The organism is Acinetobacter sp. NIPH 817 (assembly GCF_000368405.1).
In the GTDB taxonomy this organism is placed as follows: Bacteria; Pseudomonadota; Gammaproteobacteria; order Pseudomonadales; family Moraxellaceae; genus Acinetobacter.
Genome location: NZ_KB849420.1, coordinates 788,652 through 846,322 on the forward strand (window position 1 = coordinate 788,652; position 57,671 = coordinate 846,322).

Annotated in this window: 57 protein-coding genes, 1 other RNA gene and 1 riboswitch (2 of these 59 cut by a window edge); of the genes, 30 read left to right on the plus strand and 28 right to left on the minus strand. The window is 36.6% G+C overall.

Going from position 1 to position 57,671, the window contains the following annotated elements; translation table 11 throughout:
- Nucleotides 1-1,250: the 5' portion of an aminotransferase-like domain-containing protein gene (locus F968_RS07430; protein WP_004791813.1), read on the minus strand. The gene continues 142 nt to the left of window position 1, outside the view; only the first 1,250 of its 1,392 coding nucleotides appear in the window; it begins with the start codon at nucleotides 1,248-1,250; its stop codon lies off the left edge, out of view.
- 123 nt (nucleotides 1,251-1,373) lie between these two features.
- Between F968_RS07430 and F968_RS07435 the strand changes: the two genes are divergently transcribed.
- The gene (locus F968_RS07435; RefSeq protein ID WP_004791815.1) at nucleotides 1,374-2,237 is read left to right on the plus strand and encodes a DMT family transporter; all 864 of its coding nucleotides are present in this window, start codon (nucleotides 1,374-1,376) and stop codon (nucleotides 2,235-2,237) included.
- A 2-nt stretch (nucleotides 2,238-2,239) separates the two neighbouring features.
- Here the strand turns inward: F968_RS07435 and F968_RS07440 are convergent, their stop codons facing one another.
- Genes F968_RS07440 through tusD form a run of 4 tightly spaced genes read right to left on the minus strand, consistent with a single transcriptional unit; the run spans nucleotide 2,240 to nucleotide 3,635 of the window.
- Entirely contained in the window at nucleotides 2,240-2,551 is a 312-nt protein-coding gene (locus F968_RS07440) for a TusE/DsrC/DsvC family sulfur relay protein (protein WP_004791817.1), read from the minus strand.
- A gap of 18 nt (nucleotides 2,552-2,569) precedes the next feature.
- Complete coding sequence (locus tag F968_RS07445) at nucleotides 2,570-2,854, minus strand: hypothetical protein (RefSeq protein ID WP_004791820.1); 285 nt, start codon at nucleotides 2,852-2,854, stop codon at nucleotides 2,570-2,572.
- Nucleotides 2,855-2,871: 17 nt separating this feature from the next.
- Nucleotides 2,872-3,222, minus strand: a complete 351-nt coding sequence (locus F968_RS07450) for a hypothetical protein (protein ID WP_004791821.1) — start codon at nucleotides 3,220-3,222, stop codon at nucleotides 2,872-2,874.
- 44 nt (nucleotides 3,223-3,266) lie between these two features.
- Nucleotides 3,267-3,635: a sulfurtransferase complex subunit TusD gene (gene tusD, locus F968_RS07455; RefSeq protein ID WP_004791822.1), complete on the minus strand. Its 369-nt coding sequence runs from the start codon at nucleotides 3,633-3,635 to the stop codon at nucleotides 3,267-3,269.
- Nucleotides 3,636-3,700: 65 nt separating this feature from the next.
- Here tusD and galE point away from each other — a divergent pair, with 65 nt between their 5' ends.
- The 7 genes from galE to F968_RS07490 all read left to right on the plus strand — a co-directional run bounded on the left by galE (nucleotide 3,701) and on the right by F968_RS07490 (nucleotide 10,710).
- Nucleotides 3,701-4,708, plus strand: a complete 1,008-nt coding sequence (galE, locus tag F968_RS07460; RefSeq protein WP_004791823.1) for a UDP-glucose 4-epimerase GalE — start codon at nucleotides 3,701-3,703, stop codon at nucleotides 4,706-4,708.
- Nucleotides 4,709-4,824: 116 nt separating this feature from the next.
- The gene (fumC, locus tag F968_RS07465; protein ID WP_004791824.1) at nucleotides 4,825-6,219 is read left to right on the plus strand and encodes a class II fumarate hydratase; all 1,395 of its coding nucleotides are present in this window, start codon (nucleotides 4,825-4,827) and stop codon (nucleotides 6,217-6,219) included.
- Between the two features lie 203 nt (nucleotides 6,220-6,422).
- Complete coding sequence (locus tag F968_RS07470) at nucleotides 6,423-6,740, plus strand: hypothetical protein (protein WP_004791825.1); 318 nt, start codon at nucleotides 6,423-6,425, stop codon at nucleotides 6,738-6,740.
- 416 nt (nucleotides 6,741-7,156) lie between these two features.
- Nucleotides 7,157-7,387, plus strand: a complete 231-nt coding sequence (locus F968_RS20435) for a hypothetical protein (RefSeq protein ID WP_004791826.1) — start codon at nucleotides 7,157-7,159, stop codon at nucleotides 7,385-7,387.
- 298 nt (nucleotides 7,388-7,685) lie between these two features.
- Nucleotides 7,686-8,237, plus strand: a complete 552-nt coding sequence (locus F968_RS07480; protein ID WP_004791827.1) for a cysteine hydrolase family protein — start codon at nucleotides 7,686-7,688, stop codon at nucleotides 8,235-8,237.
- A gap of 323 nt (nucleotides 8,238-8,560) precedes the next feature.
- Nucleotides 8,561-9,052, plus strand: coding sequence for a hypothetical protein (locus F968_RS07485; protein WP_004791829.1), 492 nt, complete (start codon nucleotides 8,561-8,563; stop codon nucleotides 9,050-9,052).
- Between the two features lie 150 nt (nucleotides 9,053-9,202).
- Nucleotides 9,203-9,290: riboswitch (glycine riboswitch) on the plus strand.
- A 175-nt stretch (nucleotides 9,291-9,465) separates the two neighbouring features.
- A complete protein-coding gene (locus F968_RS07490) occupies nucleotides 9,466-10,710 on the plus strand; it encodes a D-amino acid dehydrogenase (RefSeq protein ID WP_004791831.1) in 1,245 nt (414 codons plus the stop codon).
- Between the two features lie 44 nt (nucleotides 10,711-10,754).
- On the opposite strand, the gene F968_RS07495 is transcribed toward F968_RS07490, so the two are convergent.
- The gene (locus tag F968_RS07495; protein WP_004791833.1) at nucleotides 10,755-11,399 is read right to left on the minus strand and encodes an A1S_1983 family putative colistin resistance protein; all 645 of its coding nucleotides are present in this window, start codon (nucleotides 11,397-11,399) and stop codon (nucleotides 10,755-10,757) included.
- 99 nt (nucleotides 11,400-11,498) lie between these two features.
- Here F968_RS07495 and ispF point away from each other — a divergent pair, with 99 nt between their 5' ends.
- Nucleotides 11,499-11,990 (plus strand): 2-C-methyl-D-erythritol 2,4-cyclodiphosphate synthase, encoded by a 492-nt coding sequence (gene ispF / locus F968_RS07500; protein WP_004791837.1) that lies wholly within the window; start codon nucleotides 11,499-11,501, stop codon nucleotides 11,988-11,990.
- Here ispF and F968_RS07505 read toward each other — a convergent pair.
- The 5 genes from F968_RS07505 to glnL form a co-directional block, all read right to left on the minus strand.
- A complete protein-coding gene (locus tag F968_RS07505; RefSeq protein WP_004791839.1) occupies nucleotides 11,978-12,502 on the minus strand; it encodes a protein tyrosine phosphatase family protein in 525 nt (174 codons plus the stop codon). The genes ispF and F968_RS07505 overlap by 13 nt on opposite strands.
- 193 nt (nucleotides 12,503-12,695) lie before the next feature.
- On the minus strand, nucleotides 12,696-13,613 hold the full coding sequence (argF, locus tag F968_RS07510) for an ornithine carbamoyltransferase (protein ID WP_004791840.1): 918 nt from the start codon (nucleotides 13,611-13,613) through the stop codon (nucleotides 12,696-12,698).
- A 112-nt stretch (nucleotides 13,614-13,725) separates the two neighbouring features.
- Nucleotides 13,726-14,379 (minus strand): multidrug efflux transcriptional repressor AdeN, encoded by a 654-nt coding sequence (gene adeN / locus F968_RS07515; RefSeq protein WP_004791843.1) that lies wholly within the window; start codon nucleotides 14,377-14,379, stop codon nucleotides 13,726-13,728.
- Nucleotides 14,380-14,632: 253 nt separating this feature from the next.
- The gene (gene glnG, locus F968_RS07520; protein WP_004791845.1) at nucleotides 14,633-16,126 is read right to left on the minus strand and encodes a nitrogen regulation protein NR(I); all 1,494 of its coding nucleotides are present in this window, start codon (nucleotides 16,124-16,126) and stop codon (nucleotides 14,633-14,635) included.
- Entirely contained in the window at nucleotides 16,113-17,222 is a 1,110-nt protein-coding gene (gene glnL, locus F968_RS07525; RefSeq protein ID WP_004791847.1) for a nitrogen regulation protein NR(II), read from the minus strand. Before glnL ends, glnG begins: the two co-directional genes overlap by 14 nt.
- Nucleotides 17,223-17,564: 342 nt before the next feature.
- Here glnL and rimO point away from each other — a divergent pair, with 342 nt between their 5' ends.
- From rimO to lpxA, 12 genes are all read left to right on the plus strand, one after another.
- A complete protein-coding gene (rimO, locus tag F968_RS07530) occupies nucleotides 17,565-18,908 on the plus strand; it encodes a 30S ribosomal protein S12 methylthiotransferase RimO (RefSeq protein ID WP_004791849.1) in 1,344 nt (447 codons plus the stop codon).
- A 50-nt stretch (nucleotides 18,909-18,958) separates the two neighbouring features.
- A complete protein-coding gene (gene pyrH, locus F968_RS07535) occupies nucleotides 18,959-19,687 on the plus strand; it encodes a UMP kinase (RefSeq protein ID WP_004791851.1) in 729 nt (242 codons plus the stop codon).
- Nucleotides 19,688-19,772: 85 nt separating this feature from the next.
- On the plus strand, nucleotides 19,773-20,327 hold the full coding sequence (gene frr, locus F968_RS07540; RefSeq protein WP_004791853.1) for a ribosome recycling factor: 555 nt from the start codon (nucleotides 19,773-19,775) through the stop codon (nucleotides 20,325-20,327).
- A 5-nt stretch (nucleotides 20,328-20,332) separates the two neighbouring features.
- Entirely contained in the window at nucleotides 20,333-21,085 is a 753-nt protein-coding gene (gene uppS, locus F968_RS07545; protein ID WP_004791854.1) for a polyprenyl diphosphate synthase, read from the plus strand.
- Complete coding sequence (locus tag F968_RS07550; protein ID WP_004791856.1) at nucleotides 21,085-21,909, plus strand: phosphatidate cytidylyltransferase; 825 nt, start codon at nucleotides 21,085-21,087, stop codon at nucleotides 21,907-21,909. The genes uppS and F968_RS07550 overlap by 1 nt, the downstream gene beginning before the upstream one ends.
- Nucleotides 21,910-23,106, plus strand: coding sequence for a 1-deoxy-D-xylulose-5-phosphate reductoisomerase (gene ispC, locus F968_RS07555; RefSeq protein WP_004791859.1), 1,197 nt, complete (start codon nucleotides 21,910-21,912; stop codon nucleotides 23,104-23,106).
- A gap of 1 nt (nucleotide 23,107) precedes the next feature.
- Nucleotides 23,108-24,463, plus strand: a complete 1,356-nt coding sequence (gene rseP, locus F968_RS07560; RefSeq protein ID WP_004791861.1) for an RIP metalloprotease RseP — start codon at nucleotides 23,108-23,110, stop codon at nucleotides 24,461-24,463.
- A 36-nt stretch (nucleotides 24,464-24,499) separates the two neighbouring features.
- Nucleotides 24,500-27,046: an outer membrane protein assembly factor BamA gene (gene bamA / locus F968_RS07565; RefSeq protein WP_004791863.1), complete on the plus strand. Its 2,547-nt coding sequence runs from the start codon at nucleotides 24,500-24,502 to the stop codon at nucleotides 27,044-27,046.
- A 40-nt stretch (nucleotides 27,047-27,086) separates the two neighbouring features.
- On the plus strand, nucleotides 27,087-27,587 hold the full coding sequence (locus tag F968_RS07570; protein ID WP_004791865.1) for an OmpH/Skp family outer membrane protein: 501 nt from the start codon (nucleotides 27,087-27,089) through the stop codon (nucleotides 27,585-27,587).
- A 4-nt stretch (nucleotides 27,588-27,591) separates the two neighbouring features.
- On the plus strand, nucleotides 27,592-28,662 hold the full coding sequence (gene lpxD / locus F968_RS07575; RefSeq protein WP_004791867.1) for a UDP-3-O-(3-hydroxymyristoyl)glucosamine N-acyltransferase: 1,071 nt from the start codon (nucleotides 27,592-27,594) through the stop codon (nucleotides 28,660-28,662).
- A 6-nt stretch (nucleotides 28,663-28,668) separates the two neighbouring features.
- Entirely contained in the window at nucleotides 28,669-29,154 is a 486-nt protein-coding gene (gene fabZ, locus F968_RS07580; RefSeq protein WP_003652176.1) for a 3-hydroxyacyl-ACP dehydratase FabZ, read from the plus strand.
- On the plus strand, nucleotides 29,151-29,939 hold the full coding sequence (lpxA, locus tag F968_RS07585; protein WP_004791870.1) for an acyl-ACP--UDP-N-acetylglucosamine O-acyltransferase: 789 nt from the start codon (nucleotides 29,151-29,153) through the stop codon (nucleotides 29,937-29,939). The genes fabZ and lpxA overlap by 4 nt, the downstream gene beginning before the upstream one ends.
- Nucleotides 29,940-29,996: 57 nt before the next feature.
- On the opposite strand, the gene F968_RS07590 is transcribed toward lpxA, so the two are convergent.
- Nucleotides 29,997-30,860 carry a YbgF trimerization domain-containing protein gene (locus F968_RS07590; RefSeq protein ID WP_004791872.1) on the minus strand — a complete coding sequence of 288 codons (864 nt, stop codon included), beginning with the start codon at nucleotides 30,858-30,860 and terminating at the stop codon, nucleotides 29,997-29,999.
- Nucleotides 30,861-31,177: 317 nt separating this feature from the next.
- On the opposite strand from F968_RS07590, the gene ffs reads away from it, so the two are divergent.
- Nucleotides 31,178-31,274: signal recognition particle sRNA small type (gene ffs, locus F968_RS19685), an RNA gene on the plus strand.
- Nucleotides 31,275-31,288: 14 nt separating this feature from the next.
- Here ffs and F968_RS07595 read toward each other — a convergent pair.
- The 4 genes from F968_RS07595 to F968_RS07610 form a co-directional block, all read right to left on the minus strand.
- Nucleotides 31,289-31,771, minus strand: a complete 483-nt coding sequence (locus F968_RS07595; protein WP_004791874.1) for a regulatory protein RecX — start codon at nucleotides 31,769-31,771, stop codon at nucleotides 31,289-31,291.
- 59 nt (nucleotides 31,772-31,830) lie between these two features.
- A complete protein-coding gene (gene recA, locus F968_RS07600; RefSeq protein ID WP_004791877.1) occupies nucleotides 31,831-32,877 on the minus strand; it encodes a recombinase RecA in 1,047 nt (348 codons plus the stop codon).
- 145 nt (nucleotides 32,878-33,022) lie between these two features.
- Nucleotides 33,023-33,451 carry an RNA-binding S4 domain-containing protein gene (locus tag F968_RS07605; RefSeq protein WP_004791880.1) on the minus strand — a complete coding sequence of 143 codons (429 nt, stop codon included), beginning with the start codon at nucleotides 33,449-33,451 and terminating at the stop codon, nucleotides 33,023-33,025.
- Nucleotides 33,435-34,121, minus strand: coding sequence for an HAD-IA family hydrolase (locus F968_RS07610; RefSeq protein WP_004791881.1), 687 nt, complete (start codon nucleotides 34,119-34,121; stop codon nucleotides 33,435-33,437). The genes F968_RS07605 and F968_RS07610 overlap by 17 nt, the downstream gene beginning before the upstream one ends.
- Before the next feature lie 391 nt (nucleotides 34,122-34,512).
- On the opposite strand from F968_RS07610, the gene F968_RS07615 reads away from it, so the two are divergent.
- Complete coding sequence (locus tag F968_RS07615) at nucleotides 34,513-34,806, plus strand: hypothetical protein (protein ID WP_004791883.1); 294 nt, start codon at nucleotides 34,513-34,515, stop codon at nucleotides 34,804-34,806.
- Here the strand turns inward: F968_RS07615 and F968_RS07620 are convergent.
- Nucleotides 34,788-35,327, minus strand: a complete 540-nt coding sequence (locus F968_RS07620) for a GNAT family N-acetyltransferase (RefSeq protein WP_004791885.1) — start codon at nucleotides 35,325-35,327, stop codon at nucleotides 34,788-34,790. The genes F968_RS07615 and F968_RS07620 overlap by 19 nt on opposite strands.
- A 29-nt stretch (nucleotides 35,328-35,356) precedes the next feature.
- On the minus strand, nucleotides 35,357-35,806 hold the full coding sequence (gigD, locus tag F968_RS07625) for an Lrp/AsnC family transcriptional regulator GigD (protein ID WP_004791887.1): 450 nt from the start codon (nucleotides 35,804-35,806) through the stop codon (nucleotides 35,357-35,359).
- A gap of 147 nt (nucleotides 35,807-35,953) precedes the next feature.
- Between gigD and kynU the strand changes: the two genes are divergently transcribed.
- From kynU to F968_RS07650, 6 genes are all read left to right on the plus strand, one after another.
- Entirely contained in the window at nucleotides 35,954-37,204 is a 1,251-nt protein-coding gene (gene kynU, locus F968_RS07630; protein WP_004791889.1) for a kynureninase, read from the plus strand.
- A 40-nt stretch (nucleotides 37,205-37,244) separates the two neighbouring features.
- A complete protein-coding gene (locus F968_RS07635) occupies nucleotides 37,245-38,651 on the plus strand; it encodes an amino acid permease (RefSeq protein ID WP_004791890.1) in 1,407 nt (468 codons plus the stop codon).
- A 7-nt stretch (nucleotides 38,652-38,658) separates the two neighbouring features.
- Nucleotides 38,659-39,405 carry an alpha/beta hydrolase gene (locus F968_RS07640; RefSeq protein WP_004791892.1) on the plus strand — a complete coding sequence of 249 codons (747 nt, stop codon included), beginning with the start codon at nucleotides 38,659-38,661 and terminating at the stop codon, nucleotides 39,403-39,405.
- 565 nt (nucleotides 39,406-39,970) lie between these two features.
- Nucleotides 39,971-40,255 carry a ubiquitination-like system serine protease family protein gene (locus F968_RS07645; protein WP_004791894.1) on the plus strand — a complete coding sequence of 95 codons (285 nt, stop codon included), beginning with the start codon at nucleotides 39,971-39,973 and terminating at the stop codon, nucleotides 40,253-40,255.
- Nucleotides 40,256-40,448: 193 nt separating this feature from the next.
- Nucleotides 40,449-40,562, plus strand: coding sequence for a hypothetical protein (locus F968_RS20600; protein ID WP_228128898.1), 114 nt, complete (start codon nucleotides 40,449-40,451; stop codon nucleotides 40,560-40,562).
- A 238-nt stretch (nucleotides 40,563-40,800) separates the two neighbouring features.
- Nucleotides 40,801-41,979, plus strand: a complete 1,179-nt coding sequence (locus F968_RS07650) for a S8 family peptidase (protein ID WP_004791896.1) — start codon at nucleotides 40,801-40,803, stop codon at nucleotides 41,977-41,979.
- 42 nt (nucleotides 41,980-42,021) lie between these two features.
- On the opposite strand, the gene F968_RS07655 is transcribed toward F968_RS07650, so the two are convergent.
- On the minus strand, nucleotides 42,022-43,476 hold the full coding sequence (locus tag F968_RS07655) for a SulP family inorganic anion transporter (RefSeq protein ID WP_004791898.1): 1,455 nt from the start codon (nucleotides 43,474-43,476) through the stop codon (nucleotides 42,022-42,024).
- 225 nt (nucleotides 43,477-43,701) lie between these two features.
- Nucleotides 43,702-44,334, minus strand: a complete 633-nt coding sequence (locus tag F968_RS07660; protein ID WP_004791900.1) for an SOS response-associated peptidase family protein — start codon at nucleotides 44,332-44,334, stop codon at nucleotides 43,702-43,704.
- A gap of 397 nt (nucleotides 44,335-44,731) precedes the next feature.
- Here F968_RS07660 and F968_RS07665 point away from each other — a divergent pair, with 397 nt between their 5' ends.
- Nucleotides 44,732-46,171 carry a glucose/sorbosone family PQQ-dependent dehydrogenase gene (locus tag F968_RS07665; protein ID WP_004791902.1) on the plus strand — a complete coding sequence of 480 codons (1,440 nt, stop codon included), beginning with the start codon at nucleotides 44,732-44,734 and terminating at the stop codon, nucleotides 46,169-46,171.
- A gap of 56 nt (nucleotides 46,172-46,227) precedes the next feature.
- On the opposite strand, the gene F968_RS07670 is transcribed toward F968_RS07665, so the two are convergent.
- The 8 genes from F968_RS07670 to F968_RS07705 all read right to left on the minus strand — a co-directional run.
- On the minus strand, nucleotides 46,228-46,671 hold the full coding sequence (locus F968_RS07670) for a universal stress protein (protein WP_004791904.1): 444 nt from the start codon (nucleotides 46,669-46,671) through the stop codon (nucleotides 46,228-46,230).
- A 140-nt stretch (nucleotides 46,672-46,811) separates the two neighbouring features.
- Nucleotides 46,812-48,908 carry a sensor domain-containing protein gene (locus tag F968_RS07675; protein WP_004791905.1) on the minus strand — a complete coding sequence of 699 codons (2,097 nt, stop codon included), beginning with the start codon at nucleotides 48,906-48,908 and terminating at the stop codon, nucleotides 46,812-46,814.
- Between the two features lie 600 nt (nucleotides 48,909-49,508).
- Complete coding sequence (locus F968_RS07680) at nucleotides 49,509-49,724, minus strand: hypothetical protein (protein WP_004791907.1); 216 nt, start codon at nucleotides 49,722-49,724, stop codon at nucleotides 49,509-49,511.
- 180 nt (nucleotides 49,725-49,904) lie between these two features.
- Nucleotides 49,905-50,369, minus strand: coding sequence for a MarR family winged helix-turn-helix transcriptional regulator (locus F968_RS07685; RefSeq protein ID WP_004791909.1), 465 nt, complete (start codon nucleotides 50,367-50,369; stop codon nucleotides 49,905-49,907).
- Between the two features lie 845 nt (nucleotides 50,370-51,214).
- Complete coding sequence (locus F968_RS07690; protein WP_004791911.1) at nucleotides 51,215-52,933, minus strand: fructose-specific PTS transporter subunit EIIC; 1,719 nt, start codon at nucleotides 52,931-52,933, stop codon at nucleotides 51,215-51,217.
- Complete coding sequence (gene pfkB / locus F968_RS07695) at nucleotides 52,920-53,867, minus strand: 1-phosphofructokinase (protein ID WP_004791912.1); 948 nt, start codon at nucleotides 53,865-53,867, stop codon at nucleotides 52,920-52,922. Before pfkB ends, F968_RS07690 begins: the two co-directional genes overlap by 14 nt.
- Before the next feature lie 15 nt (nucleotides 53,868-53,882).
- Nucleotides 53,883-56,738, minus strand: coding sequence for a phosphoenolpyruvate--protein phosphotransferase (gene ptsP / locus F968_RS07700; RefSeq protein ID WP_004791914.1), 2,856 nt, complete (start codon nucleotides 56,736-56,738; stop codon nucleotides 53,883-53,885).
- Between the two features lie 323 nt (nucleotides 56,739-57,061).
- Nucleotides 57,062-57,671, minus strand: partial view of an alpha/beta hydrolase family protein gene (locus tag F968_RS07705; protein WP_004791915.1) — the 3' portion only. 248 nt of this gene lie beyond the right edge of the window; 610 of the gene's 858 nt are visible here — the last part of the coding sequence; its start codon lies off the right edge, out of view — the gene reads right to left on this strand; its stop codon occupies nucleotides 57,062-57,064.

A 57,671-nucleotide genomic window follows, 5' to 3' on the forward strand; every position in this document is an offset into this window, starting at 1 on the left:
TTAATACAATATTTTGCAATTTTTGAAGCTTCAACACCCTCTGGCAAATGACACCAAACAAAAATTCCCGCTTGAGGCTTAATCCATGGCTTTATGCCCAAAGGTTCGAGTTTAGTAATGGTATCGTGCATCGCTTTTGCTAAACGAACTTTTAATAATTCTATATGCTTACGGTAAGATCCATCAGTTAAAGCACTTAATAAAACTTCAGCCGACACACCATTGTGAGAAAAGCTTGTGGCAATTTTCAGATCAGTGAGCTGATCAATCCATTCTGGTTTTGCAATGATATAACCACAGCGAATAGATGCTGATAAAGTTTTAGAAAAACTTCCAATAAAGATTACACGTGAAAGATTATCCAAAGCTGCAAGCCGAGGAGCTGGTGTATATTCAAAATCTGAAAAAATATCGTCTTCAACGACAATTAAATTAGATTGTTCAATCAGTTTTAAGAGTTGGTGGGCTGTAGAAAGAGACAGTGTCGCCCCAGTTGGATTGTGAATTCCTGAGTTGGTGATATAAAGACGTGGATTATAAGTCTCAATTGCTTCTTTAAATGTCTCTAAGTCAGGGCCTGTTGGTGTGTAGGGAATACCAATAACTTTGACTTGATGAACTTTAAGTAATGCATGAAAGTTGAAATAACAAGGATCATCAATCAAAACCACATCATCGGGCTTTAGTAAAAATCGACAAACTAAATCAATCGCTTGAGTTCCCGAATCTGTTAAAAGTACTTGGTTTAGATTCGCTTCTATACCTTTTGCTTTAGCACGCCTTGCCAGTAAATCACGTAGCGCCGCTAATCCCAATGGTGTTGAATAACCCATTAAACAATCATCTGGTTTTTTTGCAGCCGTCCTTAAAGCTTTACGAATACTGTCTAATGGCATCCAGTCATCGGGTAGCCAACCGCAACCGGGCTTAAAAACATCTGCTTTCGCTTCCAAAGATTGACGTGAAATCCATAATGGATCGACTGAACGATCTAATTTAGGACCTAATTCACTTAAAGAAAGAGGCGCGAGCGGACCAACAATATAAAAACCAGATCCCGTTCTTGATTCGATTTTGCCTAAAGCAATTAATCTTTCATACGCTTCTACAACTGTTGATACTGAGAATCCCAGATCATTCGCTAACTTACGAACAGAAGGTAAGCGTGCTCCCGGCAATAAAGATCGATTTTTTATCTGTCGCTCAATCTCTGAAATGACAATTTCAATTTTTGTTTTGCTCTGGTTCACGCGCTTAAAACCTCAACTGTACTGGTTGTTAATGCATAACAGTTCTTTTAAATTGTACTGCTTTGTATCTGGTTTTATCACCTTAGCACAGCTTAAATTCTTCGTATAGTGACGGAGAAAATTATGAATAGGTTTATGAATGGCTGGGTGAACGGTTTTATTGGCGTGGCTATTTTTGCAGGGTCACTACCAGCAACACGTGTAGCGGTAATGGGATTTGAACCGGGCTTTCTAACCGCAGCACGAGCTGTGATAGCTGGTATTTTAGGGCTTATTCTTTTATTGGTTTTAAAACAAAAGAAACCAGCCAAGCAAGATTGGTGGCCTCTTGCTATTGTTGCTTTAGGAGTGGTGATCGGTTTTCCATTGTTTACAGCACTTGCTCTACAGCACATGAATGCAGCCCATTCAATTGTATTCGTTAGTCTTTTGCCGCTTGCAACTGCAATATTTGCTGTACTGAGAGGCGGAGAAAAACCAAATCATTTTTTCTGGGTATTTGCAGTATTGGGGAGTGCGGTTGTTTTCGCCTATATGTTCTTCCTTTCTGGTGATACATCACTTGGAATAGGGGACTTTTATATGTTGATGGCGATTATTTTCTGTGGCTTTGGCTATGCAGAAGGTGGTGTACTTTCAAGAAAAATAGGCGGGTGGCAGGTCATTTGTTGGGCGCTCATTTTGTCTTTACCTTTTATGCTGTTGCTTACTATTTTCTATATGCCAACTTCATTCCAAAGTGTGTCTCCATCAGCTCTAGTCGGCCTTATTTATGTGTCTTTGTTTAGTATGCTCATTGGCTTTTTCTTTTGGTACAAAGGACTGGCACAAGGCGGTATTGCTGCCATAAGCCAACTACAACTTTTACAGCCTTTAATGGGGCTAGGTATTGCAGCGGCTTTGTTGCACGAACATGTGAGCTGGTCAATGTTAGTGGTCACAGCAGCAACTATTTTATGTGTCGCTGCTGCTAAAAAATTTACTTAACTTTATAAACAATTTGCTGGTTTAGGAACACCCGCCAAACGGCTTAAATGACGGGCAACTAAACCAGTATTAAATTGTTGTTGTAAAACAGCATTATTAATCTCTGGACTTACCGTTTTCATTAAAAATTTAATGAGCGGGCGAGTTGCTGGAGAGTGTCCAAACTGTTGGTAAAACTGACGTACAGCAGTTAAAATTTCGAAATGCCACTCGGTGAGTTCAATATCAAGTGACTTTGCAAGCTCTTGTGCAACTTCAGGATTCCAGATTGTATAATCAACCAAATGACCATCTTGGTCTAATTCTAAATTCATGAAACCAGCCTAAATATATTATTTAAAAGAAATACAGCGATTAAATGTTAAAACAAGATCTGCAAATTGATCATATTCCAATACATTTATCTGAGCTAAAGTATCCGCATCGATTAAATCTTTTTCGATGCTTAAGCATGAAATACTTTCAAACTGTTGAATCATTTCAGCTGAAAGTCGTGCAACAGAATCACCCATAAAAATAATCTGGTCACCTTTCTGATAAAGGTGACCTAATTCATCAATAACATTCGGTGTATTGTGATAAGTAGATTGCACGAGATAAAGTGTTGATGGATTCATTAAAATTACACCTTCATCTACCAATATAAGACATGGTCAAAAGACTGAATGAACTCATTATTTAGCTGAATGAATTCGAGTTCTTGTTCTGTTTGTTGAACAAAAGGATTTTGCTGATTTTTGCTTTCGATCAGAATTGGACTTAAGTCATAAAATTCAAAGCTTTCGACCATATTTGATGCGACTTTGAAAGCATGATGAAGTTGGCTAAAGCCTAAGTCATTTTGTAAAAGGCTAAGCGCAGCATCTTTCAATAATACTTTGACTGGTGAGCCAAAGGTTGCTAAAACCATAGTAGCAGAAAGGCTTTCATTGATTTGCAGACTGGTTAAGTTGGCTTGGCTTAAAATGACAAGTACAGATTTCACACAATATACCTTTTAAAAGCAACAATCTAAGCAAACAAAGTAACTTAAAATTGAATAAGACGAGATGCTGACTGTACCGCATCAGCAAGTTCACCTAACCCGACCAGTTGAAAGTCTTTGGCAAGGTTATGATGAGTAAGGTGATGGCGACTGGCATTTTCTGCATCGGTAATACCACGAGCGAGAGCAGCACTCACACATACAGGAAGTCGAATCGCAAGCTTTTGCCATTCATGCGTTAAATTACGCTGGTCGTCAGGAACCCATTGAAAATCATTAGCAACCTGCACGCCATCTTGGTAAAAGAATACACGAAAGTCTTCATTTTTACTTTTGAGTGCCTGAGCAAGTCCTAACGCATGCCAAGCATGAATGGAAGTAGGAGCAGAGGTAATTAGTAGTAATGTACTCATTGAGAATTCACTATGGTCATACGTCTAAATGGGCGTAGATGCATTAAGAGAAAGGTAAGTATACAATGATTTTAGTGACAGGTGGTTTAGGCTTTATCGGTTCACATATTGCGTTGAGTCTCATGGCTCAGGGGCAAGAAGTGGTAATTGTCGATAATTTGGCTAATTCAACCTTGCAAACGCTGGAACGCCTAGAGTTTATTTCTGGCATGTACGTTCCATTTGTTAAACTTGATGTACGTAATACACCAGCATTGAATAAGGTCTTCGAGCAATATTCAATTGATGCGGTTATTCACACTGCTGGGTTTAAATCAATTGAAGAATCTAATCTTAAACCTCTTGAATATTATAATGATAATGTAAGTTGCATCATGAGTTTACTACGTGCCATGCAACGCACAGGTGTTCGTCACTTTATTCATTTGTCTAGCCTTGCAGCGTATGGAAAATCCGGTCTGCAATTAAGTGAAACAGACGAATTCAATTATGCTTATCCTAACCCTTATATTAAGTCTCAACAGATGATTGAAGAAATTATCCGTGATACTTATAAAATTGATCATGAGTGGAAAATTACGATCTTGCGCTTATCTAATATCGTAGGTGCATTTGAACATGGGGTGCTCGGAGAGTATGTCGCACAGCTTCCTAAAAATATTGTACCGCTTGCCATGCAAGTTGCTGCAATGCAACGTGATTTGATTGAATTACAAGACCAAGCTGACACATCAGATCATACGACTGAACGAAGTTTTCTACACGTTTTAGATGTGTGTGAAGCTGTAACTGCCAGCTTACATTGGCTACGTGATCAAACACATTGTTGTGAAGCATTTAATATTGCCCATGACCAAGTTCATTCTATTCGTCAATTACTAGATGAAATTTCACAGGTAACTCAATCTGAAATTCCGACTCAACCTGCGATTTACAAACATGTTGAATTAAGCCAAGTTGCGGCAGACATAACGAAAGCAAAAACATTATTGAATTGGACACCTAAACGTTCGTTAAAACAAATGATTGAAGATGAATGGCGTTTTTATCAAAATACATTAAATGGAAGATAAGATAATGATTCTTATTTACAATAATGGAATGCTTGAGTACGATACTAAAAATTAACTAGCCAGAGCAAATAATTGCTTCAGCCCGTAAGTTCTTTAACCAGACAACTGAGGTTTCTATGCAAACACGAATTGAACATGACACTATGGGTGAGATTGAAGTTCCAAATGAAGCATTGTGGGGGGCACAGACTCAACGCAGCTTACAGAACTTTAAAATCGGGCAAGAACGATTACCCCGTGCCATGATTCGAGCAATGGGGCTGGTGAAAAAGGCTGCTGCAATAACTAATGCTGAACTTGAACAGTTACCGCAAGATTTGAGCCAATATATTGTGGGTGCGGCTGAAGAAGTCATCGATGGTAAATGGGATTCACAGTTTCCTTTAGTGGTCTGGCAGACGGGTTCTGGTACGCAAAGTAACATGAACTGTAATGAAGTGATTGCTAATATTGCCAACCAAAAATTAGGTCAAGCGTTGGGTGCACAAAAACCTGTACACCCAAATGACCATGTCAACCGTGCTCAATCAACGAACGATTCATTTCCAACCGCTATTCACGTAGCAGCAAGTTTGCAAATTAATGAATTACTCATTCCTGCCGTAGAGCAGCTTAAAGCGACTTTGCAAAAAAAATCAGATGAGTTTCAGTCTATTGTTAAAATTGGCCGTACCCATTTACAAGACGCAACTCCATTAACACTAGGTCAAGAATTTAGTGGGTATGTGTCTCAGCTTGAGCATGGATTAGTTCGTTTACAACAGGCGTTGACAGGTTTATATGAATTACCATTGGGTGGTACAGCGGTAGGAACAGGGCTAAATGCACATCCTGACTATGCAGTGAAAGCAGCTGCTCAACTTGCTTTGCTTACAGGTTTACCATTTGTGACTGCTCCAAACAAATTTGAAGCGCTTGCAGGACGTGATGCTGCTGTTTTTGCTTCTGGTGCATTAAAAACGCTTGCAGTTAGTTTAAATAAAATTGCGAATGATATTCGTTGGTTGGCCAGTGGTCCACGTTGTGGTTTCGGTGAAATCCGTATTCCAGAAAATGAACCTGGCTCAAGCATTATGCCGGGTAAAGTAAACCCAACACAAAGTGAAGCAATGACCATGGTTGTTGCGCAAGTGCTGGGAAATGATACGACCATTAATGTGGCTGGTGCTTCAGGTAACTTTGAATTAAACGTATTTATGCCTGTGATTGCTTATAACTTATTGCAGTCTATTCAATTGCTTGGTGATGCTTGTAATAGTTTTAATGATCACTGTGCGGTAGGAATTGAGCCTAATCAGGATAAAATTGATCACTTCTTACATAACTCTCTCATGTTGGTCACTGCTTTAAACCCCGTGATTGGTTATGAAAATTCTGCAAAAGTTGCCAAGACTGCCTATAAGGAAAATAAAACTTTGAAGCAGGTTGCTGTTGAGCTTGGTTTAGTTACAGCAGAGCAATTTGATGAAGTGGTTAAACCTGAAAAAATGGTTTCACCAAATAGTAAATAATCTCTCCTAATGGGCTTTTTTATTCTTAAATACTTCTGTAATATCCGCGAGTTGCTAAGTACAACAAAAGTCCTGAATGATCAGCGCAAAAAATCATAAGGGGAAGGCCTACTTGAAAAAGTAGGCTTTTTTTATACCTTGAAATATAAATGTCATATCTAGACTTTATTTTTGCTACGTTATTTTATTTTAAGTTTAAATAAATGAAAAAGACTAAATCAATAGTTGTTTTAGCAGTAATAACTTGTACCTTGTCGGGTTGTCTACAAATGTTTCCACCTACTGTCGCTGAGGTAAATCCTGGGGTTTATCAACTTCAGGCTCAAAGTAATGCATTTGGTTCAAGAGAAGCCTTGAGGGCAAAGTTAATCAGTAAAGCAGAAGAAATATGTAAAGATAAGGGTTTTGATGAGTTGGATAGTAATAACAAAATCGTAAATTATCATAGTGTTTATAATTCGGGGATGCTTATTCCAGTGAATACCAAAGCAGCTGTTTTAAAAGTTAAGTGTAAAGATTAATTTAAATACTAGTTAATTCATTCGAGATTTAATTTTATTGGACATATGGCAGTATAAAAAACTCATTAGATATCGACTAATGGCGGGGTTTTTTATTGTTAAGTATTTCTGTAATATCTGTATATAAGTTTAGCGCTGAATGATTGGTGTTAGAAATCAAAAGAAGGGTTGGATCTTTTCAAACTAGCATAAATTTATATGTTTTTGGGTTTTAAATATTTGAATTATTTTATTTTTAATTCGATTTATATTGATGGAGTTTAGGTGTTATCAAATTGGAAAATAACTGTATGTATCTTTCCAATTCAAGTTTTAAGCAACTTTTTCGTTAGGCTTATTTTGGGTTGAAAAGAGGAAGTAGCCTTTTTCATTAATTAAGAAAAAACATAATTTTTTTAGATGGAATTTAAACAGTGATGTATACAATTAGATATGTTCATCGAAACAATACTTACTATATCGCTTCGAATATAGAAGGAAATTTTATTATTCTTGAGTCAATTGATTCAGAATTTCGTATGGGTCATCAAATTTCTTATGATGGTGAGAAGGTATTTAACCTTACTTTGAATGATGAAACTGATGCAGTCATTAAATTAGAGAGTAATGAAAAAACTGCATACGAATACTTACTTTCAGTTAAATAAATTAGTTTTTATGATGAAGTATTTCTTTAAGAACTAGGTATGCTTAAAAGATATTTCATACAATAAAAGCTAAAAAGTTTTGTTTTTATTGAAAAAGCTATGGTATGGTTATTTAAGCTTTAATTTTGGGCAGTTAAAACAAATGAACTGTTTATTGAATAAAATCACCACCACCACGACCTCTAAAGAAGGCTGTGTGTGATTTTTATTAAAGTGACTTAATAAGATGACTAAACCCGGCCAATAATGGCTGGGTTAATTTTTCTCTGTTCATTATTGGTTCTTACAGAGAGAAATGATGGAAAAACTCAATAGCAATTCAAAATCGGCTTTACTGGTCATTGATATGCAAAATGGCCTATTTAACAGCCAATCTAAGCCACATAATGCTCAACTCGTACTTTCAAATATTCTTAGTCTTATTGAATATTACCGCTTAAATGATAGACCAATTATCTTTATTCGGCATGTTGGTGAGATAGGCACACCATTAGATCCAAGTGGACCGAACACTCAGCTAATCACAGAGTTAGCTTTTAATCCACATAAAGATATAGTCATTGAAAAAATGTACCCGAGTGGTTTTAAAAATACTGTTTTAAAAGAAGTGTTAGAGAAACTGGGTGTTGATGAACTCATCATTACTGGCATGAAAACTGAGTATTGCATTGATACTACTGTTAGGGCTGCTTCTGAGTACGGATATAAATTGATATTAATTTCAGATGGCCACACCACAACTGATTCAGCAGCTTTAAATGCTCAGCAAGCAATTGATCATCATAACCAAATTTTAAGTAATGCTTTTGCTAAGTTAAAAACGACGGAAGAGCTCATTTCTCAAATTTAATTTAGAAATGAACCGACAACTTTATTCAAAAAGTCTTATTAGCTGTATCAATAAAGTATAAGAAAATCTTTTGATGACTAGAGGTTGGTCGGTTTTTAGTGATAGCAAGAATTGAACTTGTATCAACAAAGAGCTCTTTTCGGAGGGCTTTTTATCAAGAGGGTATAAGTTTCACTAATTAATGGCGAATTAGCGTTGAATAAGCTGTCATAATTGTTAAAATGCCCACCTTGTCCTGTTTTTATATTGTTTTTGTTTTGCATTTATTTTGCAAAACTGAAGATAAAGTGATTGAAAACAGAAGCTTAGCTAAGGATTTTTGAATGCTCTCTATTTATTTGACAGATACTCAACAACATGTGCAATTTAATGATTATCCCGGTGATCAGCCTGTTAAGTTTCTGTTAAATCTTAAAAAGATTTTCCCAAGTACAGGTGACCTGTTATTGCCAGTTTTACCTGACGATAATGATTTAGAAAATGTAACATGGGAATCAACTTCAGAAGATTTTGATGTCTTTAAAAAGCTATTGGCTGGATGGGGTGTTATTGAACTCCGTTTAAATGCAATTACGGCTTATAAAGATAAAAACTTTGCGAATGAGTTAGTGAAACAAGCTCAAGCGAAACGTAAGAAAACAGCACAAAAAAATCATCAGCTCTCTTTGGTTGCTCTTGATTATATTTTTATGCACGAAGTTCACGCATTAATTGATGCAGAATTGGTCACTATTGGTGAGAAATTTTATTTACCAACCTTGCGTGAGCAATGGAAGGGTACAGTTTCAGACCCAGTGCTCAATGGAAAATTCTAATTAAACACAAAAGGTGAATTTATAAAAATTCACCTTTTTTATTTTTATAATTAAATTAATGGCTTATAACTTGATAATTGCTGGTACAAAAGTTTACAAGAAAAGAATGCGTTTTTTCTAAAGTGGCAGATACATTGCTTATATAAATACAAAATTATTGCGGGAGAGAGGTTCGAAAGAACCCGCCGAAGGAGCAACAAGCCCGGAAACTCTCAGGCAGAAGGACTGTAATAATTAAAAAATCTGGAGAGAAGCTTAGATTTATAAGAATTGAAAATAATAACTTATAAATTATAAACTCACCGAAGGGGAAGATCTAAACGTTAAAAGGTAACGTTGGGGTCGAAACTCTCAGGTACCAATGACAGATGGGCTGTACTGATGAAATGTTTTGCATTTCTGAGGAGTCTGTTATGCCACATGTTATTGTGATAGGTGCGGGAATCACAGGGGTTACCTCTGCTTATGAATTATCGCAACTGGGTTATCAAGTCACAGTGATTGATCGACATCTATATCCTGCAATGGAAACATCATTTGCCAATGGAGGGCAATTATCCGCTTGTAATGCCGAAGTATGGAACCAAAAAGCCACTGTAGTTAAAGGCTTTAAGTGGATGAGACAAAAAGACGCACCGCTACTGCTGAATCCTTCATTTAGTTTGCATAAATATAGCTGGCTAGTTGAGTTTTTATCCCATATTAAAAACTATGAAGCAAACACGATTGAGACGGTCCGTTTGGCATTACTTGCTCGTAAGCGTTTATTTGAGGTTGCTGAAAAAGAGCAGCTCGAGTTTGATTTGGAGAAACGTGGAATTCTCCATATGTATCATAGTAAGGCTGATTACGAGATTGCTAAACAAGTAAACAATGTATTGAACAAAGGTACATTAGAGCGCTATTCGGTTTCACCTGATGAGATGAAAACCATAGAACCATCATTAACAGGTGAATATTTTGGTGGTTATTACACACCAAGTGATGCAACGGGGGATATTCATAAATATTCAACCTCTTTGGCTGAAAAGACTAAACAATACGGTGTTGAGTATAAATTCGGTCTGGAAGTTACAGATATTAAGTGTTATCCAGACAAAGTGATCGTAAGTTGTCAGCCAAGTGCAGAGCACCCTTATCTTGTTGAATCCGATAGCATCCAAATCGAAGGTGATGTGCTGGTAGTTTGCGGTGGTGTAGGAAGTTATCAACTCGCCGATATGATTGGAGAGCGAGTAAATGTCTACCCAGTAAAAGGATATTCAATTACCGTGCAATTAAAAGATGAGCAAAGTGTAAAGAATGCACCATGGGTCAGCTTACTAGATGAGGGTGCTAAAATTGTGACTTCTCGTTTAGGTAAAGATCGGTTGCGTGTGGCGGGAACTGCTGAATTTAATGGTTACAACCGCGATATACGGGCTGATCGTATTCAACCTTTGGTAAATTGGGTAAATCGTAACTTTGATATTTCAACTGAGCATGTCGTACCTTGGGCTGGGTTAAGACCCATGATGCCTAATATGCTGCCGGTGGTGAAGCAATCTAGACAGCCTCGTATTTTTTATAATACAGGACATGGGCACTTAGGGTGGACTTTGTCTGCGGCAACTGCTGTTTTAGTTGGTCAGGATATTGCTCAAAAATATCCGATCTAGAAAGTAAAAAGCCAGTGTTTAAACACTGGCTTTTATTTAACGCACTAATCATATAATCGGTAGATTCCGCTAAAACGCTCACAGCCTTTTTGCTGGGTTTTCACATTCAGTAAAGCTTTTTGAAAATTAAACTGATATTTGCAGTTGTGCTCATTGTCTAAAATTTCATTTTTTTGTTCAGGTGAACTATAGGCCATCAAAGAAATTGTTTGAGTTTCTTTACGGTTATTTGGATTTCGGTATGCTATTCCTTCAATTTTGATTTTATCCTTTGCGAGCTGATGGACCTGAATGTGAACAGGCTGTGCTGCTAGATGTCCATTCTCAAACTTAAGATAATGTTGGGTAAGCGTTTGCTTAAGTGATGCATAAAAATTTAGGTCGTCAGTTCGTAAATCAAACTGTTGTTGAAAACATGCATTACTCTTGCATTGCTGAGTATGTTTAGACCATAACTTTTGTGTATCCTGCAAAAGCTGTAAGGGGGCATCAGTAACTAAATATGCAGAAAGATATTTATTATTGAGTTGCTTTCTCGATTCACTAAATGTTTTTGAACAGATTTTAAGCTCAGCTCCACGATTGGAACAGTCTATTGGTTCTGCAAAAACAAGAGATGAACATAAACAACTCAGTGTCACGGCAAAACTTAATCTTTTCAATTGATTCATATCAGTATTAGACAGCATGATCGCTTATACTTTCAGTCTACTTTGCTAGGTGTACTATAGCGAAACAGAAAGGCTGAATACAAGATTTCTTAAGTTTTTATGGAAGGTAATAGTTATATGGTTGCTCAAATTCGTATTGGACAAGGAATGGATGTGCATGCCTTTGAAGAGGGGAACTTCGTTACATTGGCTGGCATTCAAATTCCACATACGCATGGCTTGAAAGCGCACTCTGATGGCGATGTTGTACTCCATGCTTTGTGTGATGCTTTGTTAGGTACTTTGGCACTTGGAGATATAGGGCAACATTTTCCTGACACTGACCCAGAATTTAAAGGTGCGGACAGCCGAGTATTATTAAAGCATGTTTACCAGTTAATCTTAGATCGCGGTTATCAGTTAAATAATGCTGATATTACGGTGGCTTGTGAGCGTCCAAAATTAGCTAAACATAATTTGGAAATGCGTCAAAGTATTGCTGATGTTTTAAATGTAGATGTTAATCAAATCAGTATTAAAGCAACGACAACCGAAAAACTTGGGTTTACCGGTCGTCAAGAAGGGATTTTAGCTACAGCAACTGTTTTAGTCTCTCATCACACCAAGTGATCGGCTTGTTGCAAAGACTGCTGAAGCTCAAGAGTTGCCTTACGGCCTTGTAGCTGTAAGGTAATACTATGAATAAGTCCTGTCCAAGTTTCATTGGGTTCCCAAATTTCATGAAGTAAATCTTGAGAAGTAGGCATGTCCATATTCATATAAAACTGTCTATAGACATACATTAGGCAACTAGAGCGATCGTTTTTAGAACAGTGAATCCAGACAATTTCATTCTGGACTAAATGATCAATAAGGTCGAGTACCAATAAACATTGCTCGGCCGATGGAGTTTCCCAGTCAATTGGAATATGGATGTAATTTAAACCGAGGTCTAAACAAATACGATCTTCATTTTCAATATGATTTGGTGCGTTACTTAAAGCGAGATTAATGACTGTACTACAACCATATTCTTTAATTAGTTTCAGTTGTTCAGCAGAAGGCTGTGCTGAACTAAATAAATGTTCATGAATAATTGAAAATGCGGGAATTTGAGATAATGATTGTTCAAGGGTAGTCATGATCGCACTCTACGAGAGTAGGCTTAGCTTATTGTGTAGAATGTTATACACGATTCTAGGGAATAGTTGAAATACAGCCTGCTTATATATTCAACAACGTTATCAAAACTTTAAAAATAATTAACTGGAAAAGTACAAGTTTTATAAAATAAAAAAACAGCATCATAAAGATGCTGTTTTTTTGTCTAAATAATTATGATCTTAGATTTTCATTCAATAAAAATTCTACTAAAGCTTTCTGAGCATGAAGACGATTTTCTGCTTCGTCCCATACCACTGCATTTTTATGATCAAGCATAGTTTCAGAAATTTCTTCGCCACGATGAGCAGGTAAGCAGTGCATAAATAAACATTCAGGATGAGCAAGTCCCATTAATTTTTCATTGACTTGAAAAGCTGCAAAAGCTTTTTCACGAAGCTTCTGTTCTTCTTCTTGTCCCATGCTTGCCCATACATCTGTCACAATGAGGTCAGCATTTACAGCAGCATCTTCTGCGTTGTCAAAAACTTCAACACAATGACCAAACTCTGCTAAAAATTCAGGTTTAGGCTCATATCCTTTTGGAGATGCAATTTTAAGTTTAAAGCCCATCATGTGTGCAGCTTCAATATATGAGTTACACATATTATTGCCATCACCAATCCAAGCAACGGTTTTGCCTTTGATGCTACCGCGGTGTTCATTATAAGTCTGTAAATCTGCAAGTAACTGGCAAGGATGATGGTCATCTGTCAAACCGTTAATCACAGGAACTTTTGAATACGATGCAAAACGTTCAACAATGTCATGACCAAAAGTACGAATCATCACAATATCAAGCATACTAGAAATTACACGTGCTGAATCTTCAATTGGTTCGCCGCGGCCTAATTGTGTGTCGCGAGGTGATAGGAAAATCGCGCTACCACCAAATTGATTAATGCCTGCTTCAAAAGAGATACGTGTACGCGTGCTTGATTTCTCAAAAATCATTCCCAATACTTTACCAACAAAAGGTTGATATACCTTATTGTCATGCTGCATTTTTTTAAGTTCGCTTGCGCGTTCTAAAATGCGATTAAGTTCTAGAGTGGATAGATCACGTAAAGTCAGGAAATGTCTTAGAGCCATGTAGCTACTCCATAATAATTGTTATGAAAAACAACAATTATCTGTTGTTGGCTGGGTGGATGTGGGAAAAAAGAAGTCTACTATACTATAAGCATTTTAAAATGCAAAAGAATTAGACTTTATGATGACCCTTTAAGAAAATATCGACACAATAGTTAATATAATCAATTACTTCTTTCTCAGTGGGTGGTAGGGGCATTCCCATAATCATGCGCCATTCTATGTCACGTAAAATTCCAAAATACATGAGTGAGGAATAATCTGGAGATGTGCAAAGAATTTCTTCAGTTTGATGGGAAATTAGAAGTGCCTGAGCAATTGTGTTTTGCACATCTTGAGCACATTTTTCATATAAGTATTTGCTCAAAGTTGCATTGCATTGTGTTTGTTCGATAACTAACCGTAAAAAAGCGATATGTTCGGGTTGAATAATATGAGTATAAAAGCGAATGAGTGTTTGAATTAAATAGTTGCGTAAAGATGTTTGGGAAGGTTGAAATGGTACACAAATATCTTTAAAAAACATTTCACGGCGATAATCGCAAATTGCGGTAAATAAACCATCTTTATTGCCAAAATATTTATAAATAGACGCTTTTGAACCACCGGCATGATTAACAATGTCATCAAGAGAAACGGCTTCATATCCTTTATCCAGAAACAGCTCGGTTGCGCTTAGCAAAAGAGCTAGGCGACGTTCTATACCTCTGCGTGTTTGGGGCTTCTCACATACTGAATGATGTGACTCAAGGACGGAATCATGCATAAAATTTCATAACAACAGTTAACTTTGCTTGTTTAGTATAGCAAAACTATCTTTAAGGATGGTCATCGCTATTTTTTTAGATCATCTGCTGAACAGTAAGTAGAAATTTAAAAAAATAAAAGAATAGAAAATATAAACTTAGAGTGAATTTTGAAATGATCTAATGATGTAACCTGATGTTCAATTTTGAATTTAATAAAAAATAAAGCGGCTAAGAATGTCTTAGCCGCTTTTAATTTAGGCACTAAGTTTTTTAGGCCTCGGTTTGGCTAACCTTATGTTCATCTTCTTCATCATCGTCTGCAGAATCCATTCCAAGTTCTTTTAACTTGCGAGTTAAGGTGTTGCGGCCCCAACCTAATAATTCTGCTGCGTGACGTTTGCGTCCACGTGTTTGTTGTAAAGCAGCGTTAATTAAGGTGCGTTCAAACATTGGTGTAGCAATATCCAAAATCTTCATTTCACCATTCTTAAGCTTTTGAATTGCCCATTGATTTAGTAACTCATCCCAATGGTGTAGAGAAATGCGTTCAAATGAAGGGGCAGGTTGCCCAGAATCACTATTCTTTTGCAGTGGAACTTGTTTAAGTTCAGAAGGTAAATCTTCTGGATAAACTTCACGTCCAGTGATCATCACAGTTAACCAGCGACACGTGTTTTCAAGTTGTCGAACATTACCGGGCCATGGTAACTGTTGCATATAGTCGGTTGTTTCAGTACGTAAGATTTTTGGACTCACGCCAAGTTCTTTACCGGCACGTGCAAGAAAATGCTGAGCCAGCATTGGTATATCTTCGCTACGATGAGCAAGTTTAGGAATGTGAATACGAATTACATTTAAACGGTGATATAAGTCTTCACGGAATCGGCCTTCATTCACCAGTTTTTCTAAGTCCTGATGCGTTGCTGCCACAATTCGAACATCAACTTTAACTGGAATATGTCCACCTACACGATAAAATTCACCGTCGGCGAGCACACGTAGTAGTCGAGTCTGTGTTTCAAATGGCATGTCGCCAATTTCATCAAGGAATAGTGTTCCACCATTTGCTTGCTCAAAGCGACCTTGATGTTGAGTGTTTGCACCTGTAAATGCACCTTTCTCATGACCAAATAACTCGGTTTCAATCAAGTCTTTTGGAATTGCCGCCATATTTAAGGCAATAAAAGGTTTCGCACGGCGTGGTGAGTGCTTGTGTAAAGCATGTGCAACTAATTCTTTACCTGTACCAGATTCACCATTAATTAAAACAGTAATATGAGATTGAGATAAACGACCAATAGCGCGGAAAACCTCTTGCATGGCAGGAGATTCACCAATAATTTCTGTTGATTGAAGTGGTGAAGCTGTTTTTGTAGCTTCTTGTTGTTGTAGTTTATTGATATGCAGAATTGCACGATTGACTAAAGCTAAAGCTTCATCAATATCAAATGGCTTGGGTAAATACTCAAATGCACCTGTTTGATAACTTGATACAGCAGACTCTAAGTCAGAATGTGCTGTCATGATAATGACAGGTAAATCAGGATGAGTGTTTTTGACTTTAGATAAAAAAGTTAAACCATCAATTCCAGGCATTCGAATGTCAGTTAAGATGACATCGGGAGCATCATGATGCAAACGTTCAAGCGCAGTTTGAGCTTCTTCAAAATTGGTAACGTCAAAGCCTTCTTCTTTAAAAGTCTTTTCCAATACCCATCGCATGGCGCGATCATCATCAATAACCCATATTTTATTTCGCGACACGGTCTGACTCCCAAGGTAAATATAAGCTAAAAATAGTTTTTCCAGGAACAGATTGGCATTCAATCATTCCGTTATGTTGATGCATAATATTCTGTGCAATACTCAGGCCAAGCCCAGTACCTTTTGCTCGTCCAGTAACCAATGGGTAAAATACGGACTCTAAAATACTCTCAGGTATACCTGGCCCATTGTCTTCAATATCAACCCGCACTGTAGATCGATTCAGTACTCCATTAATTGTGACAAGTCGTTGTATGCGAGTACGTAGAATTAGCTCTGGTTCATGATCGATAAAGAATGCTTTATTCTCTGTTATGGCTTGAATTGCATTTACACTAATGTTGAGCATGACTTGGATTAACTGATCACGATCGGCATTCACATCAGGTAAAGACAAATCATAGTCACGTATAATTTTAATTTTTTTCTTTGTCTGGTTCGCAATAAGCGAGCGTACACGTTCTAAGGGTTCGTGTACGTTAACATTTTCATAGCTTGGTAATTGTCTAGAACCCAACATGGTGTCAGCCAAGTTAGTTAAACGATCTACTTCATTAATGATGACATCGGTGAATTCAGCATAAGTCTTATCATTTAAACTACGAGCGAGTAACTGGGTTGCTCCCCGAATACCTGCAAGTGGATTTTTAATTTCATGAGCAACGCCACGGACAAGCTGTCTAGCGACCTGATGTTGTTGAACTAAATTTTCTTCTTTTGAAATCTTTAACATGCGGTCAATTGGGTTGAGCTCAATCAACAATAATGGATGATAGCTTTTGCCGGCATTTAATTGAGAAACTGTGTAATCGACATGTAGGTCTTTAAAGTTAACATTAATGACAGCTTCTCGACGCGTATAAGGTTGTCCGGTTTTTATGGTGTTTAATAAAGCTTCATGGGTATTAAAAGTATCATCTGGCGCATGAAGTAAATTTAAAACAGGCTGTCCTGAAGCACGAAGCAAACTAATGTCAAATAGTGCTTCGCAGGCTGAATTTAAGTAAAAAATATTTAAGTTACTATCGATTAATAAAATCGCAGTAGTTAAATTGTCTACCAATAGGCGATAGTCGATAGGGTTGTGTTGATCCATTAGCGAATCGTTCCTGTCTTAAAATAGCGCAATGGCATCTTCATTGGTTATCGGATTTTCACCGTTATAGAACATGAACGATGCAAAATATACGCCAACTTTGTTTATGGGTTATTTTAAAGTTTTAAGGTACTTAAAAACGCGCTGAAATCGTTCTTTATATCTTTTGATCAAAACAAATAGCTTTAGTCTAGATAATAACATGATCTAAATTGGTGCAAAGGTGAGTTTTGGTGCAAATGTTGGTTGTATTTTGGTGCATTACACAAAGAGTAGCCTTTCCACCTATGCTTGAGACAAGAAAAGACATACAATACGCGCATTCAAGTGGAGCGCAGATTCATGAAGACCCCCAAAGTCGGTTTTGTTTCTTTAGGTTGTCCTAAGGCATTGGTAGATTCTGAACGAATTTTAACTCAGTTAAAGACTGAAGGTTATCAAGTTGCATCAGATTATGATGGTGCTGATTTAGTAGTTGTTAATACCTGTGGTTTTATTGAATCTGCGGTACAAGAGTCGCTAGATGCAATTGGCGAGGCCATGAGTGAAAATGGTCGAGTAATCGTTACAGGATGCTTAGGTAAAGACGAAGATAAAATTCGTCAAATGCATCCGAACGTTTTAAAGGTTACTGGTGCAGCAGCTTATCAAGATGTGATGGAAGCTGTACATGAATATGTACCAGCACCACCTAAACATAATCCGTTTATTGATTTGGTTCCTGAACAAGGAATTCGCTTAACACCAAAGCATTATGCCTACTTAAAAATATCTGAAGGATGTAACCATCGTTGTACCTTCTGTATTATCCCAAGTATGCGTGGTGACTTGGTTTCTCGTCCAGTTGGTAGTGTATTGGAAGAAGCGGCGGCACTTAAAAGAGCAGGTGTTAAAGAAATCTTGGTTATTTCTCAAGATACATCAGCTTATGGCGTAGACACCAAGTACAAACTTGACTTCTGGAATGGTCAGCCTGTTAAGACAAAATTCTTCGACATGTGTGAAGCACTAGGCCAATTGGGCATCTGGGTGCGTCTACATTATGTATACCCATATCCACATGTTGATGCAGTTATCGATTTAATGGCTCAGGGAAAAATCCTGCCATATCTTGATATTCCTTTCCAACATGCAAGCCCACGTGTTCTTAAATTAATGAAGCGTCCGGCACATAGTGAAAATACACTAGAAAAAATTAAGTTATGGCGTGAAAAATGCCCTGATCTTGTGATTCGTTCTACTTTTGTGGTTGGTTTTCCAGGCGAAACTGAAGAAGACTTCCAGATTTTGTTAGATTGGTTAGTTGAAGCTCAACTTGATCGCGTAGGCTGCTTTACCTATTCACCAGTAGAAGGCGCTACGGCAAATGATTTACCCGATCATGTGCCAGAAGAAATTAAGCAAGAGCGTTACGAGCGCTTTATGCAAGTACAGCAGCAAATATCTGCTGCTAAATTACAAAAACGTATTGGTCAAACGATGACTGTATTAGTCGATGGTTTAGAAGACGAATATCCTGTTGCCGTTGCACGTTCTTATGCCGATGCTCCGGAAATTGACGGTAATGTGTTTGTAGAAGATATCGATAAGAGCACTATTCAACCGGGCGATATATTGGAAGTCGAAATTACCGATGCAGATGAATACGATTTATTTGCAAAGTTAATTAAAATTAAATCGGTTTAATCGAAATATATTTAAAGAGCATTCAGTTTAAGAGGTTTTGGAGCAAAGTCATGGCGGAAACAATTAGCCCACGTTATTCACGTATTCTATTAAAATTATCTGGTGAGGCATTGTCAGGTAATAAAGATATGGGTATTGATGCCCAAGTTTTAGATCATATGTCACTTTCAATTGCGCACTTGGTTGGTTTAGGTGTGCAAGTGGGTATCGTTGTGGGTGGCGGTAATTTGTACCGCGGTAGTCAGTTGCAAAAAGATGGCTTGGTTGGTCGTGTAACAGGCGATCAAATGGGTATGCTTGCAACTGTAATGAATGGCTTAGCTATGCGCGATGCTCTAGTTCGCCGTAACATCAGAACTCGTCTTATGTCTGCATTACCAATTGGTACAGTGGTAGAGTCTTATTCAAGTCGTGATGCGATTCGTCATTTGAGTCAAGGTGAAGTTTGTGTTTTCGTTGCGGGTACAGGAAATCCATTTTTCACGACGGATACAGCAGCATGTTTACGCGGTATTGAAATTGAAGCGAATTTGATCTTAAAAGCGACTAAAGTTGATGGCGTTTATAATAAAGATCCAAGTAAATATGATGATGCTGTTAAATACGATCATTTAACTTTTGACCAAGTGTTAGATGAAAAGCTTGGTGTTATGGATTTGACTGCTATTTGTTTGTGTCGTGACCATAATGTGCCATTGCAAGTTTTTGATATGAATAAATCAGGTGCATTATTGTCAGTAGTAATGGGTGAAAAAGAAGGAACGCGCGTTACTAAGTAATGTACGTGTTACCGAAAGCTCTTTATACTAGCGCTAAATTAAATTTGTTAAATATATCTTTGAATAAATAAGTAAGGTAGATCATATGATTAACGATCTGAAAAAAGACAGCGAACAGCGTATGTTAAAAACTCTAGAGTCTTTAGAACTCGGGTTTGCTAAAGTTCGTACCGGCCGTGCACACCCATCAATCTTAAATGGTGTGATGGTTCCTTACTACGGTTCTGATGTGCCATTAAATCAAGTAGCAAACGTGGGTATTGAAGACTCTCGTACACTTATTGTTCAGCCATTTGAGCGTACAATGGTTTCAGCTATTGATAAGGCAATCCGTGAAAGTGATCTTGGTTTAAACCCGATTACAGCAGATGCAATTCGTGTACCTTTACCAGCATTAACTGAAGAAACACGTCGTGATATGCAAAAAGTTGCGCGTAATGAAGCTGAAAATGCAAAAGTTGCGATTCGTAATATTCGTCGTGATGTTTTAGGTGATATCAAAGCATTGTTGAAAGAAAAAGAGATTTCTGAAGATGATGAGCGCCGTGCAGGTGATGATATTCAGAAAATTACTGACAAATATGTTGCAGAAGTAGACAAGCGTCTTGCAGCGAAAGAAGCAGAATTGATGAAGGTCTAATTTTTATGACCGATTCTGAAGAGTATCATCTTCCCAAGCATGTTGCCATCATTATGGATGGCAACAACCGCTTTGCAAAAAAAAATCAAATGCAAAAAGGTGATGGGCATCGGGAAGGTAAAAATGTTCTTGATCCTATCGTTGAACATTGTAAAAAAACTGGTATTCGTGCTTTAACTGTTTTTGCATTTTCAAGTGAAAATTGGAATCGACCGCAGTATGAAGTCGATCTGCTTATGAAGCTTCTGGAAGAAAGTATTCATGAGCAAATACCTCGCATGAAGAAATTTAATATTGCTTTGCGTTTTATCGGTGATCGTTCTCGATTATCCTCACACTTAGTTGCCTTAATGGAAGATGCAGAGCAACAAACAGCACACCATGACACTATGACCTTAACCATTGCAATAAGCTATGGTGGGATGTGGGACATTGCTAATGCAGCAAAACAGGTTGCAGAGGCCGTTTCCCGTGGTGAATTTAGTGCTGATCAAATAAATGTTGATTTGTTCGAAAAATATGTCAGTCTAAACGATCTGCCGGCTGTGGACTTGTTAATCCGCACAGGTGGAGATTATCGCATATCTAATTTCTTGTTGTGGCAAGCAGCTTATGCGGAACTGTATTTTACCGAAGCGTTATGGCCAGAATTTACAGTAAAAGAGTTCGATCATGCATTGAATGTTTTTTCAGGGCGTGAACGTCGTTTTGGCAAAACATCTGAACAAATTCAGCAAGAGAAAATAGAGAATTTATAATGTTAGAGCGGATTGTTACCGCATTGGTACTTGTTGCAGTTGTTTTAGGCTGTATGTTTGCTACGCAATCACATTATCCAATGTTGGTTCTTATGATTGTTGCAGCAGGGGTAGCGGGGTATGAGTGGTATAAATTAATGCCTCGCGAAACTGCAAATGCTGTAAAACCTAAAGCTTGGTGTTACGGTCTGCTTGTTGCATTTGTTTCAGGTGTCGCCCTATTTTTCCATGATATTGCATTACTTTTGTGGTCTGCTTCAATTTTGACTTGGATTGTCAGTGTATATTGGGTTAAGTCATTTCCTGAATTTGATGGTTGGTATAATGCAACCTTGTATGTGATTGGTATAATTTTAGTTTGTGCTGCGGTAACATCAATTTTTGTAGTATGGCAAAGTTCACCATGGTGGTTAATGTATTTGTTCTTGCTCGTATGGGGCGCAGATAGTGGTGCTTACTTTGTTGGTCGTAAATTTGGAAAAAGAAAACTAGCTCCGACTGTAAGTCCTAATAAATCAGTAGAAGGTTTGTATGGTGGTATTATTACAACCGTAGTAATAATGGTGGTTGTGCAATATCATTATCTAAATTTAACTTTAATTCAGCAAATTCTGTTTCTTATATTGTCGTTAATTACGGTATTTGGTTCAGTTTTAGGTGACTTATTTGAATCAATGATTAAACGTCGTGCCGGTATTAAAGATTCTGGTCGTGTTTTACCAGGTCATGGTGGTGTGTTAGATCGTATTGATTCTTTACTTGCTGCAGCCCCGATCTTTGCAACGGGAATGTATATATTAAAACTTATTGGTGTAGATTTATAGATGACACAATCTGTTTGCATATTAGGTGTAACCGGTTCCATTGGTCAAAGTACCTTAAAAATTTTAAATCAACATTCTGATAAGTATTCAGTGTTTGCGGTTTCAGCTCATAGTCGAATTTCTGAGTTGGTTGAAATTTGCAAACAATTCCAACCAAAAGTTGTAGTTGTTCCAAAGCAAAAAGTTGATGAATTAGCAGCTTTATTTGTAGAAAATGAATTACAAAATATTGAGATTTTGACTAATCAGGAAGGGTTAGTAAGTATCGCATCTCATCCAGATGTTGATATTGTTATGGCTGCAATAGTTGGTGCTGCAGGTTTGTTGCCAACTCTAGCTGCTGTGAAAGCTGGTAAACGCGTATTGCTTGCTAATAAAGAAGCTTTGGTCATGTCTGGTGAAATCATGATGCAAGCAGCACGTGATCATCAGGCGTTGTTATTGCCAGTTGATTCAGAACACAACGCTATTTTTCAGTCCTTGCCTCATAATTATTTAGAAGCCGAAAGAAATGGACAACCGCAACAGGGTGTATCAAGAATCTTATTGACCGCTTCAGGTGGACCATTTTTAAACCATTCGTTAGAACAATTAGAAAAAGTTACGCCCGCACAGGCTTGTAAGCATCCCAACTGGTCTATGGGACAGAAAATCTCAGTTGACTCAGCTACTCTTATGAATAAAGGGTTAGAGTTGATCGAGGCATGTCATTTGTTTTCAATATCTGAACATTTTGTTACAGTTGTTGTTCATCCACAAAGTATTATTCATTCTATGGTGCAATATGTGGATGGTTCAACATTGGCACAAATGGGTAATCCAGATATGTGTACGCCAATTGCACATGCTTTAGCATGGCCTGAGCGTTTACAGACGAGTGTTCCTGCTTTAGATTTGTTTGAATATTCTCAGCTTAATTTCCAAGCGCCAGATATTCAGAAATTCCCAGCACTTGATTTGGCTCGTCAGGCAATGCGTGCGGGAGGTTTGGCACCTACTATTTTAAATGCTGCAAATGAAGTTGCTGTTGCTGCATTTTTAAAGGAACAGATTGGATTTACAAATATCCCACAAGTGGTAGAGCATACTTTGCAAAAATTGGAAAATTCAGTTGCTGAAAATATTGAGTGTATTTTAGCTAAAGATGAAATAGCACGACATGTAGCACAGCAATATATATCAAGTATAGGAGGCTGAAATGAGTGCATTATTTATGATTGCAGCAGCGGCTCTTTTACTTGGTCCTTTAATTGCAATTCATGAGTTTGGTCATTATTGGGTAGCACGAAAATTAGGTGTTAAAGTTTTAGTGTATTCGATTGGTTTTGGACCTACATTACTCAAGTGGACATCAAAAAAATCTGGCATCAAATATCAACTTTCAGCTTTACCATTGGGCGGCTATGTAAAAATGCTCGATGAGCGTGAAGGTAATGTTGCAGAGCAAGATTTACCTTATGCATTTAACCGTCAAAAACCATGGAAACGTATAGCAATTGTTGCAGCAGGTCCATTAATTAATCTGATTTTTGCTGTTTTACTTTTCTGGATCTTGTTTTTACCAGCACAAGAACAACTGAACACTAGAGTCGGTAAAGTTATACCAAACTCACCAGCAGCAACTGCACAAATGCAAGTTGGTGACAAGATTATTGCTGTTGATGGAAAAGAAACGCAAACTTGGGAAAAGCTTAACTTTGCTTTGATTGATCGTGTAGGTGAAACTGGTAGTGTAAATGTTGATGTAGACCGTGCAGGTACTGAAAAAAATATTGTTTTACCAATTAAAGACTTCTTAAAAAACCAGAATGAATCAGCTTTAGATGTGTTAGGTTTTTTACCATATCGTCCTGTTATTCCTGCTGTTGTTACTGAATTGACTCAAGATGGAGCTGCAATTCGTCAAGGAATGAAAGTAGGTGATCGTATTGTTTCAATTAATGGTCAAACAATGAAAGACTGGTTTGATGTTGTCGAGGTCGTGCGACATTCTCCAGAAAAATTACTCAATATTGATGTGTTGCGTAATAGTCAATTAATCCATTTGCAAGTTATGCCTCAAGGGAAACGGGATAACATGGGGCAAGTGAGTGGTGTTTTGGGTGTGAAAAGTGATGCAGGAAAAATTACAATTCCTGACGAATATAAGCAAACAATTCAATATACTCCAATACAAGCTTTCGAGATGTCACTAGAGAAAACTGGTCAAATCTCTAGCATGATATTGAGTTCAATAGTAAAAATGGTTAAGGGTTTAATTGGTTTAGAGAATCTTTCTGGACCAATTACAATCGCGAAAGTAGCAGGACAAAGTGCGGAAATGGGATGGCAGACCTTTATCTCATTTATGGCTTTAATGAGTGTAAGTCTTGGAATTTTAAATTTATTACCAATTCCAATGCTAGATGGTGGACATCTCGTTTATTACATTATTGAGGCTATTCGTGGTAAGCCTGTTTCTGAACAAATACAAATGTTTGGTCTAAAAATTGGTATGGTACTGCTCGGTAGTATGATGCTTTTAGCTTTATTTAACGATTTTATGCGTTTGTAAACGTATATGGATTTATAACTTACTGGAAAAACTGGCATGCGGCACACACATTTTTTAATGCCTTTGGCACTTGTTAGCGCTATGGCAGCGGTACAACAAGCATATGCAGCTGATGATTTCGTCGTTCGAGATATTCGTGTAGATGGTTTGGTCCGTCTTACTCCTGCAAATGTTTCTACCATGTTGCCAATCAACAGTGGCGATCGCGTTAATGAACCGATGATCGCAGAAGCAATTCGAACATTGTATGCCACTGGACTTTTTGACGATATTAAAGCATCAAGAGACAACGATACTTTAGTTTTTAATGTCGTAGAGCGCCCAATTATTTCAAAACTTGAATTTAAGGGTAATAAACTTATTCCTAAAGAGGCTTTAGAGCAAGGCCTCAAAAAAATGGGCATTGCTGAAGGCGAAGTTTTTAAGAAGTCAGCTTTACAAACAATTGAAACTGAATTGGAGCAGCAATATACCCAGCAAGGCCGTTATGATGCTGATGTAACTGTTGATACGATAGCTCGTCCAAATAACCGTGTTGAACTTAAATTAAATTTTAATGAAGGTACAGCGGCTAAAGTTTTCAATATTAATATTATTGGTAATACTGTTTTTAAAGACAGTGAAATTAAACAAGCCTTTGCAGTTAAAGAAAGCGGTTGGGCTTCAATTGTAACTCGTAATGACCGTTATGCTAGAGAGAAAATGGCAGCGAGCCTTGAAGCTTTGCGTGCGATGTATCTGAATAAGGGTTATATCAATTTTCATATTAATAACTCACAGCTTAATATTAGTGAAGATAAGAAGAACATCTTTATTGAAGTTGCTGTAGAGGAAGGCAGTCAATTTAAATTTGGAAAAACCAAATTTTTAGGTGATGCACTTTATAAACCTGAAGAGTTACAAGCTTTAAAAATCTATAAAGATGGCGATACTTATTCGCAAGAAAAAGTAAATGCCGTTAAACAATTATTATTGCGTAAATACGGTAATGCTGGTTATTACTTTGCAGATGTAAATATTGTTCCACAAATTAATAATGATACAGGTGTTGTTGACTTAAATTACTATGTAAATCCAGGTCAGCAAGTTACTGTGCGTCGTATTAATTTTACAGGTAACAGTAAAACTGCCGATGAAGTATTACGTCGTGAAATGCGTCAAATGGAAGGCGCTTTAGCGAGTAATGAGAAAATTGATTTGTCTAAGGTTCGTTTAGAGCGTACAGGATTCTTCAAAACTGTTGATATTAAGCCAGCTCGTATTCCAAATTCACCAGATCAGGTGGATTTAAACGTAAATGTTGAAGAGCAACACTCGGGGACTACAACATTAGCGGTAGGTTACTCACAAAGTGGTGGTATCACATTCCAGGCAGGTTTGAGCCAAACTAACTTTATGGGAACGGGTAATCGTGTTGCGATCGATTTATCTCGTTCTGAAACTCAAGATTACTATAACTTAAGTGTTACCGACCCTTACTTTACAATTGATGGGGTAAGCCGTGGTTATAACGTTTACTATCGTAAAACGAAACTTAATCAGGACTATAACGTTAATAACTACGTTACCGATAGTTTTGGCGGTAGTTTAAGTTTTGGTTACCCAATTGATGAAAATCAGAGTTTAAGTGCGTCATTAGGTGTTGATAATACTAAAGTAACGACGGGTCCATATGTCTCTACCTATGTTCGTGATTATTTATTAGCGAATGGGGGTAAACCAACTGGTACGTCGACTTGGTGTGAAAGTGGTAAGACGGAGACTGAAGAGGATCCCGCAAATCCTGGCACGCAAATACCAATACCTGGTACATGTGAAGGTGGATTTAAACCCTATAATAGTGCTTTCGAAAGTGAATTCTTTACTTATAACTTGAACTTAGGTTGGTCATATAACACCTTGAATAGACCAATTTTCCCAACTTCAGGTATGTCTCATCGTGTTGGTCTAGAAATTGGTTTACCTGGTAGTGATGTGGATTATCAAAAATTAACTTATGATACTCAGGCATTCTTACCAATTGGTAAATCAGGATTCGTACTTCGTGGTTATGGTAAGCTTGGTTATGGTAATGATTTACCATTCTATAAAAACTTCTATGCGGGTGGTTATGGTTCAGTTCGAGGATATGATAACAGTACACTTGGACCTAAATACGCAAGCGTAAATTTACAAGAAACAAAAACTAATGATCCTTCACCAGAAGAAGTGGGTGGTAATGCTTTAGTTCAGTTTGGTACAGAGCTCGCTTTACCATTACCATTCAAAGGTGACTGGACCCGTCAAGTGCGTCCAGTTTTATTTGCTGAGGGCGGTCAAGTTTTTGATACTAAATGTGATATTAATAATACTGCCTACGCAAATAAAGGCATGATGATTAATGGTCAGCAAATTGATGATGTTAGAAAATATTGTGAAGATAACTATGGCTTCGACTTAGGTAATATGCGTTATAGCGTAGGTGTTGGCTTCACATGGATCACTATGATCGGACCATTATCTCTTAGCTATGCCTTCCCTCTAAATGATAAGCCTGGTGATGAAACTAAAGAGATCCAGTTTGAAATCGGTCGTACTTTCTAAGTACGACTTGACTAAACATGCAATAAGGACACAAATTTAAATGAAAAAATTAAATATATTAATGTTAGGATTAGGTTTGACAGTTTCTGCCATGACTAACGCTGCCGGTTATGGTGTTATTGATCTTGCTAAAGTTGTTGAAAGCAGTACTTATTTGAAACAACAAAACGCAAGTTTAAATCAATCAGTTAAGCCAACCACAACTCGTCTTGAGCAGTTAGGTAAAGAATTAGAAGGTCTTCAACGTCAAGCCCAAACTCAAGGGCAAAAAATGAAAGAAGATGATATCAAAAAGCTTCAGGTGCAATATCAAACAAAACTCAATGAATTTAATTCTACTCAACAAGGTTTGCAGTCTAAAGTTCAAACTAGTTTGCAAGGAATGAACTCAACTTTTGAGACTCGTGTGAAGCAAGCAGCTGAACAATTACGAAAAGAAAATAATCTTGACTTCATTTTGAATAAAAATTCAACTGTTGCCTATGACGCTAAATATGATTTAACTGATAAAATGATACAAAAGGTTAATTCAATGAAATAAATTAATGAAAGTGCAACATTATCGTTTAGATGAACTAGCTCACCTAGTAAATGGTGAGCTAGTAGGTACGGGTAGTCTTCAATTTATAAACTTAGCAAGTTTAGAAAATGCTGAAACTCATCAAATTGCTTTCGTGAATGGCGAAAAATATATTGATCAAGCAAAGGCTAGCCGTGCGGGTGCGTACATTGTTACAAGCCTTATTAAAGAACAGCTGCCTGACAAACAAAATTTTATTATTGTTGATAATCCTTATTTAGCTTTTGCCATACTTACTCATGTGTTTGATAAAAAAATCACATCGGTAGGTATAGAAAGTACAGCTCAAATTCATCCTTCTGCGATCATTTCCGAAACAGCATATATTGGTCATTACGTCGTAATTGGCGAAAATTGTGTGGTAGGCGATAACACCATTATTCAGTCTCATACTCGATTGGATAATAATGTGGAAATTGGAAAAGATTGTTTTATTGATGCTCATGTCACAATTACTGGTGAATCTAAATTATTTGATCGTGTGCGAGTTCACGCAAGTACTGTAATTGGTAGTGAAGGCTTTGGTTTTGCGCCATATCAGGGAAAGTGGCATCGCATTGCTCAATTAGGTTCAGTTATTGTTGGTAATGATGTCCGCATTGGTTCAAATTGTAGTATTGACCGAGGTGCACTCGATAACACCATTTTGGAAGATGGGGTAATTATTGATAACCTTGTGCAAATCGCGCATAACGTTCATATTGGTTCAAATACAGCTATCGCTGCTAAATGCGGAATTGCTGGTAGCGTTAAAATTGGCAAAAACTGTATTCTAGCAGGGGCTTGTGGTGTATCAGGTCACCTTTCTATTACCGATAATGTGACTTTGACCGGAATGTCAATGGTCACAAAAAATATTTCTGAACCTGGTACTTACTCTTCGGGAATTGGATTATTTGAAAATAGCCATTGGAAAAAGACAATTGTACGCTTGCGACAATTAGCAGATGTGCCATTGACCCAAATCACTAAACGACTTGATCATATACAAGCTCAAATAGAGTCTCTTGAATCAACCTTTAATTTGCGTAAATAGAATATTATGACCGAGTCAACTACACCTAAATTTGCCATCCCTGAATTACCAATGCAGATTCAAACGATTCGTCAATATTTGCCGCATCGTTATCCTTTCTTATTGGTTGATCGTGTGACTGAAGTTACTGACAATAGTATTGTTGGTTATAAAAATGTTTCTATCAATGAAGAGTTCCTACAGGGACATTTCCCAGAATATCCAATTATGCCTGGTGTTCTAATTGTTGAAGCATTAGCTCAAGTTTCAGGTGTTCTAGGGTTTATTATGAACAATGAAACGCCAAAACCTGGTTCTTTATTTCTTTTTGCTGGTGCGGAAAGAGTTAGATTTAAAAAACAAGTAGTTGCTGGTGACCAACTTGTATTAAAATCTGAATTAGTAATGCAAAAACGCGGTATCTACAAATATAATTGTACGGCTACCGTGGACGGTATTGTAGCAACAACCGCTGAAATTATGATTTCACACCAAAAAACAGAGCAGGCATGAGCAATCACGACTTAATTCATTCTACGGCCATTATTGATCCATCTGCAGTGATTGCTCCAGATGTCCAGATAGGACCTTATTGCGTTATCGGTCCAAATGTGACGATTGGTGCGGGTACTAAACTTCATTCTCATGTAGTAGTGGGTGGTTTTACCAAAATTGGTCAAAATAATGAGATTTTCCAGTTCGCAAGTGTTGGTGAGGTTTGCCAAGATTTGAAATATCAAGGTGAAGAAACCTGGTTAGAGATTGGTGATCATAATTTAATTCGTGAACATTGCAGTTTACATAGAGGAACTGTGCAAGATAATGCTTTAACTAAAATAGGAAGTCATAACCTATTGATGGTTAATACACATATTGCACATGATTGTATTGTTGGTGATCACAATATTTTTGCGAATAACGTTGGTGTTGCTGGACACGTACACATAGGTGATCACATCATTATTGGTGGTAATTCTGGTATTCATCAATTCTGTAAAATTGATTCTTACAGTATGGTGGGTGGAGCATCACTAATTTTAAAAGATGTACCAGCTTACGTTATGGCTTCTGGTAACCCAGCTCATGCGTTCGGTATTAATATCGAAGGAATGCGTAGAAAGGGTTGGTCTAAGAATACAATTCAAGGTCTCAGAGAGGCTTATAAATTAATTTTTAAATCAGGTCTTACTTCTGTTCAAGCTGTTGAGCAGATTAAAAATGATATTCTTCCGAGTGTTCCTGAAGCTCAATTGTTAATTGACTCTGTTGAACAGTCAGAACGCGGTATTGTGCGTTAAGAAAATATATTAAAAAAAGACACTGCATTTTGCAGTGTCTTTTTTTTCTTAAAATTATTATTTATTAAAAAATTTGGCTTCTTCAGATTTTGGATACTGACTTAAAATTTTAGTTTTATATTGGTTTGCTGAAGCTATATTTTTATCGACATCTTTAGCAATGCTATAGAGTTGATAAAGGGCGCGAGGAGCTTTACTCGAATTTGGATATCGAGTTGCTACTACATTGTAGTTCTTTTTAGCTTCATTATAATTCACCGGATCAGTTGCTAAATTAAACTCAGCTAACCAAAAATATGCATTCCCTGTATAGACGCTATTAGGATGATTTTTGATAAAGTTCTGCATTGGAGCAATCGCTTTTTTTGCGCCACCTTGCTTATAGGCGTCCAAAGCTACGGTGTAAGCTGCCTTTTCAAGCTCTATAGGGTTTGATTGGTTTTGTGAAGGTGGTTGTGAGGCTTCCGGTTGGGATGGAGGAGTAGTGGGTGGGGTGCTTGTTGGGGCAGCATTCACTACTTTATTTTCAACTGCAGGAGTTTCTGTGCTTGCCGTAGCAGGTGTATCACTGTTCGCTGGATTATCTGATTGTGCACTTTCAGGATCAACTTTCTGATTAAGGAGTTCTAGGCGTTGATCTAGGTCTGTGTAGCGATTAGATAGATCTTTTTTCAATTGTTCAATATCATTTGATTGTTCTTCTAACTGCCCACGTAGGGTACGTATATCATTTTCTAATTGTTGATTTTTTTGCATTAATTCCCAGTTTAAATTACTAGGTACCGAAACATTATTGGAAGAAGTATTAGTTGCGCTACCACCGCTTTGGCTTAAACCGCGAGACTCAATTGGAATGTTGGCATAGAGAGAGGTAGTGCTCATTAAGGCAATAAATAAGAAAGAATGCTTCATCAATCGCATGAGTATAGGTCCATAATTTTATGTAAAAGCCAACTTAAAAAAGGAATATATAAACTATTCACTTAACTATCTAACTAAGATTTTAATTGGTCAATGCAATTAAAACAGCTAACAATATAAATGCAAGAATAGTTTACAATCTTCAAGCATATTTTATCCCAAATTAGATACAACAAAGAATATAGGGGAGAGAATTATAGGAATTTAAGGCTTTTTGCTGATGAATTAATCAATTGAAACATAAACTTGCTTAAAACTGTGAAGAAGGCTTGCAACTATTTTAAAAATCTCTATACTCTGTTTTGCAATGGTAGCCCCGCTGGTGGCTTCGCAATTGTACTCTGTGAACCCCGCCAGGACCGGAAGGTAGCAACGGTAGCAGATCTATGATGTGCCGAAGTTTTGCTAGTGGGGCTGCCACCATTCTTTTAATCCACTCTTCGTTGGATTGCTTTCATAATTACATCTAAATCAAATCCTCTATATTGTAAGAACCTCATCTGTTTTGCTTTTAGTTTAGGATCTTTTTCTACTTCTTCACCGAATTTCTTCACTTTCAGTTGATAAGCCTGTTCTACCCAATCAATATTATGAATTTCATCGGCAATTAAATCATTTTCGATTTGTTTTGTTTTTAAGGCTTGCTTAATACGTTTTGGACCTTTTCCTTTACGCATTTGGCTAGCTAATGTTAATTCCGCAACACGTTGATCACTTTGATAGTTTTGTTCAGATAATTCTTCAACAAGTCGCGTAACCTCTTCAGGGTTTTGTGCATAACGAGTTAATTTTTCAGTAAGCTCTGCTTTGGAGTAATCTCGACGAGTCAATAACGCAAAAGCATAAGAGCGTAAACGTTGACCTGTAAGCAAAGCTCTTTGTTGAGACTGTTCTTCAGTTCTTTTGAACATAGTATTAGGGTTCCCTTGTAAAAAAACGCCCCGAAGGGCGTTTTAAGGCTCATGACTAATTAAGATTCTAGTAGAAGATCAACTTCTTCTTCATCTTCAACTTGAGCAGTATTAGTGCCAGTTGTTAATAACTGTTCACGGATATTGCGTTCAATTTCTCCAGCCATCTGAGGGTTTTCTTCAAAGTGGCGAATAACATTGTTCTTACCTTGACCAATTTTATTACCTTGATATGAATACCAAGCGCCTGCTTTTTGTACGATATCTTGTTGTACAGCTAAATCTACAAGTTCGCCTAGCTGGTTTGTGCCTTTACCATATAGGATTTGGAAAATAGCCTCTCTGAAAGGAGGAGCCATTTTGTTTTTAACCACTTTAACTCGTGTTTCAGAACCGACGATTTCATCGCCTTCTTTTACTTGACCAATACGGCGGATATCTAAACGTACAGAAGCGTAGAACTTCAATGCGTTACCACCAGTTGTGGTTTCTGGACTACCAAACATTACCCCAATCTTCATACGGATCTGGTTAATGAAGATAACCATACAGTTTGAACGTTTAGCATTACCCGTAATTTTACGAAGTGCCTGACTCATTAGACGAGCTTGCAAGCCCATATGAGAGTCACCCATCTCACCTTCAATTTCTGCTTTAGGAGTAAGTGCAGCGACTGAGTCGACAACGATTAAGTCAATTGCACCAGAACGAACGAGCATATCTGCAATTTCGAGTGCTTGTTCACCGTTATCAGGTTGCGATACAAGCAGGTTATCAATGTCTACACCAAGCTTACGCGCATATTGTGGATCTAATGCGTGCTCTGCATCGATAAAGGCACACGTACCACCAGTTTTTTGACATTGTGCAATTGCTTGTAGAGTCATTGTGGTTTTACCAGAAGATTCTGGACCATAAATCTCGACAATACGACCTTTTGGTAAACCGCCAATCCCCAATGCAATATCTAAAGTCAAAGAGCCTGTAGATACAGCTTCAACAGCTTGAACAGTGTTGTCACCGAGACGCATCACCGTATTTTTGCCAAATTGTTTCTCAATTTGACTTAGCGCGGCTTGTAATGCTTTGCTTTTATTCTCATCCATCTCAAAAACCTCAATACTCTATGTTCATCACGTTAAACCCAAGTGGATGCATTGAATCTCAACTTGTTTCACTAGGGTAATAGTGACAGATTTTTTCTATAGCTTCTATGTGTTGTATGTGTGTGTGCGACACAACTCGACGTTTTTATTCATCACCGTATGACCAATTTTGATCATTCTCCTGTTTAAACCGAATAATTTGACGACGATCCTTTTTACCCGGTCTATGGTCAGGTCGAGCTAGATTATGCAATTTTCGTTGGGATGCAATCAACTCCCGTCTAGCAATACTTACTTCGGTTTCTTCATAAAGTTGCTGTGCGATTGGAGCTGGACCACGTGTGTTCGAAAGAGCTTTTATCACAACAGTTTTTTTATCAAACCCTTGCTGAATAACAAGTTCCATTCCAACTCGAATTTCTTTGGAAACTTTTACACGCTCATTATTGTGATGTACTTTACCTCCTTCAATCGCTCCTTTAGCAATTGAACGAGTTTTAAAAAAACGAGCAACCCATAACCATTTGTCTACACGCATGGTCTCTATAGCATCGTTTTCAGGCAATTTTGACATCATTATCCTTTCTATCAATTTCATTCAATATAGACAGCAATTCAGTAAGCCGATCTAGTGCTTTAAATTCTAAATCTTGATGCTGTTTTATATCCTTTAGACTTGAGGGCTGCGAGATAGTAAACAAGTGTTGAATACCAAATTTTTCTGCTGTCTTTAATACTGGAGCTGTATCATCAATAAAAATCGTTTCATCTGGATTGAATGGATGTAATCTTTTGAGTTCTTGCCAAAAACTAATATCTTCTTTGGCATAACCTACTTGTTCGCTTGATATGATGACATCAAAGAAATGTTCAATCGCAATATTATCGAGTTTTAAACCTAAGCTCGCGCGGTCAGCATTTGTAACTAACCAACACGTGTATCCTTGCTCTTTAAGTTGTTGCAAAAGCTCAATACAGCCAGAACGAGCTTGGATCTTAGATTGAAATTCTTGTTGTAATTTGAGTACATCAACGCCTACAGTTTTAGTCCAATAGGTTGATGAATACCAAACAAGCGTATGGCGATGTGATTGATAAAATTGATATAGCTTTTCTTTGCTCTCGGAAAGAGGAAGTTGATTTATTTTTGCATGCCGTTCAGGAAGACATTCATTCCATATGAAATCATCAAAAGCGAGATCTAAGAGTGTACCATCCATATCAAACATTATGATTTTAGACATTTTTTTAAATATCTCCAAAATCATTCAGAGCAAAATTTTTAAGACACATTTACCATATATCCTTTTAAAATCATAAATTAAATAAACTTATAAATACTCAAACTAATTTAAAGCTCCATCCAATAATTTTCTAAAATTTACATAGCTTCATAGGATGGATAGGCGAGATCAATGGTTTGAAATTATAACGTGGAATTTGGTAAAACAAAAAATAGTAATGAGATAGTTTTAGTAGAAAATCTCTCCCTTAAATTTAAAATTTATTTAAGGTTTTAGCACGTAGGATTAAATTTGCTTACATAGGATACGTATTGACAAACATTTTATAAATTGAAGGATACTTATTTAAAGTTATATTTAAAATTATTCCTATAAGAACTTAGAGAAAGCAATGAAAATTGGATTTATTGGTGGAACCAATGACGGTATCGTAATCAATGCTGCCGATGGCCTTGATACTTATAAACTTGAGTGGCACTACAAAGCAGAAAAACATTGTGAGTCACAACTTACCTTAGGGCTGAATGGACCTGAGTATGATTATTACAATTTATTAATTCTAAGAAAGAATAAAGAGGCTAAACTTTTTTACGTACTTACCACCATGGAAAAAGAAGAAATAGCAGATAAACTTAATGAATATTGGGAATGTTCGACCTCCGTCGGCTATGATTTTGATGAGTAAGCATTCGTGATTTCATATAGCACATGTTCTCTTAATTCGTGATGAAGAGGAACTTTAGGATGTTCGAAGTTTTTAACTTTGTGCATTCCAAGTCTTTTCATGACAGCTTGAGAGGGGGTATTAATCGTAGCGGTGAATGAAACGATTTTATCTAAATTCAGTATATTAAAACCATAATCTAAAACTGCTTTTGCACCTTCTGTTGCATAACCTCGTTTCCAAAATTCTTTTGCAAGCCGCCACCCAATTTCCACACATGGAGAAAAGTCAAATTGTTCAGGTTGGCTGTGTAGACCAATGAACCCGATAAATTGATGGGTTTCTTTTAATTCTACTGCCCAAAAGCCCCAACCTTTTTCTTGGATGAGAGATGAAATTTTTTGGATTAAATTAAGGCTTTCTTGGGGTGTTAAAAGATTTGGGAAAAATTGCATAACATCTTGATCTAAGCCCATTGTTATAAATGGCTCAAAATCATTTTCTTTCCACTGTCTTAAAATTAAACGTTTTGTTTCGATCATGAGATGGCTCTTTAATTGAAAATGAGGGATCAAAGTGGTTTTTGCACAATCTTCTGTAAAATGATCTTGGAATTAATGCTGACTACACCTTTTATTTTATTTAAGGTATTAATAACGAAATGAGAAAAAGAACTCAAATCTTTGGTCGCCACGTGTAAAACATAATTAGATTCGCCAGTAATAATATATGCATTAATGACTTCATCAAAATTTTTGATCTGACTTAAAAAAAAGTTGTGATCATTTTCAGTTAGCTGGGCAAGTTTTATTTCGACAATTGCCTCAATTTTTATTCCTAATTTTTCATAGTTAACTTTGGCTTGATATTTTTCAATTACACCATTGCTTTCTAAAATTTTAACTCGTCGATGACATGCCGAAGCCGAAAGGTTAACCAGATCGGCCAGTTCTTGGTTACTTAACCGAGCGTTATCTTGCAAATATTTTAAAATTTTTAGATCGATTGCATCTACATTCATTTTCGAATCTCATCCAAGTTTTTTAATTTTAATTCGAATTTTATACGAAAATATCTAATTTTAATCAAATATTATCGAATAAATCGAAAGAATGAGCATGATAAAATTCAAAAACAAAGGAAATGTTGAAAATAGGTGAAATAACAAATGATTACTCACGAACAATGCCTCTATTGGGATCAGGAAGATGAACTCAAAAAGTTTAAAGATGAATTTGCACTGCCAAAAAACGTCATTTATTTAGATGGGAATTCTTTAGGTGCAAGACCAAAGAAATCATTAGAGGTTGCTCAGCATATTATTGCCAAAGAGTGGGGCGAGGACCTCATTAATAGTTGGAATAAAGCAGATTGGTGGGGGCTACCGACTAGACTCGGAGATAAAGTTGCGCAGCTTATCGGTGCCGAAAAAGGGGAAGTGGTTATTTCAGACTCAACGACCTTAAATTTATTTAAAGTTTTATCAGCAGCGGTAAAAATTCAAGCCGAAAAATTTCCGGAACGTAAAATTATTGTTGCGGAAAAAGATGCTTTCCCAACCGATATTTATATTATTGAAGGCTTTATAGACTTGATTAATCAAGGTTATCAAGTTGAGTTAATTGATGGGGCCGATGATTTGTCTAGTGTTTTGGCAAAAGATGTGGCTATAGTTGTTCTTTCTCATGTGAATTATCGGACTGGATATTTCTATGATATGGAGTCTATTAATCAACAGATCCACGCTAAAGATGCTTTGATTATTTGGGATTTGTGTCACTCGGTTGGTGCCGTGCCTATGGATCTTAATCAGAGTAATAGTGATTTTGCGATTGGTTGTACTTACAAATACTTAAACGGTGGTCCGGGTTCACCTGCGTTGTTATGGGTAAATCGAAAGCATCGTGATCAGTTCTGGCAACCTCTCTCGGGCTGGTGGGGGCACAAAAAACCATTTGATATGGCTCAGCACTATGAACCAGCTAACAGTATTCGTCGTTATTTGTGTGGGACTCAACCTATCATTTCGATGAGCTTAATCGAATGTGGTACCGATATTTTCTTACAAGCTGATATGCAACAAATACGCGAGAAATCACTTAAATTAACTGATTTGTTTATTCAACTTGTTCAACAAGAATGTCCTCAGTTTGGTTTTGAATTGATTACACCTTTAAACCATAAATATCGTGGGAGTCATGTCAGTTATAGACATGAGTTTGGTTATGAAATTATTCAGGCGCTTATTGCTCGTGGTGTGATTGGGGATTATCGAGAGCCGGAAGTATTACGTTTTGGAATTACACCTCTATATTTAGGTTTCGAAGATATTTGGAATGCCGTACAGCAACTTAAGCAGATTATGTTGAATAGTGAATGGAAAAATGAGCGTTATCTGGTGCGTAGCGAAGTGACCTAATCGTTAAAGGTTAATATCGGAAGAATGGCTAGGAGGGCCTATGAGCAGTTTTGATGAAATACAAAATCGAGAAGCGGGTCTACATAAGAAATTATCCGCAAAACAGATGGGAATGATTGCAATTGGTGGAGCGATTGGTACAGGGCTGTTCATGGGAAGCAAGTTTGCAATTAGCTTTGCTGGACCAGCTGTCATCGTGAGTTATGCCATTGGCGGCTTAATTGCATTTGCTATTATGGCTTGTTTAGCTGAGATGACAGTTCAGCATCCTACGTCAGGCTCGTTTGGAGCATATGCTGAGCATTATGTAAGTCCTCTTGCTGGGTTTTTAGTTCGTTATTGTTATTGGGCATGTATTGTATTAGCAGTCGGTACAGAAATTACAGCAGTTGCTGACTATATGAAATTATGGTTTCCAGATGTAGGCTCTTGGGTCTGGATTGCATTTTTCTCGCTGACGTTACTTGTGGTTAATGCATATAGCGTTAAAGCTTTTGGATTGGTTGAATATTGGTTTTCGACCATAAAAGTCTTTGCAATTATTGTATTTATTCTTTTAGCAGTTGGTATTTTGACTCAAAGTCATGGAGGAGCAGTTCAGGTTGTTTCTAATCTAACCGAGCATGGGGGCTTTTTTCCTCATGGTTTTAGTGGAGTCTGGATTGGGGTAATCATTTCAATATTTAGCTATTTAAGTATTGAAATGATCGCTGTAGCGGCAGGTGAGGCTAAAGATCCAGAAAGAGCCGTTAAGAAAGCTTTTAAAAGTACTGCAATTCGCTTAATCCTATTTTATTTACTGTCTTTATTTCTCATTGTGGCACTTGTTCCTTGGACAACTTTAATTGGAGCCGATGCGACCAGTCCTTTTGTGATGGTAATGAAAATTGTAGGTATTCCATATGCAGACAGTATTTTAAATTTTATTGTAATTGTGGCGGCCTTATCCGCTATGAATAGTATGTTGTATATCTCGACACGTATGTTATTTAGTTTGTCACGCGCAGGTGATGCACCGAAATTATTTGGTCGCATTAGTCATAATGGCGTACCAATTAACGCATTGCTGTTGTCAGCAGTGGGTATTGGTATTGCAAGTATTGTTTATACGATTAATCCAGCCTCTGCTTTCCCAATCATGATTGCTTTATCTATGTTTGGCGCGTTGTTCACTTGGGGCAGTATTTTTGTTACGCATATGTTTTTTAGACGGAAAATGGCACAACAAGGCCAGCAGTTAAAGTTTAAGGTTCCAGCGAGCCAGTTAATTTCACTGTTGGGGGTAATCGCAATTTTAAGTATCACAGTCACAACATGGTTTACCAATGAATTCAAGTCAACTTTACAATTTGGAGTCCCATTAGTTGTTGTACTTACGGTTTTCTACTATTTAAAACGCTCGTCAGCCAAGCTTGCCTTAAATGCTCATAAAGAATCGTTGAAGTGAGAGACCTATGAGACCCTATGACAATGCTAGAACCGTGGCTAATGAACATGAGATATTGGCAGAATTTCAACGGACAAGTTTACTGAGCTACCAAGAGTTTATTCATATTGCAGATATTCAATATGGTCCGCACTCAAGATCAACTTTAGATTTATTCCCATTAGAGCAAGCCAAAAAGACTGTTATTTTTATTCATGGCGGCTATTGGCAATGGTGTGATAAGTCAGATTTTGCATTCATCGTACCGTATGTTCTAGCAAAAGGAGCCCAGTGTGTTCTTTTAGAATATGATCTGGCACCACAGAGCAAAATTTTAGATATTGTTTCTCAAGTTAATCAAGCTCTCGATTTTATTCGAGAGCAAGACTGGCGAACCGACGAGGTGATTTTGGTTGGGCATTCGGCAGGGGCGCATCTGGCTGCTTCGTCATTAGGCCATCCACTCATATCTGAGATGGTGTTGTTAAGTGGGATTTATGACTTAAGGCCTATACAGAGCACTCATTTAAACCATGCTCTCAATCTTTCAAGCGAAGATATCTTAAAATATAGTCCTATTCATCACAGTGATCGAATTACTATCCCATGTTCAATTTTCTGTGGTGAACTTGAGCTCGAAGAATTGAAATGGCAAAGCCAAAATTATTTTGAAATTAAAAAAGAGCAAGATAAGGATTTTGTTTCTTTTAAGCTTATTCCTAAAATTAATCATTATTCTATTTTAGAGCACTATTTTAAGTCGATATTAGTTTAAGCAGTCGAATTACAATATATGCAATGTGATTGTATGATTAATTAATTTTATAAAATAGAAAGATAAAGTGTGAGGTGAATCACATCTTAACCTGTTTTTTTATAGAAATTATTTATTGTTGTTGACCTAACAGTGGAACTTAATTAGATTAAAAAGATAGTGCTTTCTCACTAGACAATAAATTGTTTAGCTGTTGTTTAGTTGAGTTTTTAAGTCCGTAGCTTCCCAAGATGCGGACTTTTTTATTTTACTTTTAAAAACAATAAGATAAAGGGTGATGTAGCTATAATATCTATCCAAAGATTAATATGAATGAATAAGATATACCTGTGATAAATAAGAAATAAATTAGGATTTTCTTTTCATGATTTAACTTGAATTATCATTTAATAAATAGATTAATTAAAATATAAGCTTACTAATCATTCATGAGTTTGTCATATAGGCTCGATAAAATATAAGAAAATAAAAATTATAAAAATAATTAAATAATATATATAGCATTTGAAAGTAATTAATTTAGTCGGTCTCATGAGTTGGTTTTTTTATTTATAAAGGAGCCTTTATGAAAGTACAATATTTTGAAGGTGACATGTATAAACATATGTGTCCAGGTTGCGGGTATCTTCACTATATTCCTGTACATTATCCTTTTTCTAATGGTAACCAGTGGACTTTTAATCATGATTTGGAAAAACCAACTTTTGATCAGCTCATAATTATGTATGGGCATTGTAATTACTTTATTAAAGGTGGTTTTATTGAATATAGTGTTAACTGTAGACATCATTTAGCAGGATGTACGGTTGAGTTGCCAGAACTAAAATTAAAAAATTATAGGTTTTATTAATTTTGGTATTTGTATTATATATTTAAGATCATTTAAAATTTTTATAATCGGTAAGTAATAAAGACTTTTTTAATATATCTTTACATGTTTAATACTAAATACGTATAGTTAAAGAAATTGTAAATTTATTTTGGTTGAAGCTAGGATTGAAATTTGCAAAAATTTATATAATTCACTGTTTTATATTTTATTTATGGATATCTGGAAATTTTTAAGAAGTTTTAACACCATTGGAACATATCTCATTATTTCTACATTTATATTGTTTTTAATGATTATATATTTTTACATTATACATCCCAATTAATCTAAATTATCAATAGACTAAAATAATCTTCGATTTTTTAATTTATTTGAACTGGTTCTCACTTTTAATTGAAAAAGATAAGAGTATTGTATAGACCCAAGTTTTATGAAAATATAACTTGGTTATAATACATGGAGAATATAATAAAAATTCCTTTCTAAAAAATTTTAACCTCTAAATATAAAGACTGTATTGATCATAACAACGATGTCTGAAGTAAAAAATATGGAGATTTTTTATGAAATTTTGCCAAATATCGGCTGCTTTCTTATCAATGGCCGCCGTCAATCTAGTCCATGCAGCACCTGCTACAACAAATTCTGTATTAAGTTCCTCTGAAGCAAAAGGAATTATTAAAAACCAATATATTGTTATTCTCAATAAGGATGTTGGCCCTTCTAATGATTTTGCACAAAGTATTGCTAAAGAACATGGGGGAAAGATATTACAGACTTACGATACTGTACTTAAGGGATTTGCAATTTATTTACCCGATGTTGCGGGTACTGCTTTTGTTGAAGCCATGAAAAAAAATCCCAAAGTTCTTTCAGTAGAAAATGACACAGTCATGAAAATTGATGCAACTACACAAAGCAATCCAGATTGGGGCTTAGACCGTATTGATCAGAAAACTTTACCTTTAGATTCAGCTTATTCATATTTACAAACAGGTTCGGGCACAACAGCTTATATTGTTGATACCGGAATATTATCTACACATCAACAGTTCTCTGGGCGGGTATTAAGTGGCTATACCGCGATATCTGACGGAAATGGTACAACAGATTGTAATGGACATGGTACTCATGTAGCAGGAACAGTTGGTGGGAGTACGTATGGTGTTGCTAAAAACGTAAGTTTAGTACCAATACGAATTTTAGGATGTGATGGGTCTGGTGCTTCGAGTAACGTGATTGCAGGGTTAGATTGGATATTAAAAAATGGTAAAAAGCCTGCTGTGGTGAATATGTCTTTAGGCGGTGATGCGAACACATCCTTAGATAGCGCGGTAGAAAACTTATTTAATAACGGTTATGTGATGGTTGTTGCTGCAGGAAATTCTAATGCAGATGCATGTAGTTCTTCTCCAGCAAGAGTGAGTAAAGCAATTACTGTCGCTGCTACAGATGATACTGATACTCGAGCGAGTTATTCTAACTATGGAAGCTGCGTTGATATTTTTGCGCCGGGAAGCCAGATTAATTCTTCATGGATTGGAAGTAATACAGCAACTAAAGTTTTAAATGGAACTTCAATGGCTACTCCACATGTTGTTGGTGTCGTAGCTGAAATGTTGCAAAGTACACCTACTGCAACACCTCAGACCATCTCGACCAATCTTTTAAATCAAGCAAGTAGTAATGTGGTAAAAAATCCTTCTGGTAGCCCAAATCGGCTGTTATATAAATCACCTTAATAAAGGAATTTTAAAATTGGAAAAGGTCCCTAAGGACCTTTTTTAGATTTTTGCATGAGTACCGTATTTATCAATCATGATTGAACTGGCTTCATTTAAGCCGCGAACCGTTACCTTAATACCGTTCTTTTGAAATTTATTTACTACTGAATCTAGCATGGCAACTGAAGTCACGTCCCAAATATGAGAGTGGGTAAGATCAATAATGACTTCTTTAATTTCTTCTTTAAAGTTAAAACTTTGCATAAATTTTTCAGATGAACTGAAAAATATTTGACCTCTTAATTCATATAGACGAGCTTGATTCTCGAATGAAGTTTCTATACGAATATCGTTTTCAAGTTTATTTGCTAAGAAAAGTGCTGAAAGTAATACTCCAGTTAATACACCTAACGCTAAGTTATGGGTAGCAACCACTACAATAACTGTAGCGATCATAACGACATTACTACTTTTAGGATTATTTTTAAATTGAGTCAGAGAGCTCCACTCAAAAGTACTGATCGATACCATAATCATGACAGCAACCAGAGCTGCCATAGGAATCACCTTTAACCAATCACTTAAAAATACAACTAAAATAAGTAAGAATATGCCTGCGCAGAAAGTGGATAAACGTGTACGACCACCCGATTTTACATTAATCATTGATTGACCAATCATGGCGCAACCAGCCATGCCGCCCATAAAACCTGAAGCAATATTTGCGATACCTTGCCCTTTACATTCTTGAAATTTATCACTAGATGTATCTGTCATTTCATCAATGATTGTTGCAGTCATCATTGATTCAAGTAAGCCAACCGCGGCAAGGGCCAAAGAATATGGAAGAATAATAAGAAGGGTTTCTAAATTTAACGGAATATTCGGAATTAGAAATATAGGTAACGTATCTGGTAATGACCCCATATCGCCAACCGATCGAACGTCAAGACCTAAAAAAATAGCGAGTAATGTGACTACTACAATACAAATAAGTGGCGAGGGAAAGAACTTTCCAATTTTTGGAATATAGGGGAAAAGGTAAATAAATCCTAAACCAATTGCTACTAGTAAGTAGACATGCCATGTCACATTTACCAATTCTGGTAATTGAGCCATAAAGATGAGTATGGCGAGGGCATTAACGAATCCAATAACCACCGATTTAGAAACAAAACGCATGAGTTTGGCGAGTTTGAAATATCCTGCCAAAATCTGTATGACGCCAGTCAATACCGTTGCTGCAAATAAGTATTGAAGTCCATGATCCTTTACGAGCGTTGTCATAACCAAAGCCATTGCGCCTGTAGCCGCCGAAATCATAGCGGGACGACCGCCTACGAAAGAAATAATAACGGCAATACAAAAGGATGCATATAAACCGACTTTGGGATCTACACCCGCAATAATTGAAAATGCAATTGCTTCTGGAATTAAAGCAAGACCCACAACAAGACCGGAAAGAATATCTGCGCGGACATTAGAGAACCATTGTTCTCGGACATTCGATAACATGAGAAATAGCCTAAGTTCTAAATTTTGAAAGGCTAGTGATGTGATATACCAACACAAGCGACTACACCACATCACTAAACAGTGATGAGTTATTTACAGGAGATAAGCGTAAATAAACTTAAGGTGGCGTAAGTGTCATAGGTATAGAGAGTTTGAGGCATTTAAAAGTGCCCGAAGAATAGCATAAGTTTTTAAAGTTGACTAACCTAAATCGACTAAACCGATTTAATCATAATTCTTCATTTCAGCTTTCGGCATTGAAGTAAACTCATTCGAAGGCATATCTAAGAAAAAGTCTTTTGCTTCAGAATGAGTGCAGTTGAGCCAATCATTTCTGAGATGATCCGGTATCACAATAACCGAACGTTTTTCATCATCCGGTTTATGAAATTGTTTCATAAAAGGGTGATGATCAGCATTGATTGTTAATAGCGACATTGATCTCACTTTCTGTTCATCAATAAGTGTTTCCTCAAAGATCGCAGCCAGTGTAAAAGGTTGCCCATCTTGCCGAAAAATACCATACCAATGTGCTTTTCCATTGATATATTTAGGTTCATAAATGGCTTCAACAGGAATAAGCGCAAATTGGTCATTTAACCAAGCATGTTTAAAAGAGCGCTTTTGTTGTACTGTCTCTGTTCTGGCATTATAAGTTGCATATTTGAAAGCAATTTCTTTGGCATAAGGGGGAAGCATTCCAAATTTAGCTTTTCTCCACTCAAGCTCATTTTGATTCAATAAAAGGAGTGGACAATCATTACTTGGGAAAATATCCATCTTATATTCAAAAGTGGGTTCAAATAACTCTAATTGATTGGCATGTGTTTTCTTAAGAGGTTTAAAGTTTGCACACATAAGACACCTTCATTATTGTAAAAATAGCTCTCAATTACAGCTTCTAACTTTTAGTCTTTCATGATGTATATTTTTATAATTAGAATTGTCTCTTTGAGTATTAATTTTTAACTATCAATTGCTTCGTTAATAAATATTTATTTAACTCCTGGCCATTTTAAAAAAAATTTCAGATATAAAATTAATAGAATAGATAAATCGTATAGTTAAGTTGCTCATCTTAAAGAGAGTTTTTTCATTTTTAATAGCTACTTTTATGCAACAGAGCCTTTCAGAAATTTGGATTTTAATAGATTTGTTATTCATCATAATACAAATCATATAGAGAACTCGTACAAACCCTTTATTAGAGGTTTAAAAATTCTCGGAAAATTTTGACAATTTATAAGGTGGACACATGAATAAACATTTATTGGCTAAAATTGCTTTATTAGGCGCTGCTCAGCTAATTACACTCTCAGCCTTTGCTGATGTTCCTCTAACTCCATCTCAATTTGCTAAAGCGAAATCAGAAAACTTTGACAAGAAAGTTATTCTATCTAATTTAAATAAGCCACATGCTTTGTTGTGGGGACCTGATAATCAAATTTGGTTAACAGAGCGGGCAACAGGCAAGATTTTAAGAGTGAATCCAGAGTCAGGTAGCGTAAAAACAGTTTTTCAGGTGCCTGAGATTGTAAATGATGCTGATGGACAAAATGGTTTATTAGGCTTTGCTTTCCATCCTGATTTTAAAAATAATCCTTATATCTATATTTCAGGTACATTTAAAAATCCGAAATCTACAGATAAAGAACTACCGAATCAAACGATTATTCATCGATATACCTATAACAAGTCAACTGATACGCTTGAGAAGCCAATCGATTTATTAGCAGGATTACCTTCATCGAAAGACCATCAATCCGGTCGTCTTGTCATTGGTCCAGACCAAAAGATTTATTATACGATTGGTGACCAAGGGCGTAACCAGCTTGCTTATTTATTCTTGCCAAATCAGGCACAGCATACGCCGACTCGACAAGAAGTGAGTAGCAAAGACTATCATACCTATATGGGTAAAGTACTACGCTTAAATCTTGATGGAAGTATTCCAAAAGATAACCCAAGTTTTAACGGGGTGGTTAGCCATATTTATACGCTCGGACACCGTAATCCACAGGGCTTAGCATTTACTCCGAATGGAAAACTATTGCAATCTGAACAGGGCCCAAACTCTGACGATGAAATTAATCTCATTGTTAAAGGGGGGAACTATGGTTGGCCAAATGTAGCAGGTTATAAAGATGACAGTGGTTATGCCTATGCAAATTATTCAGCAGCAACCAATAAAGCACAAATTAAAGATTTAGGGCAAAACGGAGTAAAAGTAGCGGCAGGTGTACCTGTAACGAAAGAGTCTGAATGGACTGGTAAAAACTTTGTACCGCCGTTAAAAACTTTATATACCGTGCAGGATACCTATAACTATAATGACCCAACGTGTGGGGATATGACCTACATTTGCTGGCCAACCGTTGCACCGTCATCTGCTTATGTCTATAAGGGCGGCAAAAAAGCAATTGCGGGTTGGGAAAATACATTATTAGTTCCATCTTTAAAACGCGGAGTTATTTTCCGTATTAAGTTAGATCCAACTTACAGTGCTACTTATGATGACGCTGTGCCGATGTTTAAAAGCAACAACCGCTATCGTGACGTGATTGCAAGTCCAGATGGGAATGTTTTATACGTGTTGACTGATACTGCTGGAAATGTCCAAAAAGATGATGGTTCTGTAACGAATATATTAGAAAATCCAGGATCTCTAATTAAATTTACATATAAAGCTCAGTAACACAGGCCATTAAAAAACCGATCTACATAAGATCGGTTTTTTTAGATTAAGAAAAACTACTCAGTTACGACTAATACCGGTAAATGAATTTCTCCTAAAAGAGCTTGAGTCACACTTCCTAAGAAGAACTTTTTAAACCCTTTTCGACCATGAGAACCAATCACTAATAGGTCTGCTTTGAGTTCAGTAGCGGCTTTAATAATTTCTGTGTGAATTGTTTGACCCTCAACAATTTTTGTTTCAACAGAAATTCCATGTTGGCTAAATTGTTCTTTCGCTTGGTCTAAAATACCCTGAATAGATGCTCTAGCTTTATTAAAGTAATCCTGTGCTAATTCTGTACTATCAATGAATTCTACAGAAATAAAAGGATCTATAGTAAGCGCATATACTAGAGTCACTTTACTACCAAAGGCCTTAGCAAGTGTTGCTGCATGATTGACAGCAATGAGTGAAGTAGGAGAACCATCGACTGGAACCAAGATATGGTGATAACTCATATATTGCTCCTTATTGTCCTGTGACAATGTATGGTGCCAAAACACCGATTTATTATCTTTATGCTTATATTATGAACAATTTTTGAAAGATTATTGTTTATTTTTAGTATGAAGAAAAGTGAGAGATTTTATTATAAATTTTATCTTAAAGCGTGATAGTGACTTTCTAAGTAAGGTTGATTCTGTTTAAGTATTGAAATGACTTGATTGGCATCTATAGCAGATTCAAACAAAAATCCTTGGCCTATGCTATATCCAAATTGTCGAAGTAGTTCTTCTTGTTCAGAGGTCTCTATTCCTTCTGCAATAAGTCCCAGTGATAAATTTGGAGCAAGTAGCCCAATTGCTTGAACAATCGCATAAATTGATGGGTCATGCTGCATCTTTTGTATAAAACTACAGTCTACTTTTAAACTATCAATTGGATAGTCACGGATATGGGTAAGTGATGAAAAACCTGTACCAAAGTCATCTAGAGCAATATGTACACCATGTTGTTTTAATTTATTAAGTGCACGGATCACATACTCTGAACCTCTATCGCCCAACATATGTTCAGTGACTTCTACTTCAATATAATGTGTTGGAATTTGAAATTGATTGATCTTTTTCAAAAGCCGTTCAGCATAGTTGTCTCTTAGAAACTCAACTGGAGCAGCATTGAGTGAAACAGGAAGAGGTTTAATACCAAGATCTATCCATTTTGCGATATCACGTAAAACTTGATGTTGCATCGTTTCACCGATTTTACTCGCTAAATTATAATCTTTAAAAGCCTCTGCAATTTGAGAAGGGTAACCTCTTTGAGCGGAAGTTGTATGCCATCGTAATAAAGCTTCAAAACCTACAACACGATGAGTTTTTAAATCGACTTTAGGTTGATAGTAGGGCTGGATGGTATGATGACGAATAAGCTGACGTGCTAAATTAAGCTGAGAAGCGACTGTTTCGGTCATCTGCATCATGCATGGGTCATACATGCGAATACCACCACGGCCACGTGCTTTTAAATCATGCAATGCCATATCTGCACAACTGAGTAAACCTGATTGATCGACGGCATCTTGAGGATAAATCGCACAACCAATACTCATACCACCATTTAGAACATTGCCTAAATAGGTAATAGGTTGATTTAGTTGTTGAAGTAAGATTGCGGCTAAGTCTCGCACATCACTTTCAGATTTAAGGTTATTAATAATAACTGCAAATTCATCTCCACCCAGTCTTGCGACAAAGCATCTTTCATCATCAAAACAATGACTAAACCGTTTGGATAAAACTTTTAAAAGATGGTCACCTGCGCTATGCCCTAATGTGTCATTAATATGCTTAAAATGATCAAGGTCAATTAATAGTAAACCCACACTTGTTTGGCTGTCTTTTGAATATGCAAGAGTGCGTTTAAGTTGAAATTTAAATGAACGCCGATTACATAACCCGGTCAGCTCATCTCTTTCACTCATATTTCTAAGTTGATTTTCTGTCAGATGCTGTTGAGTGACGTTACGGGATACACACAGTATTTGTATGATTTCACCATTTTCCCGATGAATCGGGGTCAGCATATTATCCCAATATTCGGGGTTCTGATCTGGTAAACAACTCATTCCTGCGAATCTGGCAACTTTGCCTTGAAGGGCTTTTTTTAAAGCCACACGACCACGTTTACGAATATGAGGTGGCAATAGCTCAAGCCATTTCATCCCAAATTTTGTTTCATCGACAGGGACACCTAGAGCGAGGCATCCTGATTTATTCATATGAGAAACGGTGCCGTCTACATTTAATACTTTAATGCAATCTACACTGATGTCTAACATTTGATTTTGTATTTCAATATTCTTTTGCAAGTTTTGTTGCTCTTGAATATCGTGATCAATATCTAAAAAGCTGACATACCATTCGCTGGCTAAAGACGAGCCGCGATATTTGGATGCTTGAATGGAAAGTTTGCACCATCTATATTGATTGCCACTTTGTAAAAGTCGGCATTTTAATTCTATTCTTTTTTGCAGGCGAATTGCTTCGAGCCATCTATTTTTGACTTCGTCTAAATCGACAGGAGATATAAAATCTAACCATTGCTGAGGTAATGGAGAAAAAGTATCCTGCCAATATTCTGTACACTCTACATTGCAATATAATATCAAGCCATTTTCATCACTGACCCAAGTCGGTAGTGGAATCTGCTCAACAATAAAATGCTTTTGGGTGTTGTTCGACATTGAAGTCATAACATGCCTAGAAAGATTGTATGGGCGGGTAATCTAATTATTAGTCGTTATTGTAATCTTTCTGTAGTAATCAAAACAGTAATAAATAAATTTCAATTGTCTTTTTTTTGAACTAAAATTTAGATCTTAAATAAATTATATACTTAATATTTAATTTATGTTTTTGTTATTTATTGATTTTTATCTTTCTTAAGTTAAAAAAAGATTTATGCTTATTTTTGTAAAAAACTTATTAAAACAGAAGCTTATATTCGTCTTTACAGCGCTGTCTTAATAAAACCTGTAGAAATAAATTATAAAAAAGACATGAAGTAAATTGTGATGGATAAAATTTTAATAAAACAAAATTTAACCATAATATATATAAGAGCGGAGATTTTAAAAAGTCTAAAAAATACAATAACCACCATTAAGTTTACAAAAGTAATATAAAATAAAGGCTTATATTATCGTAAAATTCTTTCCATCAAGAAGGATATATATTTCCTTTTTGTGCATTTTATAGCCTACATTTTCCCCAAGATGTAGGTTTTTTTTATCCTTAATTTTTGACTTTATAATCTTTAAATATTAAAAATAAAAAAAGCCAAATGGCTTTTTTTATATAGTTTCAGGTTTTTTCAACTCTTGTTGAATATAAAGATTCATATAATATTGTTCAATATAATCATCAGCATAGTTGTTTGCTAAGGTTTTTGTTGCCACTTGTTCATGTTTTAAATAGCAGTTTGATTCGAGGTCTTTTTCAAGCACCCACCATTGACGGTTAATACGACGCACTTGAAACTTGTCACTTTTGTATTTTCTTTTAGCCATTTTCAAAAATTTGCTATGCAGTTGTTGAAAGAGAATTTCTACTGGAGTTAAGGACTCAAGTCAACAGATGAGAAGTTATTTGCTTATTTTATGTGAAGTGTTGTTTTTATCAATACTCAGACGAGGCATTAAAATAGAAAAGCTCTCCTAAGAGAGCTTAATAATATGTCTATCTTATTTTTAACGAGAAAGATTCTTTAAAAGTAATTTTAAACTTTCCATCATTTTTTCTAATTGCAAAGGGGTGATACCTTCGAAAGATTGTTCGAGTACTACGCTGGTTAGATCATTAATCTTATTGATCATTTCAGTACCCTTGTCTGTAAGTACTACACGGGTGATTCGACCATCGGTCTGGCAAGAATAGGTTTCCACCAAACCTTCATCTTTTAAACGATAAACAATCTTGGTAGTCGTCGACATTTTTGAAATAATCATATCTGAAAGTTCAGAAACACTCGCATGGGGCTTACTACTTAAAGCCAACATAATGCGTCGACGTGAGTTATCTAAACCATATTTTTTTAAAGCATTATCAATGTTTTGTACATACTGAGCATGTACTTGAGTAATCCAATAATATGGAAAATCTTCAAGAGTAAAAGATTCTGTTGTAGGTAAAAAACGCGCATACTTCTTTGTCATTGACTTTTCCCCATACCTTGGTGGATCGCATTTCTGGTGAACTATCTTTAATAGTTGAAAAATATAGTTTCATCAAGCAAGTTATATCAGGACTTTACTTGGTGAGCAAAATTTATATAGCTAAATTTAACAATGACATGGTTTAAAGGATCTTGTCTTGATAAGTTTTCCTATACTTTGCACAAACTAAAAATACTCTTCTACTATGGTCAAAGTTTGTTGAAAGTTAATGTGACTTGATGAGTCATAGCCATTAATTCCTTAAAATCTTTGAACAGATATACAAGATTGCATCTAGGCTTGCTTGATCGTTAATTGAACGATATTGGCTTACAAGCGCATCGTAGAAAAAAAATGATGATTTGAACGTGGCATTGAACGAGATAGTTTTTGTCTCTAAAGTCATAATTATGAAAAATTAAGATATTTAAATAATAAATATTTATAAATATCAATTATTTGTTTAATTTTATGGGTTGTGAAATTTACCATACATTTAACATGAATCATCTATTATTTAGTGAAATAAATTTGATTTATTTATTAACTTATTGATTATTATATATAAAATTAAATACCTGATGGAGTGGTTAACTTTGTATATTTAGCTTTTTTGTCTATAAATTATATTTTTAAGAGTTTTTGCTCATGTTCATGCTACTCATCTCCTAAATCGCAGATAGGTTCACTTTAACAATAAAGTTGGGGGAAGTACTAGCGCAGCTTATAGCAACAGTTATTTAGATTAAATTATGCGAATAACGTAAAGCGGATAATTGAAGGGTTTTCTTTGATGAAACATATGACATGTAAAAAAGGGAGAATTTATATTCTCCCTTTTTAAATTATGCAGTGGTCACAATTTTTTCTTCTATTTTTTTCTTAACAATCGCATAGCTTATGCCTGTAACGATACTACCTGCTGCAATGGCAGCAAGATATAGCCAAGCATGGTTAATTGCATTTGGAATTAAAAGAACAAATACGCCGCCGTGAGGAGTAACTAATTCGCAATGGAATAATGCAACAAGTGCTCCAGTTACAGCGCCACCTAAAATGCAAGTTGGAATAACACGCATTGGGTCTTTAGCTGCAAAGGGAATAGCACCCTCGGAAATAAAACATAAACCTAATACGAAAGCAGCCTTACCTGCATCTTTCTCTCCTGTACTAAATTTATTTTTAGCAATGAAAGTCGCAATAGCCATACCAATAGCAGGAACCATACCACCCGCCATTGTTGCTGCCATTGGCATATAGGTATTTGTTGTCAATAATCCCACAGTAAAAGCGTAGGCTGCCTTATTGATTGGACCGCCTAAATCGATACACATCATGCTTGCTAATATAATTCCCATTAACACAGCATTTGTTGTACCCATGTTATTTAAGAAGTCTTTCATTAGCTCGAAAATATGTGCTACAGGTTGTCCAACCACATAGAACATAATTAGACCGACAAATAATGTACCTAATAATGGAATAATTAAAATCGGTTTAAGTGCCTCTAAACTTGTAGGAAGTTTAAGTTTTTTAGCAATAAATAGTGCGATATAACCCGCAAGAAAACCTGAAACAATACCGCCTAAAAAACCTGCTTGTAGCTGAGAGGCGAGTAAGCCCCCAATTAAACCAGGTGCAAGACCAGGGCGATCAGCAATTGAGTAGGCAATATAGCCCGATAACATCGGGACCATGAGCATAAATGCGGCAGCGCCAATTTGTTTTAATATAGCGGGTAAACTTCCAGTTTGCTCAGCAGCATTTAAGCCAAAGCATAAGGAGAGAGCAATTAACAGACCTCCAGCTACTACCATTGGCAACATAAAAGAAACACCAGTTAAGAGATGTTTATATACGCCAACTTTTTCGGTTTTATCTTTATTTTCTGTCGATGCTTGTTGCTTACCTTGTTCTAAAACTTGCGCATTGCTGATTGCTTCAGCAAGGGCTTTATCTGTTTGCTTTAGAGCAAAACCTGTACCACACCGATAAACACGCTTACCTACAAAACGGTCTGTGTTAACTTCAATGTCAGTCGCAAGAATCACAATGTCCGCTTCAGCAATAGCTTGGGCTGATAAAATATTTTTTGCACCAACAGAACCTTGTGTTTCTACTTCAATCTCATATCCAAGCTTTTCTGCACCTTGTTGTAAAGCTTCGGCAGCCATAAAAGTATGGGCAACACCCGTAGGACACGCAGTGATTGCTACAAACTTTTTAGTAGTAGTTACTGCTAAGCTATTATCACTTAGCCAATCTTGAGCTGGCTTAAAGTGATCTAAGGCAGTTTGGAAAGCTGTGTGAGCATCATTTTTTATCTCTTCAATGCTAATGAAAGATAATGGATATGTACCAAAACTATTAAGATCTTTCGGGCGTTGTCCAACAACAATGACTTGGTCAAAGTTTTCACTTATTTCAAATTCATCAAGCGAAATAATGTTATTTGTATAACCCTGTTGGGATGCGACTTGTGCAAGTTTCCGAGCTAAAATCAAAGCATTGACTTGCTGTTGCGGACTATTAATGACAAATAATAAATGTTTAGCAGTTAGCATCAGATTCACTCAATGAATTGATTGTAGTTTGGGCTTTTAACTGGTTTAGCGTTTCAGCATTGGGAATACGAAAGCCAATTTGTGTGACGGCATGGCTTGCGATTGCGGTAGCAGTTTTTAATGTTTCTTCATCAGAGAAGCCATTTATTAAGCCATGAATCATGCCTGCTAAAAGAGAGTCACCTGCACCAACGGTACTTTTAACGATCACTTTAGGGGCTTTTGCATGAAGCGGGTGAGTGTCGTGTAGCCAGTTTACACCGTCTTCACCCATCGAAATAACGACATGCTCAATTTTAGCTAAGTTTTCAAAAAGCTTTTTTTGTTCAGCGTAAGTCGCGGCAGGGAGTTGATAGCTTTCTACTAACTCATCTGTATTTGGCTTAATCATCCATGGTTGACATTCAATTGCAGCGACCAATGCTTTACCACTTGTATCAAGTGCAACTTTTTTTCCTTGCTGTTGAATGAGCTTAATAAGTTGCTGTAATTCATCAACACTAAAACCTTGTGGAAGGCTTCCGGCAATGGCAACCACATCTACCTGTGGCAAAATCATTTCGATTTTTTGAAAGAGGTTCTTTTTATCTAGTTCAGAAACTAAGAAACCTTTTCCATTTAAATCGGTCATACGCCCAGAATGTTCAGCAATTTTTATATTTTGACGAGTCTCGCCTTTAATATAAATAAATTCAGGTTGGAATTGAGCTTCTTTAAAATGATCATCAAAAATTTGTTTGTTCGTTGTTCCTAGAAAGCCAGAAACAATAACTTTATGCCCCAAATCTTTTAAAACTTGTGCAATATTTAATCCTTTGCCTGCTGCATGTATTTCTACAGATTCTTGGCGATTTACCTCGCCAACCTGTAACTCATTGAGTTGTATCGTTACATCAATTGCAGGATTTAAAGTAATTGTTAAAACTTTAGCCATTACTGTTCCTAATCTTTAGATTTCTTGTTCGGATAACTGACGTACAGCAGTAGCGCTCTCACATTGTAGTGCGCTTTTTGCAAGCGCTTGAGCTTGGCTGTAGTTAAGTGTACGAATTTGGGCTTTTACTAAAGGAATACTATTTGGAGACATGCTGAGCTCATCTACGCCTAATCCCATAAGAATCGGTACAGCTTTTGGATCAGCTGCGAGTTCGCCGCATATACCCACCCATTTGCCATGCTTGTGCGCAGCTTTTACAGTGTGATCAATCAATTGCAAAATACTTGGGTGGAGGCCATCTGCTTCAGCCGAGAGGATAGGGTGACCACGGTCAATAGCTAAAGTATATTGGGTTAAGTCATTTGTTCCTATACTGAAAAAGTCCACTTCTTGAGCAAGAATAGGCGCAAGTAAAGCAGCAGAAGGAACTTCTATCATAATACCAACTTGTAAGTCAGCGCATGGATGTGCAGCTTTAACTTCATCCAGAATAGCTTTGGCAGCACGCCATTCTTCCACACGGCCAATCATTGGAAACATGATTCGTAAAGGACGATCATCTGCGGCTTTAAGCAAAGCGATAAGTTGTTGACGTAACAGCTCTGGCTGTCTTAATGTCAAACGGATACCTCTTAGGCCTAAAAATGGATTTTCTTCTTCAGCAATTGGAAGGTAAGGAAGTGGTTTGTCACCACCTACATCAAGAGTACGTACTACAAGTGGGCGACCAGCCAGAGCATCTAGCACAACACGGTAATCTGCTTCTTGAGTAGCTTCACTTGGAGCACTGCTATGAGCCATAAAAACAAGCTCTGTTCTAAGTAAGCCAATTGCTTCAGCACCACATTCTACTGCATGAGCTGTAGCTTGAACTTTTCCTAAATTGGCAGCAACTTCAATTTGATGTTGATCTAGGGTAATCGCAGGTTCTTGGCTGTGACGTTCAGCCTCTTCACGAATTTTTTGTTGAAGCTCTCGTTCTTGTTTTGCTTGTTCGATTTGCTGAGTATTCGGGTTTAATACAAAAGTTCCTGTATCTCCATTAATTAAAAGAGAACTTTTTTGTTCAATCTCTAGTACTTGATCACCAGCACCAACAATTGCAGGAATACCTAAAGCACGAGCAACAATAGCGCTATGTGCACTTGCACCGCCTATAGCTGTCAAAATACCCGCTACTCGATCTTTATTAAGGCGCGCCACATCACTTGGGCCCACATCATACATGATCAAAATATAAGGCTCTTTAGGTTCCTCGATGATAACCTCACCACAGAGCTGTGCTAAAACCCGATCGCCAATATCACGTAAGTCTGTAGCACGCTCAGCCAGTAAGCGGTCTGGTAAAGCTGCTTGCTCTTTAGCTGCTGCTTCAATATGTTCATGCCAAGCAGCAGGAGCAGAAAGGTTTAAGTTAATCTTTTGATAAACACCATTAATAAGATCTGGGTCGTCTAGCATTTCCAAATGTGCTTGGAAAATTTGCTTAATTTCAGCTACTTCAGATTTTGCAATAACTTGGTGAATATTGTTTTTAACTGCGTGAAGAGCAATATCAAGTTTCTCTTTTTCTGCTTTAACGCTTAAACCCATACGTTCATATTGATAAACCTTAGGTTTGATGACATGTACGGGGCCAAAAGCTAGACCACTAGAAGCTGGAATACCTGTATTTGTACTCAATGTTTTCGGCAATGATTTTACTGTTTGAGGAGATTGAGCTTCTTGGCTATCTGAAGATTGAATTGGTTCAACCTCTTCTCCTAAGCCTTGTTGCACGGCCTGAATAACTTTATCTAAAGCGTCTACAGCATCTGTTTCCGGTTCGGCAATAAAACGTAAAGTCTGGCCACGTTTACACCCTAAAGCTAAGAGGCGCGTCAAACTTTTGGCCGAAACAAAATTACCATCGTCTACTGCGACTTGAATATCACCTTGAAAACTTTTAGTTAAGTTCACCAAATGAGTCGCTGGTCGAGCATGTAAGCCATGGGCATTGGCTAATACAACTGAACGATGAGGCCAATCTGGAATAACATCAGCACCAATAATTTTAGCAATCTCATTTGGTGCTTGTGTTTGATCTAGCTGTGCGACTTGTTCTGGATTAAATAAAATATCAATCAGTCGGTTAAATCTTTGGCTATCTAACTGCTCATTGGCAGCAATACAGACGAGTGTATTCAGTTTTTGTCCATTTACATCTAAAGCATGGCGTGGTTTTACAATACTGATTGCTGGCTGTTGAACAAATTTATTGCTAGAAATAGACCAGATCTGGTCTTGTAACTGAATAACTTGATCTGGCTCAAGTGAGCTTAAAAAACCACATTTTACGAAATTATGTTTTTTGAGAATTTGAGAGGCTGACCACAATAAGTCTTCGATATCTTGAGATTCAATTTCAGTTTGAATTAAATTTTCGTGCAGAGTTAAGGATAGGGGTTGAGCTTGTAATAGTTCAATAATTTGCTCAGGTTGCGTCGCATTTTTTACTTGTTCACTTACATCCTGCATTAATGCTCTAGTTAATATTTGTAGTACTTGTAAATGTTCATCAGATTTTGCCGCAATAACTACAGCCAGATAAATCGTGTTTTCCCCATCCCATATTATTCCTTCAGGGAAGTGAGCTAATCGAATACCTGTTTGTAAAATAAATTCACGAGATTGTGGCGTACCATGTGGAATAGCAATACCTTGGCCTAAATAGGTAGCGCTTTGTTGTTCACGATTGATGAGTCCTGTTATATATTCAGGTGTAACTAACCCATCTTTTACTAATATATCTACTAGACACTGTAATGCATGCTTTTTATCAACAGCATGTTGATTCATATGAATATGTCGAGGCTCGAGTGCTAGCATACTTATCCTTGAACAATTTCTTAGGTTTTAACTAAAACAGAAAAAAAGAAGCTGTTTGTATTAAAATAGGTTGGTTTACCTGTTTTTAAACAACAGCTTCAGACAAATTACCATAGCAGAACTTTAAGTTTATATCGACGTATTTACGTAAATAATGCTTATTAAAAATACAAAGGAATCATGACTTAATATATTTTAGTTTTTTATGGTAACTATAAATTTAATAAAGTTATTTTATAAAATGGGGGACTGCTAATAATAAAAAAACCTCTACACCGGATTACGGGCATAGAGGCAAAAACTAAATGATAGAATTTAAATTACTATTGAATTTCTTGCTCTAAGACTGACCATAGCTTTTGATGTGATTTTTTAAACATTAACATGTGCCCAATTGATTTATAGCCGAGTTTTGTTGGGTTCAGTTCTAGCATTTTAGTAGACGCATTCGGATATAAACTTAATAAATCTGCAACGTTGTGTTGAGTAGCAATTTCATCATCACTTGCCCAAATTGAAGTAATAGGGCAAATAATTTCAGTATGAAAGTCATGAAAGATAGTTTTACCAATAGCATTTTTCACATAGCCCGGGTGACTACAAAACTCTCGCCACTGTTGTGCGACTTTTTTAGGCAAGTTTTCACCCATTCCAATAAATTGAGTAGCACCATAGCCTTTTAAACTACTTGAAATTGGAAAGATAACGTTAAACATGACAGGGGCTAGAAATTTTGTTTTACCTTTTAGTCCTTTTACATGGCCTGTAGAACCTGCTACTGCAACAACTTTTGCTACTTTATGAAAATTTGGCACAATCCCTAGCAGTTGCCCACCCGCACTATGGCCAAGAAGAGTAACTTTTTCTGCTTGAGTTTTTTCTAATAAAGTTTCAATTGCACAAGGGATATCAAGCGTTCCCCAATCATTAATA

What these genes read in the sequence shown, in the direction of transcription:
- F968_RS07435 (WP_004791815.1), top strand. Translation starts at nt 1,374, where the DNA reads ATGAATAGGTTTATGAATGGCTGGGTGAACGGTTTTATTGGCGTGGCT.
- ispF (WP_004791837.1), top strand. Translation starts at nt 11,499, where the DNA reads ATGGTTGCTCAAATTCGTATTGGACAAGGAATGGATGTGCATGCCTTT.
- tusD (WP_004791822.1), bottom strand. Translation starts at nt 3,635, where the DNA reads ATGAGTACATTACTACTAATTACCTCTGCTCCTACTTCCATTCATGCT.
- F968_RS07620 (WP_004791885.1), bottom strand. Translation starts at nt 35,327, where the DNA reads ATGATCGAAACAAAACGTTTAATTTTAAGACAGTGGAAAGAAAATGAT.
- kynU (WP_004791889.1), top strand. Translation starts at nt 35,954, where the DNA reads ATGATTACTCACGAACAATGCCTCTATTGGGATCAGGAAGATGAACTC.
- fumC (WP_004791824.1), top strand. Translation starts at nt 4,825, where the DNA reads ATGCAAACACGAATTGAACATGACACTATGGGTGAGATTGAAGTTCCA.
- F968_RS07665 (WP_004791902.1), top strand. Translation starts at nt 44,732, where the DNA reads ATGAATAAACATTTATTGGCTAAAATTGCTTTATTAGGCGCTGCTCAG.
- F968_RS20435 (WP_004791826.1), top strand. Translation starts at nt 7,157, where the DNA reads ATGTATACAATTAGATATGTTCATCGAAACAATACTTACTATATCGCT.
- argF (WP_004791840.1), bottom strand. Translation starts at nt 13,613, where the DNA reads ATGGCTCTAAGACATTTCCTGACTTTACGTGATCTATCCACTCTAGAA.
- F968_RS07495 (WP_004791833.1), bottom strand. Translation starts at nt 11,399, where the DNA reads ATGCTGTCTAATACTGATATGAATCAATTGAAAAGATTAAGTTTTGCC.
- F968_RS07655 (WP_004791898.1), bottom strand. Translation starts at nt 43,476, where the DNA reads ATGTTATCGAATGTCCGAGAACAATGGTTCTCTAATGTCCGCGCAGAT.
- uppS (WP_004791854.1), top strand. Translation starts at nt 20,333, where the DNA reads ATGACCGATTCTGAAGAGTATCATCTTCCCAAGCATGTTGCCATCATT.
- F968_RS20600 (WP_228128898.1), top strand. Translation starts at nt 40,449, where the DNA reads ATGGATATCTGGAAATTTTTAAGAAGTTTTAACACCATTGGAACATAT.
- glnL (WP_004791847.1), bottom strand. Translation starts at nt 17,222, where the DNA reads ATGGATCAACACAACCCTATCGACTATCGCCTATTGGTAGACAATTTA.
- adeN (WP_004791843.1), bottom strand. Translation starts at nt 14,379, where the DNA reads ATGCATGATTCCGTCCTTGAGTCACATCATTCAGTATGTGAGAAGCCC.
- F968_RS07670 (WP_004791904.1), bottom strand. Translation starts at nt 46,671, where the DNA reads ATGAGTTATCACCATATCTTGGTTCCAGTCGATGGTTCTCCTACTTCA.
- recA (WP_004791877.1), bottom strand. Translation starts at nt 32,877, where the DNA reads ATGGATGAGAATAAAAGCAAAGCATTACAAGCCGCGCTAAGTCAAATT.
- F968_RS07645 (WP_004791894.1), top strand. Translation starts at nt 39,971, where the DNA reads ATGAAAGTACAATATTTTGAAGGTGACATGTATAAACATATGTGTCCA.
- rseP (WP_004791861.1), top strand. Translation starts at nt 23,108, where the DNA reads ATGAGTGCATTATTTATGATTGCAGCAGCGGCTCTTTTACTTGGTCCT.
- lpxD (WP_004791867.1), top strand. Translation starts at nt 27,592, where the DNA reads ATGAAAGTGCAACATTATCGTTTAGATGAACTAGCTCACCTAGTAAAT.
- pfkB (WP_004791912.1), bottom strand. Translation starts at nt 53,867, where the DNA reads ATGGCTAAAGTTTTAACAATTACTTTAAATCCTGCAATTGATGTAACG.
- ispC (WP_004791859.1), top strand. Translation starts at nt 21,910, where the DNA reads ATGACACAATCTGTTTGCATATTAGGTGTAACCGGTTCCATTGGTCAA.
- F968_RS07445 (WP_004791820.1), bottom strand. Translation starts at nt 2,854, where the DNA reads ATGAATCCATCAACACTTTATCTCGTGCAATCTACTTATCACAATACA.
- galE (WP_004791823.1), top strand. Translation starts at nt 3,701, where the DNA reads ATGATTTTAGTGACAGGTGGTTTAGGCTTTATCGGTTCACATATTGCG.
- fabZ (WP_003652176.1), top strand. Translation starts at nt 28,669, where the DNA reads ATGACCGAGTCAACTACACCTAAATTTGCCATCCCTGAATTACCAATG.
- F968_RS07605 (WP_004791880.1), bottom strand. Translation starts at nt 33,451, where the DNA reads ATGTCAAAATTGCCTGAAAACGATGCTATAGAGACCATGCGTGTAGAC.
- F968_RS07615 (WP_004791883.1), top strand. Translation starts at nt 34,513, where the DNA reads ATGAAAATTGGATTTATTGGTGGAACCAATGACGGTATCGTAATCAAT.
- pyrH (WP_004791851.1), top strand. Translation starts at nt 18,959, where the DNA reads ATGGCGGAAACAATTAGCCCACGTTATTCACGTATTCTATTAAAATTA.
- F968_RS07590 (WP_004791872.1), bottom strand. Translation starts at nt 30,860, where the DNA reads ATGCGATTGATGAAGCATTCTTTCTTATTTATTGCCTTAATGAGCACT.
- F968_RS07660 (WP_004791900.1), bottom strand. Translation starts at nt 44,334, where the DNA reads ATGTGTGCAAACTTTAAACCTCTTAAGAAAACACATGCCAATCAATTA.
- bamA (WP_004791863.1), top strand. Translation starts at nt 24,500, where the DNA reads ATGCGGCACACACATTTTTTAATGCCTTTGGCACTTGTTAGCGCTATG.
- F968_RS07490 (WP_004791831.1), top strand. Translation starts at nt 9,466, where the DNA reads ATGCCACATGTTATTGTGATAGGTGCGGGAATCACAGGGGTTACCTCT.
- F968_RS07505 (WP_004791839.1), bottom strand. Translation starts at nt 12,502, where the DNA reads ATGACTACCCTTGAACAATCATTATCTCAAATTCCCGCATTTTCAATT.
- F968_RS07440 (WP_004791817.1), bottom strand. Translation starts at nt 2,551, where the DNA reads ATGAATTTAGAATTAGACCAAGATGGTCATTTGGTTGATTATACAATC.
- F968_RS07640 (WP_004791892.1), top strand. Translation starts at nt 38,659, where the DNA reads ATGAGACCCTATGACAATGCTAGAACCGTGGCTAATGAACATGAGATA.
- F968_RS07635 (WP_004791890.1), top strand. Translation starts at nt 37,245, where the DNA reads ATGAGCAGTTTTGATGAAATACAAAATCGAGAAGCGGGTCTACATAAG.
- F968_RS07680 (WP_004791907.1), bottom strand. Translation starts at nt 49,724, where the DNA reads ATGGCTAAAAGAAAATACAAAAGTGACAAGTTTCAAGTGCGTCGTATT.
- F968_RS07650 (WP_004791896.1), top strand. Translation starts at nt 40,801, where the DNA reads ATGAAATTTTGCCAAATATCGGCTGCTTTCTTATCAATGGCCGCCGTC.
- F968_RS07595 (WP_004791874.1), bottom strand. Translation starts at nt 31,771, where the DNA reads ATGTTCAAAAGAACTGAAGAACAGTCTCAACAAAGAGCTTTGCTTACA.
- F968_RS07610 (WP_004791881.1), bottom strand. Translation starts at nt 34,121, where the DNA reads ATGTCTAAAATCATAATGTTTGATATGGATGGTACACTCTTAGATCTC.
- gigD (WP_004791887.1), bottom strand. Translation starts at nt 35,806, where the DNA reads ATGAATGTAGATGCAATCGATCTAAAAATTTTAAAATATTTGCAAGAT.
- lpxA (WP_004791870.1), top strand. Translation starts at nt 29,151, where the DNA reads ATGAGCAATCACGACTTAATTCATTCTACGGCCATTATTGATCCATCT.
- F968_RS07480 (WP_004791827.1), top strand. Translation starts at nt 7,686, where the DNA reads ATGGAAAAACTCAATAGCAATTCAAAATCGGCTTTACTGGTCATTGAT.
- rimO (WP_004791849.1), top strand. Translation starts at nt 17,565, where the DNA reads ATGAAGACCCCCAAAGTCGGTTTTGTTTCTTTAGGTTGTCCTAAGGCA.
- F968_RS07675 (WP_004791905.1), bottom strand. Translation starts at nt 48,908, where the DNA reads ATGACTTCAATGTCGAACAACACCCAAAAGCATTTTATTGTTGAGCAG.
- F968_RS07470 (WP_004791825.1), top strand. Translation starts at nt 6,423, where the DNA reads ATGAAAAAGACTAAATCAATAGTTGTTTTAGCAGTAATAACTTGTACC.
- ptsP (WP_004791914.1), bottom strand. Translation starts at nt 56,738, where the DNA reads ATGCTAGCACTCGAGCCTCGACATATTCATATGAATCAACATGCTGTT.
- F968_RS07690 (WP_004791911.1), bottom strand. Translation starts at nt 52,933, where the DNA reads ATGCTAACTGCTAAACATTTATTATTTGTCATTAATAGTCCGCAACAG.
- frr (WP_004791853.1), top strand. Translation starts at nt 19,773, where the DNA reads ATGATTAACGATCTGAAAAAAGACAGCGAACAGCGTATGTTAAAAACT.
- F968_RS07485 (WP_004791829.1), top strand. Translation starts at nt 8,561, where the DNA reads ATGCTCTCTATTTATTTGACAGATACTCAACAACATGTGCAATTTAAT.
- F968_RS07570 (WP_004791865.1), top strand. Translation starts at nt 27,087, where the DNA reads ATGAAAAAATTAAATATATTAATGTTAGGATTAGGTTTGACAGTTTCT.
- F968_RS07550 (WP_004791856.1), top strand. Translation starts at nt 21,085, where the DNA reads ATGTTAGAGCGGATTGTTACCGCATTGGTACTTGTTGCAGTTGTTTTA.
- F968_RS07685 (WP_004791909.1), bottom strand. Translation starts at nt 50,369, where the DNA reads ATGACAAAGAAGTATGCGCGTTTTTTACCTACAACAGAATCTTTTACT.